We start from the raw sequence: 57,671 nt of genomic DNA, 5'->3' as shown, positions 1-57,671 counted from the left end.
CGTACGCACCAACCCCCACGCCACCGACGCCGCCGCATCCGTCACATCCGCCGAACCACCCCGACCCGTGGCCACCGCACCCCGCGTGAGCACCACCAACCTGCTCGACTCCAACCGCGGCTCCGCCAACCACCCCTGCACCGTCGCCAACAACGACTCCGCCACAGCATGCGCCGCCCCCGCCGAAACCTCCCCCACATCGTCCGACACCACCGACACCACACCCACCGACGGAACCGCACCACCCGCATCCAACCCCGCCACCAACACCCCCACATCACCACACACCGATGCCCCCGGCACCGACCCACCCACACCCCACGGATCCGCACCCACCACCACCACCGACGACAACCCCACCCCATCCACCACGGACGCAGGGGTCCAGGAAAGGGCGAAGAGCCGATTGGCGGCGGCCGTTCCGGCGGCGAGCGCACTCGCGTCGAGCCGGCGGATGCGCATCGCGCCGATGCGTACCACGGGCATTCCGGCCGGGTCGACGGCGGTGAGTCGCAGGGTGTCCGTACCGGTCGCGCGCAGCAACACGCGCAGCGTGCGGGCACCGGTGGAGTGCAGGACGACGTCGTTCCAGGAGAACGGCAGCCAGACGCCGTCGGTGGGGAAGTCGGGGTGGTGGTTGAGGGCGTGGAGTGCTGCGTCGAGGAGGGCGGGGTGGAGGGTGTGGTTGTCGGTGTTGCTGTCGGTGTTGCTGTCGGTGGTGGTGTCGGGGAGTTCGGCTTCGGCGTAGATCTCGTTGTCGGCCCCGCGCCAGAGGGTTTTGAGTCCTTGGAAGGTGGGTCCGTAGGTGTAACCGCGTTCGGCGAGTGTGGCGTAGAGGTCGTCGATCGGGATCGGTGTGGCGCCGGCCGGTGGCCAGTTGCGCAGGATGGTGAAGTCGAGGTCCTCGGGCTGTGGTTCGTTGTCGGTGGTGATGAGGGTGGCCTGTGCGTGCCGGGTCCAGACGGTGTCGGTGGTGACCGGGTCGTGGGGTCGGGAGTAGATGGTGGTGGTGCGGTGTCCGTGGTGGTCGGTGGGGTCGATGACGATTTGGAGTTCGATGGGTTGGTGGGTGGGGATGGTGAGGGGGGTTTGGATGACGAGTTCGTGGATGTGGGGGTGGTTGATGTGGTCGCCGGCGCGGATGAGGAGGTCGAGGTGGGCGGTGCCGGGGAGGAGGGGGGTGTCGTTGATGGTGTGGTGGGTGAGCCAGGGGTGGGTGGTGGTGGACAGGCGTCCGGTGAGGATGGTGGGTCCGTCGGCGGCGGTGTCGAGGGCTGCGTTGAGGATGGGGTGGTCGAGGGGTGTCAGGCCCAGGTGGGTGGGGTCGCCGGTGGTGGTGGGGGTGCGGTCGAGCCAGTAGTGGGTGTGGTCGAAGGCGTAGGTGGGGAGTTCGAGGGTCGGCGCGCCGGGGGCGTCGGGACTCGGCCAGGTGATGTCGAGGCCGGTGGTCCAGGCGTGGGCGAGGGCGGTGAGGACGGCGCGGGGTTCGGGTCGGTCGGGTCGGGTGAGGGGGATGAGGGTGGTGGGTCCGTGGTCGGTGGGGAGGGAGTCGGCGGTCATGGCGGTGAGGACGCCGCGGGGGCCGATTTCGAGGAATGCGCGGACGTTGTGGTGGGCGAGGTGGGTGATGCCGTCGTGGAAGTGGACGGGGCCGCGGACCTGGCGTACCCAGTGGTCGGGTGAGGCGAGTTCGTCCGGGGTCGCGGGCAGGCCGGTGACGTTGGACACCAGCGGGATGACCGGGGCGTGTGCGGTGAGGGTGGCGGCGACGGTGTGGAAGTCGTCGAGCATGGGGTCCATGCGGGCGGAGTGGAAGGCGTGGGAGACACGCAGGCGGCGTGTCTTGCGGCCTTGTTCGCGCCAGTGCGCCTCGATCGCCGCGATCGCGTCCTCGTCACCGGAGACGACGGTGGCGCTCGGCCCGTTGACGGCGGCGACGCTCACGCGCTCGCCGTGCGGGGTCAGGGTCGCCTGCACGTCGGCGGCCGGGGCCTGGACGGCGAGCATGGCGCCGCCCTCGGGCAGTGCCTGCATCAGTCGGCCGCGTGCGGCGACGAGTGTGCACGCGTCCTTGAGGTCCCACACCCCGGCCACGTGTGCGGCGGCGAGTTCGCCCACGGAGTGGCCGGTGACGAAGTCGGGGCGGAGGCCGAAGGATTCCACGAGGCGGTACAGGGCCACCTCGAACGCGAACAACGCGGTCTGCGTGAACACCGTGCGGTCCAGCTCCGCGGCCTGCTCGGTGCCCTGGTCGGCGAACATCACCTCGCGCACCGACGACCCCACCAACGGGTCCAAGTGCCCGCAGATCTCGTCCAACGCCGCCGCGAACACCGGCGACACCGCATACAACTCCCGACCCATCCCCGCCCGCTGCGCACCCTGACCCGAAAACAGGAACGCAGACTTGACCCGTCCGGAGACGACACCGCTCACCGTGTTGCCGGTCGTGTCGTCGTCCGTCGTGAAACCGGTGAGTCCGGCCAGTAGTTCGTCGCGGTCCGTGCCGATCACCACGAGGCGGTGCCGCAGAGCGTCGCGCGCGGCCAGTGCCCGGCCCACGGCTTCCGCGTCCACGGCGTCCGCCTGCTCGGAGACGAACTCGCGCAGCCGCGTCGCCTGGGCGCGAAGGCCGCCGGCGCTGCCACCCGAGATCACCCACGGCACCAGCGCGCCCAGCGCCGACAGCTCCTGCGGCCGGTCCCCGGCATCCGTCGAAACCGGCCCGGCCTCGGCCTCCTCGGTGGGGGGCTCCTCGGTCGGAGCCTCTTCGATGATCACGTGGGCGTTGGTGCCGCTCACCCCGAACGAGGACACCGCGGCGCGCCGCGCCTGCTCGTCCCGGGGCCAGGACACCGCCTCGGTCAACAACGACACCGCGCCCGCGTCCCAGTCCACGAACGGCGAGGGCTGCTCGGCGTGCAGCGTGCGCGGCAACTGCTCGTGCCGCAACGCCATCACCATCTTGATCACACCGGCCACGCCCGCGGCGCTCTGCGTGTGGCCCAGATTCGACTTCAACGAGCCCAGCCACACCGGGCGTTCCGGCGCACGGTCCTGTCCGTAGGTGCTGATCAGCGCCTGGGCCTCGATCGGGTCGCCGAGCTTGGTCCCGGTGCCGTGCGCCTCGACCGCGTCCACGTCGCCCACGCCCAGACCGGCGTTGGCCAACGCGGCCCGAATCACCCGCTGTTGCGACGGACCGTTGGGCGCGGTGAGACCGTTGCTCGCGCCGTCCTGGTTGATCGCCGAACCTCGCACCACCCCCAGGACGCGGTGGCCCAATCGGCGGGCGTCGGAAAGCCGCTCCACCGCGAGCATGCCGATGCCCTCCCCGGCACTGAATCCGTCCGCGGCGGCGCTGAATGGCTTGCATCGTCCGTCCGTCGCCAGCCCGCGCTGGCGGGAGAACTCGATGAAGGCGGCCGGGCCGGCCAACACCGTGACACCGCCGGCCAACGCCAACGAGCACTCGCCCTGCCGCAGCGCCTGGACGGCCAGGTGCAGTGCCACCAGGGACGACGAGCACGCGGTGTCCACCGACACCGCCGGGCCCTCGAAGCCGAACGAGTAGGACACCCGCCCCGACAGCACACTCGCGAGGTTGCCCAGGAGGGTGTAGCCCTCGATCGCCTCCGGCGCGTGGTTGAGGTCGGGGACGTAGGCGGAGGTCGAGGCGCCGACGAACACACCGGTCCGACTCCCGCGCAGTCCCGACGGGTTCAGCCCGGCCCGCTCCAGCACCTCCCAGGACACCTCCAGCAACAACCGCTGCTGCGGATCCATCGCCAACGCCTCACGCGGCGAGATCCCGAAGAACTCCGCGTCGAAACCCGCCACATCGTCGAGGAAGCCACCGCGCGCGGCATACGACTTGCCCGAGCGTTCCGGGTCGGGGTCGTACAGGTCCTCCGGCCAACCGCGGTCCGTGGGCAGTTCCGAGGTCGCGTCCACGCCCTCGGCGACCACGTTCCACAGGTCCTCGGGGGAGCGAACGCCACCCGGGAAGCGGCAGGCCATGCCCACCACCGCGATCGGCTCGCGGGACACCTCGACCAGACGGCGGTTCTCCCGCTCCAGTCGGTCGGTCTCCTTCAGGGAGGCCCGCAGTGCTTCGACGATTTCTTGGTTCGACGTTGTCATCCTGGAAACTCCGCTCTCGCCACAGGGTCAGGAACCGTTTGCGCCGCGTGCCATCCGCACCAGATCCTCGATCGCCATCGAGTCGATGCGGTCGCCGGCCGGCGGCTTCGAGGCGGCCGTCGGGCCCGCCTCGACCTGCTGTGTCTCTTGCTGCTCGGCCTGCTCCCGGCCCGGATCCGTGTCCTCCGGTGCGGGGATTCGGTCCAGCAGGAGTTCGGTCAACGCCTCCGACGTGGGGTGGTCGAAGATCGCGATGGGCGAGAAGCGCAGACCGGTCACCGCGGCGATGCGGTTCCGCAGCTCGATCGCGGTGACCGAGTCGATGCCCAGTTCCTTGAACGCCGTGTCGGGATCGATGGTCTGTGCCTTCGAGTAGCCCAGTACGGTGGCCAGTTCGGCGCAGACGATGTCGAGCAGTGCGCTCCTGCGCCGATCGGCGGGCAGTTCGGCGAGCCGCGCCGCGCCGGTCGCCTCGGCCGACGCCGGGGCGGTCGTGGGTGTGCTGTGCGAGGTGACGAGTTCGGACACCAGCGGGTGCGGACGGGTGAGGTTGAACCGTTCCGCGAAGCGCTGCCAGTCCACGTTGGCGATCGCCAGCGTGGTGTCGTCGTGGTCCAAGGCCTGTTGCAGGGCCATCACGCCCAGGTGCGGAGTCATCAGGTCCATGCCGCCGAGACTCAGCCAGTCGACGAAGCCCTGGTCCTCGGCCATGCCCTTGCCGGCCCAGGCTCCCCATGCGATCGAGGTGGCCGTCCGGCCGTTCGCCCGCCGGTACTCGGCGAACGCGTCCAGGTAGGCGTTGCCTGCCGCATAGGCGCCCTGGCCGACGTTGGGCAACAGGCTTCCGTACGAGGAGTACAGCACGAACGCCGACAGGTCGTGGTCTTCGGTGAGGTCGTGCAGGTTCTGCACGGCGCGGGTCTTGGGCAGCAGGACGCGTTCGAGCTGATGTGCGGTCATCTCGTTCACCGGGCCGTCGTCCACGACACCGGCGGTGTGCACGACGGCGGTGAGCGGATGTTCCGCGGGGATCGCGGCGATCACCGCTGCGAGGGAGTCCCGGTCCGCGATGTCGCAGGCGGTGACGGTGACCGACGCGGCGCCCAACTCGTGCAGCTCGGCGGTGAGTTCGGCAGCGCCCGGGGCGTCGGGGCCACGCCGGCTGAGGAGCAGCACGTGGGCGCCCTGCCGGGACAGCCACCGGGCGACGTGGCCGCCGAGCGCCCCGGTGCCGCCGGTGATCAGCGTGGTACCGGTCGGCCGCCACGGGGTGGTCGGCGTCGGGTCGGACAGGCCCGCGCGGACGAGCCGGCGGGCGAGTACCCGGCCGTCCCGTACGGCGAGTTGGTCCTCGTCCCCCGATCCGGCGAGCACCGCGCACAGCAGCGCACCGGTCGTCCCGTCCGGGTTCGGCGGCAAGTCCACGAGACCCGCGAATCGATGCGGGTTCTCCAAGCCGGCCACGCGGTTGAGGCCCCACAGGTGTGCCTGGACGGGATGGGTGAGGGCCTCATCGGGACCCGTGGAGACCGCGCCGGAGGTGACCGACCAGAGTCGGGCCTCACCACCCGCGGCCTCCATGGCCTGCACGAGACGGACGGTGGCAAGCAGTCCGGTCGGGATCACCGAGTGATCGGGATCCGGCGACTCGTCCAGCGCGAGCAGCGACAACACACCGCCGATCGGCTGGTCACCGAACGACGCGAACGCCTCGGTGAGTACGTCCGGATCGCCGGCCGCGTCGACCACGAGCAGCCGGGTCTTGCCGCCGTGCTCCTCGATCGACCGTACGTACGTGCCCACGAGGTCGTTGTCGGCGACCCGCCGTGGCACGGCCACGAACCAGGTGCCCGGCAGTGCGGGTTTCGCGGTCTCGATCGCGGCCGGCTTCCACGCGATGCGGTAGCGCCACGAGTTGACCGCCGCGTTCTCCCGGTGCCGGCGCCGCCACTGGGACAGCAGCGGCAGGACCGCCTCCATCGAGCCCTGATCCGCGCCGGGTTCCAGGCCCAGCAGGTTCGCCAACTCCCCGCCGTCGCCCTGTTCCACGATGCGCCAGAACCGGGTCTCCTCCCGATCCGGCTCGGTCGGTCGCGCAATCTTCGGCTCGTCGAGCGGGAGTTCGGTGGGTGGTGTGTCGGTGTGCGGCAGCAACTTGGGCCAGTCCACACCCACACCCGCCGCCCACACCTGCGCCGCACCCGTCACGAACCGACGCAACCCACCCTCGTCCCGACGCAACGTCCCCGTCACCAACACCCCACCCGAACCCACACCGGACCCGGACCCCACACCGACCCCGGCCCCGGCCCCGGTGCCGGCCGCGGCCTCCTCCGCGACCGCCTCCACCGTCTCCCCGATCCCCACCGTCAACACCGGATGACCACTGCACTCCACGAACACATCGAACCCGTCACCCAACAACGCCCGCGTCGCATCCTCGAACCGCACCCGCGACCGCAGATTCCCCCACCAATACCCCCCATCCATCACCGACCCCTCCACCACACCACCGGTCACCGTCGAATACACCGGCACCGAACCCACACCCGCAACCACCCCCTCCAACGCACCCGACACCCGATCCCCGATCACCTCCACCAACGGCGTATGCGACGCATAATCCACCGCAATCCGCCGCACCCGAACCCCCACACCCCCACACCACTCCACCAACTCCCCCGCAGCCCCCACATCCCCCGCAACCACCACCGACGACGGACCATTCACCGCCGCCACCCACAACCGCCCCTCCCACCGCGACAACCACCCCTCCACCACACCCACACCCACACCCACCGACACCATCGCCCCACCACCCGACAACCCCACCAACGCCCCCGAACGCCCCACCACCACCCGCACCGCATCCCGCACCGACAACACACCCGCCACACACGCCGCAGCAATCTCCCCCTGCGAATGACCCACCACAGCCCCCGGCACCACCCCCACCGACTCCCACAACCGCGCCAAACCCACCATCACCGAAAACATCACCGGCTGAACCACATCCACCCGCTCCAACGACGGAGCACCCACCACCCCCCGCAACACATCCACCACCGACCAACCCACCAACTCCTCCACCACCGCCGAACACTCACCCACCACCGCCGCGAACACCCGCGACGACCCCAACAACTCCACCCCCATCCCCAACCACTGCCAACCCTGACCCGGAAACACAAACACCACCCGACGCACACCACCCCCCACCACACCCGACACCACACCCGGGACCGAACCGGAGGCGGAGCCCGCGAAACCACCGACCCCGGACAGCAGTTCCCTACGGTCCGAACCGATCACCGTCAGGCGGTGCGCCGACTCGCCACGCGCGGCCAACGCCCGGCCCACGGCGGCGACATCGAGCGCGTCGCCTTGCGACTGGGCGAACTCGCGGAGCCGGCCCGCCTGCGCACGAAGCTCGGCCGCGGTGGCTGCGGACAACGTCCAGGGCACGATCTGCGGTGTGCCGAACTCGCGGTACCAGTAGGGGTGGTGCTCCCACGGGTAGCTCGGGAGCGCGACCACGTTGCGCCGGGGCGAGACGGACGGGGCGATCGCGTCGGGGGTCCCGGGCCGGGTGCCGGTGACGAACAGTTCGGCCGCGACCAGGGCGGGGGAGTCCGCGCCGTGCATGACCTCGATCGTCACATCGCAGTCGGCGGCGGCATCCTCGTCCGCCGTGCCCAGGTCCGGGTCGGCGCCACCCACTGCGGCCAGGTCGCCGGTGACCAGCGCCCGCAGTCCGTCAGGCGCGGTGATCCGCCCGTCGGCCCACGCGGCGGTGATCCGGCCGGCGCCGGTACCGCTCACCGCGCGAGCCGAAACGCCCAGCTCCCGCAGGGCGTTGGTGGCCGCCGCCTGGTGGCAGAAGAGTACGGCGGAGCGCAGCTCGGGTCGTGTGTCGTTCCTCGGGTCGCAGGGCGAACCGATGATCTCGGCCAGCAGCCGGGCGAAATCGTCCAGGGTGCGGTCGTAGGCCGGTGCCGACGCGGCCCACCGCTGCCGGATCTCCCGAGCGGGCAGGTCGTCCCGGTACCGGAACGCGACCGTCTGCTCCTCGCCGCCGTCCGCCCGGCCCGAGCGGGTCGTGGCGCCGGGTGTGCCGGAGCCGGCCGCGGTCAGCGCGTCGGCCAGCGCGGTCGCGTCGAACCCGACGACGGCGAGCCGATGTTCGAGGAGCGAGCGTCGGTGGGTCGCGGTGAAGACGATGTCCTCCACGTGCTCCGGCGCGTTCGCGAGCCGGTCCGCCATCCGGTGTGCCACGGCCGCAAGCGCGGTGGGGGTGGCCGCGGACAGGAGCAGGACGTGTTCCCTGCCCGCCCGAATCGCCGGGGCGACGGGGTGCGCGGGCGCGGTGGAGCCGCCGGCGTCGCGGCGACCCGGGCCGAACTGTTCCACCAGGACGTGTGCGTTGCTGCCACTGAAGCCGAATGCGCTGACGCCGGCCCGCGCGGGGCGGTCGTGCTCGGGCCACGGTCGCGATTCGGTGACCAACTCGACCGGCAACCGGTCCCATTCGATCCGGCTCGACGGCTGGTCCACCAGGTGCGGCGGCAGCGTGCCGTGATGGAGAGCGAGTACCACCTTGAGCAGGCCGACGGCGCCGGCCGCCGCCCCGAGGTGGCCGACGTTCGCCTTGGCCGAGCCGATCAACACGGGATACCGCGGGTCGCGCCCGGAGCCGAGCGACTCGGCCAGCGCCCGGACCTCGATGGGGTCGCCCAACGGGGTGCCCGTGCCGTGTGTCTCGACGTAGTCGACCTCGTGCGGCGCCCAGCCCGCGCGGGCGATCGCCCGGCGCACCACGTCCGTCTGGGCCGCGGGGTTGGGGACGGTCAGTCCACCGGTGGCACCGTCCTGGTTGACCGCGCTGCCGCGCAGCACGGCGTAGACGCGGTCGCCGTCGCGCACCGCCGCCGCCACGGGCTTGAGGACCAGGACCACCGCGCCCTCGCCGCACCCGAAGCCGTCGGCGCTCTCGTCGAACGTCTTGCATCGTCCGTCCGCCGCGAGGGCCCCGCTGCCCGCCATCGAGGCGAGCAACGGGCTGGGCGCGACGATCGCGCTGGCGCCGCCGACCACGGCGACCTCGCAGTCGCCCGCGACGAGCGCCTGGCAGGCCAGGTGAACGGCGGTCAGCGAGGCGGAGCATGCGGTGTCCACCGTCATGCTCGGGCCGCGCAGGCCGAGGAAGTAGGACAGCCGGCCGGCGAGGGCGGCGAAGGACGTCCCGGTGCCGTGGTAGAGGTTCAGCCGGGAGGCCTCCATGTCGCGGGCGACCAGGTACTGGTAGTCCGCCATGGACAGGCCCGCGAAGACCCCCACCGGTTGTGCGTCGAGGGTGTGGGCCGGGCAACCCGCGTCCTCCAGCGCCTCCCACGCGGTCTCCAGGAACAGCCGCTGCTGCGGGTCGAGCAGCTTGGCCTCGCGCGGCGAGATCCGGAAGAAGGGCGCGTCGAACTCGGCGATGTCGTCGAGGTAGGAGCCGCGCAGTGGGATGGCGTTGCCCAACTCCGACCAGATCGGGTCGTTCAGCCGTTCCCGGGGGAAGTCGCCGGCCGTGCCGGTCCGGGCGCACAGCAGATCCCAGAACGCGTCCGGCGAGGAGGCGCCGGGCACCCGGCAGCCGACGCCGACGACCGCGATGCCCTGGTCGGCGAAGTCGGGTCCGGGCGCGGCGTCGACGTGCGCGGCGCTGCCCGCGGCGGCGACTCGTGCCGCCGGCTCGGCCGGGGTGCCGGCCGTCGCATCCGAGGGCAGCACGGCCGAGAGGGCCGGCTCGACCGGCTCGACCGAATCGACCGATCCGTGCGCTCCGGTCGTTTCCGTCGAGTCGGCCGCCTCGACCGTGGCTTCGGCGGCGAGTGGTGCCACCTCGGCGAGGTATTCCGCCAGGCCGTTGACGGTCGGCCGTTCGAACACGATGGTGGCGGGCAGCGGGACGCCCACCTCCTCCTCCAGCCGGGTGCGCAGCGCGGCGGCCGTCAGCGAGTCGAGTCCCTGCTCGAACAGACCGCGCCGACGCGCGACGGGCGCGTCCGCCGGCAGTCCCAACAACTCCCGGACCACCGACGTGACCAGCCCCGTCAACACGGCGACCCGGGAGCGACCCGCCGCGGAGCCCGCGGGCGCGGGCGACGCGGCCGCATGCGCCGCGCCGCGCACCGGAGCGGCCGGGCTGGGGACGACGGCGGCGGGAGGGGAGACAGCGGCTACGGCGGGGGTGGCGGCGACGGCGGTCCCGAACGTGGCCACGGCGCCCTCGACGCGCGCCCCGCCCCCGGTCGGCTCCGCGTACATCTCGCCGGTGACCCGGTCCTCCGCGTCGAGCAGACTGATCCTGATCCGGGCCGGCAGCGCCGACCCGCCGGTGTCGTCGGCCGCGCGCGCGGACCGCGGCGCGGTGACGCCCTGCTCGCCGCGGCGCACTCCGGGCAGCCAGTAGCGGTCGCCGCTCCAGGACGGCACGGGCAGCGTCCGGAAGCGGCCCGGTCGTCCGGTGACCTGCTCCCAACGGACCGGGACACCGGCCACGTGCAACCGGGCCAGCGCCCGGTACGCGGCGACCCGCCCGGGCTCGTACCTGCTGAGCACCGGCACCGCCGGGGCCTGGCGGGCGTGTTGCCGCTGGGCCTCGACCAGCGAGGGGACGAGCACGGGGTGCGGGCCGATCTCGACGAGCGGGTGGTCGTCCTCGGCGAGCAGTCGGTCCAGGGCGGGCCACAGGCGCACCGGGCTGGTGAAGTTGCGTACCCAGTAGGCCGCGTCGTAGACGGTCGAGTCCGCGTCGGGGTCGACCGTGGACACCATGCGCACCCTCGGCGTAGCGGCCACGAGCCCGGTGAGGCCGGCCTCCAGGCGCGGGCCGAGATCCGCGATCAGCGGGCTGTGCGCCGGTGCGTCGACCCGCAACCGCCGGCAGCGCATGCCCTGCGCCTCCAACGCCCGGGCCGCCTGCTCGACCTCCTCGGTCGCGCCCGCGACGACCAGCGAGCCGGGTCCGTTCATCGCGACGACGGTGACCGGCGACGCGATCTCGGCCAGGACGGCGACGACCTCGTCCCGGTCGCCGGTGACCGCGTACATCAGGCCACGACCGGAGGCCAGTCCCAGGGTCTCGGAGCGCCGCACGATCAGCGTCGTGGCGTCCTCCAGGCTCAGCACACCGGCCGCGTGCGCGGCGGCGACCTCGCCGAGGCTGTGCCCGACGATCACGCCCGGGACCACGCCGCGCGCGGCCAGCCAGCGGGTCATCGCGACCTGCACGGCGAAGATGGCCGGTTGCACGATCTCGGTCCGGTGCAGGCCGATCTCCGGGTCGGCGTGGTGGATCTCGTCGATCAGCGACCAGTCGGCTCGGGCACGGATCAACTCGGCGCACTCGTCCAGCGTTTCGCGGACGATCGGATCGTTGTCGTACAGGTCCAGGGCCATCCCCGGCCACTGGCCGCCCTGGCCGGAGTAGACGAAGATCGGCTCCGGCGCGCTCTCCGGATCGAGCACGACGCCCGAATAGGCGCCGTCCTGCGGCTCGTCGGGCTCGGCCAGGGCCTCCAGCAGGCCGGCCCGGTCGTCGGCGACCACGGCGTAGCGGTGCGTCTCGTGGGTGCGTCGGGTCGCCGCGGACGCGGTGAGATCGGCGAGTTCCTCCTCGTCCGTCGCGGCGACCAGTTCGCGCATGTCGGCGAGTTGCCGGCCGAGGCCCGCGGAGCTGCCGGCCGAGGCCAGGAGCACGTGCGGGTCGGCGCTCGGCGTGGGCCCGCCCTGCGGCGCGGTCGTCGGCGGGGCCTCGACGATCACGTGCACGTTGGTGCCGCTGAGCCCGAACGCGCTGACGCCGGCGCGCAACGGCCGGTCCCGGTCGGCGATCGCGATGTGCTCCCTCGGCACGGTGATGCTGCCGCCGCGCCAGTTGACGCCCGGGTTGAGGGTGTCCACGTGCGGCTGCCGGGGGATCGTCCCGGAGTTGACGATCCAGGTGGTCTTGAGCAGGCCGCCGATGCCGGCCGCGGCGTCCATGTGCCCGAGCAGGGCCTTGTGTGAGCCGATCAGAATGGGATCGGTCTCGTCGCGTCCGTCGGCGTAGACCTCGCCGATGGCATCGACCTCGATCACGTCGCCGATCGCGGTGCCGGTGCCGTGCGCCTCGACGTAGTCCACCTCGGTCGCGGTCAACCCGGCGCGGTCCAGGGCCAATTCCATCAGCGCGATCTGGGCGAGCGAGTTGGGCACGGTCAGACCCATGCTGGTGCCGTCGTTGTTGGCGGCGGAGCCGCGGATGAGGGCGTGGATCCGGTCGCCGTCGGCCTCGGCGTCGGCCAGGCGCTTGAGGACCACGACGCCCGCGCCCTCGCCGCGCACGATGCCGTCGGCGGAGGCGTCGAAGGGGCGGCAGCGTCCGGAGGGCGACATCGCGCCGACGCGGCTGAGGAACACGCTGATGTCCGGCGTGATGAGCAGGCTGACGCCGCCGGCGACGGCCGTGTCGCAGTCGCCGGCCCGCAGGCTCTGGCAGGCCTGGTGCACGGCCAGGAGCGAGGACGAGCAGGCCGAGTTGACGGTGGACACCGGGCCGGTCAGGTCGAAGGTGTACGCCAGTCGGCCGGCCGCGAAGCTGAACTCCAGTCCGCCGATGTGGTGTCGGCCGATTTCGTCGATGCCCAGGGTGCGCGCGTGCAGGAGTTCGTAGTCCTTGGCGAGCAGTCCGAACATCACCGCCGTACGGGTACCGCTCCACGCCTCGCGCGGTCGCCCGGAGTCGCTCATCGCCTCCCACGCCACTTCGAGGATCAGGCGTTGTTGGGGGTCGAGCAGCCCGGCCTCGCGGGGGCTGACGCCGAAGAAGGGGGCGTCGAAGCGGTCGATGTCGTCGAGGAAGGCGCCCCTGCCGTTCGAGATGGTGCCCGGCCCACCGGCCGGGTCGCTGCGCTCGGGACCCCAGCGGTCGGCGGGCACGTCGGTGAACACGTCGCCGGCCGAGGTCAGCAGGCGCCCGAACGTGTCCAGGTTGCGGACGCCGCCCGGGAATCGGCACCCCACACCCACGATGGCGATGGTGGACGCCGCGGCGGTGGACCCGCTGCCGGAATCGGTGCTCATCTATTCCCTCCGATGGGATAGCTGCGGGAATGTGATATGCCATTGACAGCGGATACACGACGCAAAGCAGTGGCCGTTCGATGCTAGGTACGCGCGGACGGCGCGTCAGCCCCTACCGATCCCCTAAGGTGCGCGTCGAGGTGCTTGTAGGGGTGGGTTATGGGTGTCGCCGGGCGGGCGATTATTGGGAGGCTGGAATGAAATATCGATCACACTCGGAGAGTTCTCGTATTCGGCGCGGAAAGAAGGAGAGCTGTTATGCAGGGCGAAGTAGCGGTGGTCACCGGAGCGGCGAGTGGAATAGGCGCGGCCGTGACGCGGGCGCTGGCCGGCAGAGGGGCCGTGGTGGCCGCGGTGGACCGGGACGCGGAGGGGCTGCGGGAGACGGTCGACAAGCTCGCGGCGGACGGCCTCGTCGCGCATGCCTTCGTCGCCGACGTCGCCGAGGCGGATCGGGTGGAGCAGGTGGTCGAGGAGATCGAGCGGCGGCTGGGCCCGCTGCGCTACCTGGTCAATGCCGCCGGTGTGCTCCGGTTGGGTGCGGCCAGGCAGCTCGCCGAGCAGGACTGGCACGACACGTTCGCGGTGAATGCGACCGGTGTGTTCCTGATGTCCCGGGCGGTGGTCAACCGCATGGTGCCGCGTTCGGCCGGGGCGATCGTGACCGTGGCCTCGAACGCGGCGGGCACCGCCCGGGCGGAGATGGCCGCCTACTCGGCGTCCAAGGCCGCGGCGACGATGTTCACCAAGTGCCTGGGCCTGGAGGTGGCCGGCCACGGGATCCGCTGCAACGTGGTGGCGCCGGGATCGACCGACACCCCGATGCTCAGGTCCATGTGGCACGACGAGAGCGGTCCGCAGCAGACGATCGACGGTCGGATCGAGTCCTACAAGGTGGGAATTCCGCTCCGGAAAATGGCCCTGCCGTCCGATATCGCGGACGCGGTGGTCTTCCTGCTCTCCGACGAGGCGGGCCACATCACGCTCCAGCACCTCACCGTCGACGGCGGCGCGACTCTCGGCGTGTGAACCGTCGTGATGGAAAGGAATCCGATGGCATGGGGTCGTCCGCCGGAAAGTATTCGTGGAACGAATCCCGATGAAATCGAATCCGTCATGAAATCCGCACGATAAAGAAATCCATACCGCACCGCAAAGAATCCGCCGCCCCGCTTCCCGAGAAGGAAGCGGGGCGGCGGATTCGTCACCGCTCTCCGACACCGGCGAGCCCGCGATGCCCCCGGGCCCGCCGCGCCCGCGGGCCTACCCGATGGTCGTCTCGACGGTCGCCCGTTGGCCGAACCCGACGGCCGTCTCACCCTCGGCCGAGGACGGCGTTTCGAGCGGCGCGTACGGTTCGCCCCGATCGGCCGACGCCAGGTAGCGGTCCCAGGCCACCCGGCCCAGGCCCGTCCGGGGCGCGGAACCGGCCAGCACCCGGCCGAGTGCGTCGAGCGCCGTGCCGGCGGGCGCCGCATGCACGCCCGATTCGCGCAGCGCGTCGACGCCGGGCTCCGGGGCACCCTGCCAGGGACCCCAGGCGATGCTCACCGCGGGCAGACCCTCGTGCCGCCGCCGGCGGGCCAACGCCTCGAAGAACGTGTCCGCCGCCGTCCCGACCAACGCGCCGTCGCGGCCGGTCAGCGCGGTGATCGCCGAGGACAGGACGAAGAAGTCGAGCCCGCGCGTCTGCCGGTGCAGCTGCCACGGTGCCGCCACCGCGCGGTCCAGCGCCGCGTCGAAGTCGGCCCACTCCCACGCCCGCAACGGTGCGTTCGCCGCCGGATCGGCCAGATGTACGACTCCGCGCAGCGGCGGAAGGTCGCGCTCGATCCGGGCCAGGAGCGCGCCCACCCCCGCCGGATCGGCGAGATCCTCGGCGGCGCAGTCGATCCGCACCCCCTCCCGGACGCCGTCCGGGAGCGGCGAACCGGCCAGCACCACGGACCGGGCTCCCTGCCCGGCCAGCCAGTCCACGACCGAGGCGGCGGCCGAATCCGGCCCGCCCAGGACCAGATACGTGGCGTCCTCGCGGATCTTGACGCTGCCCTCGTCCTCCTCCGGGAGCGAATGCTCGCGGAGCCGGGCCCGGTACCAGCGGTCTCCGCGCACCGCGAGGTGGCCGGAGCCGGACAGGAGCGCCGCATGCCCGAGCACGCTGCCGGCCGACGGGGTCGCCCCCGGTTCGAGGTCCACCTGTACACAGGCGAGCCCCGGGTACTCCCAGATGACGGTCCTGGACAGCGCGGTGAGCAGTGCCTGCGCCGGATCCGGCAGCGCGAGGTCGCCCGCCGATGTCGCCGCGGTGGAGCACAGCACGACCCGGGGCGCATGTGCGGCGTGCTCGCGCAGGAAGGCGCGCAGGAACGTGAAGGCGTGCTCGGCCGACCGCGCGACTCCCGCTGCCGGCGGTTCCCGATCGACGTCGTCGCCGCCCGGCGCGCCGCCGTGCAGCAGCAGACCGGCGATCCGCACGTCGCGTCGCCCGAGTTCGGCCCACAGTCGGTCGAAGGCGTCCGTCCGGTCGAGGTCGACGTACACCGTGCCCTCGTCCGCGTCGGCCGCGGCGATACCGGGTACGACGGCCAACGCCGGCACGCCGTCCAGCGTCAGCTCGCCCTGCCACCGCCGGGCCGGACCCGGGTCCTCTCCGAAGACCAGCCACGTTCCCGGGACGCCGGGCATGGTGGCGAACCGGGAGCCGTGCTCCAGGGGTTGCCAGTCGATCTCGTGCCGACGCAGCGGGGCCGCCGCCCGCCGCGCCTCCTCCGCGTCGGGCACGGGCCGCAGGACGATGCCCTCCAGGGCCGCCAGCGGTTGCCCCGACTCCGACCACACCCGTACGTCCACGACGCCGTCGTCGCGCCGCCGGGCGTGCACCCACACCGCGTCGGGCAGCGGCTCGGACAGCTCGATCCGCGCCAGCGACACCGGCACCGTGCGCCGATCGGTGAAGGCTCCGGCGACGGCCAGCGCCGCCTCGACGATCGGTGCGGACGCCGTGCGGACGCTGCCGGGGGACTGCGGGTCCGACGCGGTGCGCCGGATCAGCGCCACGGCGTCGTCCCGGCCGCGCCACAGACCGGCGACCGTCGCCGCCGGGTCGTCCTCGACGCCCTGGCGCCACCGCCGGGCGGACCAGGCGGAGGCGGGCACTTCGTCGAGGCCGGCCCGCAGCGATTCCGGGCGGATCGAGGCAGCCTCGGACGGGGCCGTCGGCAGCACCGCCCAGCCGCTCATCAGCCGCGTCCACGCGCCGCCGATCCGGGCGAAGCCGCGCACCCGGACCCCGTCCGCGTGCACCTCGCGCACCGTCTGGAGACCGAGCACCCCGCCCTCGGGGACGGCCGGCAGCTCGTGCACCTCCAGATCGCGCAGCGTGCCGGGCGGGTTCGGGTCGTCCGCGCCGTGCCGGGCGGCGGCCAGCGCCCAATCCACCAGGGCCGAGGCGGTGAGCACGCTGGTGCCGTGCACCCGGGCCGACAGTGCCGGGTGGGCCTGCGCGGCGGTGAAGTCCGCACCGAACCACTGCTGTTCGGTGCGGTCGGCGAGCTCGACCGGGGTGCCCAGCAGGGGATGCACCGGGGCCGGTGCCGACTGTGCCCGGGCGGGCGCGTCCGGCGGGATCAACCAATACCTGCGGTACTGGAAGGGCGAGGTCGGCAGGTCCACCGGGCGTGCCCGGTGACCCTGGAACGCCGGCTCCCAGTCCACCGGCACACCGTCGGCGTACAGGGCACCGACCGCGGCCAACAGGGCGTCCGCCTCGGCCGGGCCGCCGTCCTGGGCGGCGACCACGAGCACCGGCTGCGCGACCTCGCCGTGCGCGGCCACGCCGCGACGGACCGGGTCGGCCGGCGCCCCGTCGGCGCCCAGCACCAGGAACCGGGTGACGCCGTGGCCACGCAACAGGCGGACCGCGTCGAGCAGTCGGGTCGGAGTGCGGGCGTGCTCCGCCCAGTACTCGGGCATGCGCAACCGCTCGACCGGCACGATGTCGCCGCCGAGCCCGGACACGAACGGGACGGTCGCCTCCTCGAAGGTCAACGCGTCCACCACGCGCCGCAGTTCGGCCGGTACGGACCCCTGACGGGCGCTCGCGGCGAGCGGCAGGCGGGCCGGGCCCGCGGGCGCCGTCGCGCGGCCCCGGGAGCGCCAGTACCGCGTGACGCCCTCGACCCGATCCCGGTCGCCGGAGACCACGGTCGCGGCGGGCTCGTCCACGGCGGCGATCACCGGCCGGTCCGGCGAGTCGTCGAAGCCGGGGCCCGAGCGCACCTCCGACTCGGTGGCCCGGATCCACACCGACACGCCCCCGGCGGGTACGTCGGCGGGCCCGTGCGCGGCGAGGGCCAGCGCGCAGGCGTCGGCCAGGGACAGGATCCCGGCCGCGTGCACGGCGGCGACCTCGCCGACCGAGAGCCCGCCCACGTACTCGGGCGCGATCCCGAACGCGTGCACCAGCCGGTGCAGTGCCACCGCGAAGGCGAAGTCGGCGATCCGGGCGTCGCGGGGCGAGGGGTGGCGGTGCGTCGGATCGAGGATCCGGTCCCGCCAGGACCGGGGTTCGCCCCGGCCGGCCGCGGACCCGACCTGGTCCAGTTCCGCGCAGACCTCCGCCAGCGCGTCGGCGAAGACCGGGAAGGCGTCGGCCAACGCCGCGCCCGCACCCGGGCGTTCGAGACCGGAACCGGGGAACAGCAGTGCCGTCCGGCCGCGCGAATCGGCGACTCCGCGTCGCACGTGCCCGGCGGTGCCGTCGTGCGCCACGGCGGCCAGTCCGGCCGACAGCGCGTCCCGGTCGTGGCCGACGATCACCGCGCGGTGCCCGAAGGCGGAACGGGTGGTGTGCAGCGCGACGCCGACGTCGCGCACGTCCGCGTCGGCCACCGCCGCGGCCACCCGCGCGGCGTGCTCGCGCAGCGCGTCCGCCGTCTTCGCGGAGACGACCCACGGCACCGGGCCGGTCGAGGCGCGCACGCCCTCGTCCCGGTCCGCGACCTCGTCGACCGGGGGCTCCTCCAGGACCAGGTGCGCATTGGTACCGCTGAGCGTCAGGCAGGACACCCCGGCGCGCCGGACCCGCTCGCCCGCGGGCCACGGCTCCGCCTCGGTGACCAGCCGTACAGTGCCCGCCGACCAGTCCGCGTGCGTGGTGGGCCGGTCCACGTGCAGCGTCCTGGGCAGCCGGCCGTGCCGCATGGCCATCACGATCTTGGTGATGCCGGCCAGGGCGCCGACCGTCTGGGTGTGACCGATGTTGGACTTGACCGAGCCCAGGCGCACCGGCCGGTCCGGGGCGTGCTCGCGGCCGTACGTCGCGATCACCGCCCGGGCCTCGACCCCGTCGCCCAGGGCCGCGCCCACGCCGTGACCCTCCACGACGTCCACGCTCTCCGGGGTGAGCCGGCCGTCGGCCAGTGCCTGGCGGATCACCGACTCCTGGGCCTGTCCGCGCGGGGCCCACATGCCGTTGGTGGCGCCGTCCTGGTTGATCGCGGACCCGCGCACGACCGCGAGGATGGGATGTCCGTTGCGGCGCGCGTCCGACAGTCGCTCCAACAGGAGCATGCCGGCGCCCTCGGACAGGCTCACGCCGTCGGCCGATGCCGAGAACGACTTGGAACGCCCGTCGGGGGCAAGGACGTTGCGCCGTCGGAAGTCGAGGAGCGTGCCCGGCAAGGACATCACGCTCGCACCGCCCGCCAGGGCCAGCGTGCACTCGCCGTTGCGCAACGCCTTGACGGCCAGGTGCACCGCGACCAGGGACGAGGTGCACTGCGTGTCCACCGTGAGCGCGCCGCCCATCAGGCCCATCAGGTACGAGACCCGTCCCGAGGCGGCGCCGCCCGAGCTGCCGAAACCGATGAACCCCTTGACCTCCTCCGGCGGCGGGCCGCTCAGCAGCAGCGGATAGCCGCCGAACTGGAGCCCCGCGTACACCGCGGTCCGGCTCTCCTTGGCGGACAGCGGGTCGATGCCGGCGCGCTCGAACGCCTCCCACGAGGTTTCCAACAACAGCCGCTGCTGCGGGTCGATCGCCAGCGCCTCGGCCGGTGTCATCCCGAAGAACTCCGGGTCGAAACGGTCGGCGTCGTACAGGAACCCGCCATTGAGCCCGGGCATTTGCCCGGCGAGGTTCCAGCCGCGGTTGTCCGGCAGACCCGAGACGACGTCGCGGCCCGCGTCCACCAGCTCCCACAGGTCCTCGGGCGAGCGCACGCCGCCGGGGAAGCGGCAGCCGATACCGATGATGGCGACGGGTTCGTGGTTCTTCGCCTCCTCGGCGGAGAGCCGGCCGCGGGCCTGCCGCAGCTCGGCCGTCGCCTTTCTGAGGTACTTCTGCAGCTTCTCTTCGTTTGCCATCGCCATCTCGCTGTCGGCTCCTCATGAGGAAGGCGTCTGCCGGCCGGTGGGCGCGGTGCCGCGCGTGGTCCGAGCCCGGATCGCTTCGGGTCGGATACCGGTCCGAGCCGGGATCGCGACACGTCGGATACCGGTCCCGGCCCGGATCGCTACAGGTCGGGACAGGGGTCCGAGCCCGGCTCCCTACAGCTCGGACAGGGGAATGACCGTGCAGCTCTGCACGTCGTACAACTTCCACTGCCCCTCGACCTCGACGAACGCGTCGAGCCGGAAGTGGGTGTCGTCGATGGGGGTGTAGGCGTCCTTGGAGCGCGAGCGCACCCCGACCTCGCCCAGCACGTGCGAGCCGATGAACTCCAGCTTGCCGTCCTGCCAGCCGGGGGAGGTGGACACGCCGAGCGTGCCCATCGAGTCGACGTAGTACGACTCGAACTGCTGGTCGGGCTCGCTCCAGCCGATGATCCACCGGCCTTCGAGCTTGGGTGATCCGTCCGCATAGGTGGCGGTGAGGTCCATCTGGATGCAGTGCCCGCGCATGGTCGGCTTGGCCACCGACTCCATCCGCACGCCGGTGTCGAACGTGGTGATCATCTTGCCCAGCAGGAAGTCGAGTTCGCGCAGACGCGCCGGCGGGTCGTTGTTCTCCTTGACCGGCCGGGCGGTCGGGCGGTGGTTGTCCAGGTAGTCGTGCAGCTTCAGATCGGCCTCGGTCGCCGCTGCCGCCGCGTCACCGGTCGTCGTGCTCTCGGCCGTCGTGCTTTCGGTCATCGTGTCCTCCGTCGTGGTGCCATCCGGCATCGTGATTTCCGTCATCGTGATTTCCGCGGGTGGAATTTCCCGGTTGTTCTCGGCGTGGACGCCCCGCCGCCGAGGCGCGTGCTCAGGCGGCGGAGTCGGCGGCGATTTTGCCGACCATCGCGGCGATGTTCCGGATGTTCTTCAGGTCCCGGGCGTTGAGTCGCCGCGCCGGAATGGTCACTCCCAGGTCCGTGCGCAGGTAATTGAGCAGGACCACGGTGTTCAGGGAGTTGAGCACGCCCCATTCCAGCAACGGCGTGTTCTCGTCGAGCTCCCCCTTGGGGTCGCCCGCGAGAAACCGTTCGCGGATGAAAGTGGTTATCTTTTCCGCGAATTCGGCCTGGGCCGACTCTTGCGGGGTCATCGAGGTCATTCCTTCCGGTGCGGGACCGGGCCCTCGGGAGCGCGCTCTCCCGGAACGGGGGCCTGGAAAAGGGTGAGAAGCGCGGCGCGGTCGATCTTTCCGTTGCGGGTGCGCGGGAGTTGCCCGGTCACCCGCAGTTCGTCGGCGAGCATGTAGCGCGGCAGTCGCCGCGCACAGTGCCCGCGCAGCTCCAGCAGGCCGGGCTCACGGTCGGGGCCGGCCACCACACAGGCCACCAGGCGTGCCTCCATGCCCGCGCCCACCACCAGAGCCGCGGCCTCGGCCACATCGGGATGCGCGGTCAGCGCCGCCTCCACCTCGCCCAACTCGATCCGGTGGCCGCGCACCTTCACCATGTGATCGCGCCGACCCACGTAGTCGAACCCGCCGTCGGGCAGCACCTTGACGATGTCCCCGGTCGGATACGGCCCGTGCTGTGCGTCCGCGCCCCAGTAGCCGAGCATCACCGTGGGGCCGGACACGTACAGCTCGCCCTCCTCCCCGGGCCCGGCCGGCTCGCCGTCGGCGCGCTGCGCCCACGCCGTGTCGCCCGAGCAGGCGCGACCGATCGGCACCGGGCGATCCCGGGTCAGGTCCGCCTCGGTCACCTCGTGATAGGTGCACACGTTCGTCTCGGTGGGCCCGTAGAGGTTGAGCAGCCGGGCGAACGTCCAGCCGGCAAGCGCCTGCACGTGCGGAATCGGGAAGGGCTCGCCGGCGAAGAGCACCGCACGCAGATCGGGCGGTGGGATGCGATCGAGCAGATTGCCCTCGCGCATCATCAGGATCAACGCCGAGGGCACCGAATACCACACGCTGATCCGCTGCCGGTACAGGAACTCCACGAGCTGCGCCGGGGCGTAGGCCAGCTCGGCCGGAACCAGGTGTACGGACGCGCCGGTTGCGAACGCCGCGTACAGATCGAGCACCGACAGGTCGAAGTTGAACGGCGCGTGGTTGGCGAAGCGGTCCTCGGGGCCGGCGACCAGGACCTCGACCGCCCACTCGACGAAGGCCAGCGCGTTGCGGTGGCTGACGCACACGCCCTTGGGCGCACCGGTGGACCCGGAGGTGTAGAGGATGTACGCGAGTTCGTCGGGTCCCACCGGTTCGTTGACCGGATCGGGGTCGGCCTGTTCGTCCGCGCCCTCGTCCAGGTCGCGGCAGGCGATCGTGGTCAATCGCGCGGCGATCGCTTCGAGCCGGCTCTCGGTGGTCAGCACGGCCGCCGCGGCGCAGTCCTCGGCGAGCCTGGCCACCCGCTCCAGCGGCGCGGAGCCGTCCGCGGGCACGTAGGCGGCGCCGAGCCGCAGCACGGCCTGCATCGCCACGACCACCGACGCGGACTTGTCCGCCCAGATCACCACCCGGTCGCCGCGGCCGACCCCGAGGGCGCGCAGCCGATGGGCCAGCGCGTTGGCACCGCGATCCAGGTCGCGGTAGCGCAGTTCGTCGTCACCGGTCACCACGGCCGGCAGGTCGGCGTACTTCGCGGCGGCGTCGATGGCCGGTTGATGCAGCGTGGTCACAGTCCCAACTCCCTTGCCACCAGCTCCCGCTGGATCTCCGTGGTGCCGGAGAACAGGGTGCTGGGGATCGCGTCGCGCAGCTGCTCCTCGGCCCCGCCGGACAGATAGCCGGTGCCGCCGAAGAGCTGGATGGCGTCGATCGAGTTCGCCACCGCCGCCTCGGACACCGCGATCTTCGACAGCGCGGCGGCGCTGACGTGTTCGTCCTCCCGGTCCAGCAACCAGCAGGCCCGGTACAGCAGCAGCCGGGCGCCCTCCAGACGCTGCTTCATCGTGGCCAGCCGGTGCGAGATCGCCTGGAAGTCGGCGATCCGCTTGCCGAACTGGCGTCGCTCTCGGGCGTGTTCGACACAGTTCGCGAGCTGGCGCTCCATCAGTCCGAGGTAGATCCCGAACAGACACGCCCGTTCCCAGGCCATCGAGTGCTGGAAGACGGCAGCTCCCTGGCCCTCCTCGCCCAGCAGGTACTCCGCCGGGACGTGGCATCGCTCGAAACGCACCCGACCCGCCGGACAGCCCGCCAGGCCCATCTTGGGCAGCGGTTCACCCAGGACGACCCCCGGCAGGTCGGTGGGTACGGCGAAGGCCGAGACGCCGAGGAAGCCGGCCCTGGCGTCGGTGACCGCGTAGGTGACGATCAGGTCGGCGATCGGGGCGTTGCTGGCCCACGACTTCTCGCCGTCGAGCAGGTAGCCGTCACCGGTGGGCTCGGCGGTCACCGCGATGTTGCCGATGTCGGAGCCCGCGTCGTCCTCGGTCATCGCGTTCGCCGCGACCGACTCGCCGCCGGCCAGGCCCGCGAGCAGCCGATCACGGACCGCGTCCGAGCCGAAGTCCCGGACGGGAACGGCACAGGCCAGCAGATGCGCGGCGACCGCGAACGCGAGCCCGGTGTCTCGACAGCCCCTGCCGAAGGCCTCCAGACACAGCGCGGTGTCCAGCGCGGACAGACCGCCGCCGCCCACCTCGGTGGGCAGACACAGCCCGGTCAGCCCGATCTTCCCGGCGATGGCGAAGTTCGTGCGGGTCACGTCCGGGTCGGCCACGGCCCGGTTGCGGCCCCAATGGGCCTCGACCTCCCGGAAGATGTCGGCGGCGCGATTCCGTTGTGCAGCGGCGATTCCAAATTCCATGGCTATTCGTGCCTCATTTGTGAGGAGTTGTTTCAGCGCTCCCGCAGCGAACAGCACCGTCCGAGTGCCCGGGTGGCAATGCGGAACGAACGGCGTGGGACCGAAGGCCGGGCAGAAGCCGCCCCGGCGGGTGCGGTATCGGTGCCGTCGATTCAATGGTGCCGAATGAATACCGTTCTGCCGGCACACGCTAGTAAGCCCGCCGCCCGGGTGTCACCCCCTAAGAACCTCGCGGCGGCCGTGTTCCGGGTGGTGCGGCGCGATGCCGAGCCGGGCGCCCACCGGCTTAGGGGATTCCCCTAGCGGGCGGGGCCGGCCCGAGGACTGCGGTTTAGGGGTGTGCAGGCACGTCGATCCCGGCTCACCATGGGGCGACGACGCCCGGAAAAGTCAATTGTGATTGCGGAAATCTGCTGATGCGGATGAACCCTGGCGGCGGGTGCATCGCGAATTCGCGCGGACCGCAGAACCGGTGGACGCCGCACTCCCTTCCACCAGCACCACCGGGAACCGAATCAGCCCAGAATCGGTGTGACGCGCGAGGAGAGCCTGATATGCAGCGGGGGATCGATACCTACCCGTTTCTCATGGGAAAATCGGCACTGCAGCAACCCGATTGGGGCGACCGGGCCCGACTCCAGCTGGTTCGTGCCGAACTCGCGGCGTCGCCCGGGCTCACCTCGCCCGCCGACATCGCCGTGCTGCACGACCTCCTGGCCCGGGTCGCGGCCGGCGAGTCACACGTCATCCAGGCCGGGGACTGCGCCGAGGACCCGGCGGAATCCAACCTGGACTACGTCGCCCGCAAGGTCGGCCTGCTCGACGTGCTCGCGGGCACCATGCGGATGAACACGCACCGACCCGTGGTGCGCGTGGGCCGGATCGCCGGCCAGTACAGCAAGCCGCGGTCGCAGCCGACCGAACTGGTCGGCGGCCAGGAACTGCCGGTCTATCGCGGCCACATGGTCAACAGCCCGGAGCCCGATCCGGTGCAGCGCCGACCCGACCCGGTGCGCATGCTCACCGGCTACCAGGCCGCCGACCAGGTGATGACCCATCTCGGTTGGCACAACCCGGTCCGCGGTTGGGAACTGGGGCCGCTCGTGTGGACCAGCCACGAGGCGCTGCTGCTCGACTACGAGGTCCCGCTGCTGCGCACCGACGACGACGGCCGGCTCTACCTCGCCTCCACCCACTGGCCGTGGATCGGCAACCGGACCCATCAGCTCGACGGCGCCCATGTCGCGCTGCTCGCCGCCGTGAGCAACCCGGTGGCCTGCAAGGTCGGCACCGCCATGACGCCGAACGAACTGGTGGCGCTGTGCGCCGTGTTGGACCCCGAACGGCGGCCCGGCCGGCTCACCCTGATCGCCCGGATGGGCGCCGGCGCCGTGTCCGAGCGACTGCCCGCCCTGGTCCAGGCGGTGCGCGCGGCCGGGCACCCGGTGATCTGGCTCTGCGACCCCATGCACGGCAACACCCTCACCACACCCGCCGGCCTCAAGACCCGGTACGTGAAGTCGGTCCTGTGGGAGGTGGAGCAGTTCCAGTGCGCGGTCTCGGCGTTCAACGGCGTGCCCGGGGGACTGCACCTGGAGATCACCCCCGACGCCGTCACCGAGTGTGTGTTGAACGAATCCCACCTCGACCGGGTCGGCGAGAAGTACATCACGCTGTGCGATCCGCGTCTCAACCCCGCCCAGGCCGCCTCGGTGGTCGCCACCTGGCGATCCTGAGCCCTCGCGACCGCGCGTACACCCCAGCAGAGGAAAACCCACGTCATGCCAGGTATACCGCCCATCACGCCCTACTCCATGCCGACACGGGAGGAACTGCCCGCGAACACCGCCGACTGGAGCATCGATCCCGAGCGGGCCGTGCTCCTGGTCCACGACATGCAGCGCTTCTTCCTGAAGGCGTTTCCCGCCGAGAGCGCGGTCGAGGACCTGGTCACCAACACGGCCCTGATCCGGGGGCGTTTCGCCGAGGCGGGCGTACCGGTGGCCTACACGGCCCAGCCGGGCGGGATGACCGAGGAACAGCGCGGGCTGCTCAAGGACTTCTGGGGTCCGGGGATGACCCCGGAGCCGGCCGACCGCGAGATCGAGGATCGGCTGGCGCCGGGGCCGGACGACTGGGTGCTCACCAAGTGGCGCTACAGCGCGTTCTTTCGATCCGACCTGCTGGACCGCATGCGTGCCGCGCGCCGGGACCAGTTGGTCGTCTGTGGTGTCTATGCGCACGTCGGCGTCCTGATGACGGCGGTCGAGGCCTACACCCACGACATCCGCACCTTCCTCGTCGCCGACGCGGTCGCCGACTTCTCCGCCGGGCACCACCGGCGTGCGCTGGAGTACGCCGCGGGACGTTGCGCGATGGTGGTCACCACGGCGGACGTGCTCGACGTCTTCGACGACCGGGGAGCCGAGGGTGCGCACGGTCGACGGCTCGTCGGCAGGTCCGGTGCCGCGTCATGACGGCGCACCGGAGCGGGTCCACGGCCGCCGGGCGGAAACTGCTCGACCGGGTGTTCACGGCGGAGCCGCCGCCGTTCGCGCTGCTGCACCGGCCCGAGGCGACCGGCCCGGACCTGCTGGACATCGTGATCGGCGAGGTATCCCACTGCGACACGCTCGCCGACCTCCCGGTCGGCCGCACCCCGGTCGAACCCGGACGCGCCGCGCACGAGGTGTTGGCGATGATCCCCTACCGGCAGATCGCCGAGCGGGGATTCGAGTGCGTCGACGACGGGTCGCCGCTGATCGCGATGACCGTACGCGAACACGCCACGATGCCCGTCGACGAGGTCACGGCCCGGGTCCCCGAAGTCGCGATCCACCTGTCCGGTGGGCACTTCGACATCGGCGACGACGAGTACGCCGCACTGGTCCGCACCATCATCGACACCGAGATCGGTGCCGGCGTCGGCGCCAACTTCGTGATCCGACGCTCCTTCGTCGTAGACATCACCGACTACACGCCGCACACCGCGCTCACCGTCTTCCGCCGGCTCCTGCAACGCGAGTCCGGCGCCTACTGGACGTTCGTCGCGCACACCGGCGAGCGCACCTTCGTCGGCGCCACCCCCGAGCGGCACGTCACCCTCGACGCGGGCACCGCGGTGATGAACCCCATCAGCGGAACGTACCGCTACCCGGCCTCCGGTCCGACCCTGGCGGGCGTGAAGGAGTTCATCGCCGACCGCAAGGAGACCGAAGAGCTGTACATGGTCCTCGACGAGGAACTCAAGATGATGGCCCGCCTGTGCGACGCCGGCGGCCGGATATCGGGACCGTACCTGCGCGAGATGACCCGACTCGCGCACACCGAGTACTTCATCGAGGGCCGCACCGACCGGGACGTACGCGAGATCCTGCGCGAGACGATGTTCGCGCCCACCGTCACCGGCAGCCCGTTGGAGAGCGCCTGCCGGGTGATCCGCCGGCACGAGCCGCACGGTCGCGGCTACTACAGCGGAGTCATGGCGCTGATCGGACACGACGAACAGGGCCGCGCCGCCCTGGACTCGTCCATTCTCATCCGCACCGCGGACATCGACCGCACCGGCCGGGCCCGGATCGGCACCGGCGCCACACTCGTGCGCCACTCGGACCCCTACGGCGAGGTCGCCGAAACCCGGGTCAAGGCATCCGGGCTGCTCACCGCGCTGGGCACCAGCTCCGACACGTCCTTCGCCGAACACCCCGAGATCCTCGACGCATTGTCCCGCCGCAACGGGACCATCGCCCCCTTCTGGCTCGGCAGCGACCTCGAACGCACGGGTTCGGACGGCGAGTTGGCCGGGCGCACCGTGCTGGTGATCGACGCCGAGGACACCTTCACCGAGATGCTCAACCACCAACTGCGCTCACTGGGGCTGGTGGTCACCGTGCACCGATTCGACGAGCCGTACGACTTCGCGAGCCACGACCTGGTCATCATGGGACCGGGACCGGGCGACCCGAACGACGACGACTGCGCCAAGATCGCCCACCTGCGCGCGGCGATCCGCACCCTGCTGAGCGAACGGCGACCGTTCCTCGCGGTCTGCCTCAGCCACCAGACCCTGTGCCGGGAACTGGGCTTCACCGTGGCCCGCTGCGCCGTGGTCAACCAGGGGTTGCAACGCGAGATCAACCTCTTCGGCTCGCGCGAGCGGGTCGGCTTCTACAACACCTTCGCCGCCGTCAGTTCGCACGACAAGGTCGACGTCCCCGGCGTCGGTGTCGTGGAGGTCAGCCGCGACGAGGAGACCGGCGAGTTGTACGCGCTGCGCGGGCCGCACTTCTCCTCGATGCAGTTCCACGCCGAATCCGTGCTCTCCCAGGGCGGCGTGCGCATTCTCGAAGCCCTGCTGAAGGGCCTGCCGAGGTCGTAACCACGGCCTGGCGCTTCCTCGCTTGTCCCTCCCGCGGCCACGACTCGTGGCGCGCACCCGCATCAACCGGACCCAGAGGTCCGGGATTTCCGGAAAGGCTGGACTGATTTCGATGGCCGACGAGCAGCAGAAGACCGTTGAGTACCTTCGGCGCGTGACGGCGGATCTGCACAAGACGCGTCGCCGGCTGAACGAGGTCGAGGCCGGCCTGCTGGAGCCGATCGCGGTGGTGGGCATCGCCTGCCGTTTCCCCGGTGGCGTGCGCTCGCCCGAAGACCTGTGGGACCTGGTCGCCGAGGGCGTGGACGCGACCTCGGAGTTCCCGTCGGACCGCGGGTGGCCGGAGGACCTGTACGACCCCGACCCGGAACGCTCCGGCAAGTCCTACGTGCGACGTGGCGCGTTCCTGGACGATGTGGCGGGTTTCGACGCGGAGTTCTTCGGGATCTCGCCGCGTGAGGCGTTGGCGATGGATCCGCAGCAGCGGTTGTTGCTGGAGGTGTCCTGGGAGGTGCTGGAGCGGGCCGGGCTGAACCCGTCGGGGCTGCGCGGGAGTCGGACCGGTGTGTTCGTCGGCGCCTCGACCTCCGCCTACGTCCCGGACCTGGATCACGTGCCGGCAGCCGTCGAGGGCTACACGATGACCGGCAACCTCGCGAGTGTGTTGTCGGGTCGGGTGTCGTACTCGTTCGGCTTCGAGGGTCCGGCGGTGTCGGTGGACACCGCGTGCTCGTCGTCCCTGGTGGCATTGCATCTCGCGGTCCAGTCGTTGCGGCAGAACGAGTGCACCCTCGCGCTCGCCGGCGGCGTCGCGACCCTGGCCAGCCCCACCCCCTTCATCGAGTTCTCCCGCCAGCGCGGCCTTGCCCCGGACGGTCGCTGCAAGCCGTTCGCCGACGGCGCGGACGGCACCGCGTGGGGCGAAGGTGTCGGCGTGCTGGCCCTGGAGCGACTTTCGGATGCGCGCCGGTTGGGCCATCGGGTCCTGGGTGTGGTGCGGGGTTCGGCGATCAATCAGGACGGTGCGAGCAGTGGGTTGACGGCGCCGAACGGCCCCTCGCAGCAGCGGGTGATCCGGGCCGCGTTGGCCAACGCCGGTCTGGGTGTGGGTGATGTGGACGCGGTGGAGGCGCACGGTACGGGTACGAAGCTGGGCGACCCGATCGAGGCCCAGGCGTTGCTGGCCACCTACGGACAGGACCGTGCGCCGGAACGCCCGGTGTGGCTGGGCTCGTTGAAGTCGAACCTGGGCCACACGCAGAGTGCGGCGGGCGTCGCCGGTGTGATCAAGATGCTGATGGCGTTGCGGCGGGAGGAGTTGCCGCGCACGCTGCACGTGGAGCAGCCGTCGCGCTTCGTGGACTGGGATGCGGGTGCGGTGTCGTTGTTGACCGAGGCGGTGTCCTGGCCTCGGGGCGAGCAGGCGCGGCGCGCGGCGGTGTCCTCGTTCGGGGTGAGCGGCACCAACGCCCACGTGATCATCGAGGAGGCGCCCGCCCCGGAGGCGACGTCGACGGACGCCGATCCGGAACCGCAGGAGAACTCCGTCCCCGCGCTGTCGGGTTCGCCGACTCCCTGGTTGGTCTCCGGTGGCAGTGAGGCCGGTCTTCGCGCGCAGGCGGCGCGGCTGCGGGAGTTCGTCTCGGAGCAGGCGGACGCCGTGGACGCGGAAGCCGTGGGTCGGGCGTTGGCGGCTCGGGACGGGTTGCGGCATCGGTTGGCTGTGGTCGGTGGCGATCGGGATGAACTGTTGGCCGGGTTGGCTGCGTTCGCCGAGTCGGGTGTGTCTGCGGGTGGTGTGGTGGCGGGTGTCGCGGGTGAGGGTGTGAAGTCTGCGTTCCTGTTTTCGGGTCAGGGTGCGCAGCGGGCGGGGATGGGTCGGGAGTTGTATGCGGTGTCGCCGGTGTTCGCGGCGGCGTTGGACGAGATCTGCGGGCACTTGGACCCGTTGGTGGGGTCGTCGGTGCGCGAGGTGATGTTCGCCGACCAGGGCACCGAGCAGGCCGCGGAGCTGGACCGCACGGTGTTCACGCAGACGGCGTTGTTCGCGTTCGAGGTGGCCCTGTACCGCCTCGTGGAATCCTTCGGCCTCCGCCCCGACTTCGTCACCGGCCACTCCGTGGGCGAACTCGCCGCCGCACACGTGGCCGGGGTGTGGGACCTCAAGGACGCGTGCACACTCGTCGCCGCACGCGGCCGACTGATGCAGGCACTGCCCGAGGGCGGCGCCATGCTCGCCGTCCAGGCCCCGGCCGCCGACGTGCAGGCGACCCTGACCCCGCACGGCGAGCGCGTGAGCGTCGCCGCCGTCAACGGGCCGAGCGCCACCGTCGTCTCCGGTGACGAGGACGCGATCGCGGCGATCGAGGCGCACTGGCGCGAACAAGGCCGCAAGACACGCCGCCTGCGTGTCTCCCACGCCTTCCACTCCGCCCGCATGGACCCCATGCTCGACGACTTCCACACCGTCGCCGCCACCCTCACCGCACACGCCCCGGTCATCCCGCTGGTGTCCAACGTCACCGGCCTGCCCGCGACCCCGGACGAACTCGCCTCACCCGACCACTGGGTACGCCAGGTCCGCGGCCCCGTCCACTTCCACGACGGCATCACCCACCTCGCCCACCACAACGTCCGCGCATTCCTCGAAATCGGCCCCCGCGGCGTCCTCACCGCCATGACCGCCGACTCCCTCCCCACCGACCACGGACCCACCACCCTCATCCCCCTCACCCGACCCGACCGACCCGAACCCCGCGCCGTCCTCACCGCCCTCGCCCACGCCTGGACCACCGGCCTCGACATCACCTGGCCGAGTCCCGACGCCCCCGGCGCGCCGACCCTCGAACTCCCCACCTACGCCTTCGACCACACCCACTACTGGCTCGACCGCACCCCCACCACCACCGGCGACCCCACCCACCTGGGCCTGACACCCCTCGACCACCCCATCCTCAACGCAGCCCTCGACACCGCCGCCGACGGACCCACCATCCTCACCGGACGCCTGTCCACCACCACCCACCCCTGGCTCACCCACCACACCATCAACGACACCCCCCTCCTCCCCGGCACCGCCCACCTCGACCTCCTCATCCGCGCCGGCGACCACATCAACCACCCCCACATCCACGAACTCGTCATCCAAACCCCCCTCACCATCCCCACCCACCAACCCATCGAACTCCAAATCGTCATCGACCCCACCGACCACCACGGACACCGCACCACCACCATCTACTCCCGACCCCAGGCCCCCACCCGGACCGGCACGGTCTGGACCCGACACGCACAGGCCACCCTCACCACCGACCAGCCGGAACCCGGCGCCGACGATGCGGACTTCGCCCTGCTGCGCAGTTGGCCGCCGGCCGGTGCCACACCGATCCCGATCGACGACCTCTACGCCACACTCGCCGAACGCGGTTACACCTACGGACCCACCTTCCAAGGACTCAAAACCCTCTGGCGCGGGGCCGACAACGAGATCTACGCCGAAGCCGAACTCCCCGACACCACCACCGACAGCAACTCCGACAACACCGACAACCACACCCTCCACCCCGCCCTCCTCGACGCAGCACTGCACGCCCTCAACCACGATGCCGAGTTCGTCGGCGAGGGCATCCGGCTGCCGTTCTCCTGGAACGGGGCCTCCCTGTTCGCCACCGATGCCCGTACGTTGCGGGTGCTGTTGCGGGTCACCGGTGCGGACACCGTGCGGATCAGCGGCGTGGACCCGGCCGGGGAACCGGTGCTGCGGGTCGAGACGATGCGGGTCCGCGCGCTGGACACCGTCGCACTCGCGTCGTCCGCCGCCGGAGCGGACGAGTTGTTCGCGCTGGAGTGGATCCCGGCCGGCTCCGCGACTTCCGCCGCCCTGCCCGAGGTGGCGCTGCTCGGCTCGGATCCCTTTGCGATCCGAGCCGCCCTGACCGACCTTCCGGCACATGCGGACGTCCCGGCCCTGGTCACCGCGCTCGACGACGGGGCGGCGGTACCGGCGTACGGCGTGGTCTCCGCGGCCTCGACGGACGTGCGCGACATGGCCGACGCGGCCCGGGAGGTGGCCGCCGCCCTCCTGGCCACCGTGCGGGCCTGGCTGGCCGAACCCCGTCTGGAGACCTCCACGTTGGTCGTGGTCACCCGCGGCGCCGTCGCGGCGGCACGGGACGGGTATGCGGACGTCTCCGACCCGGCCGCCTCGGTGGCCTGGGGCCTGATTCGCACCGCGCAGAGCGAACACCCCGACCGCTTCGTGCTCCTCGACCTCGACCCGGCCGCCGAGGTACCGGACCTGACCATGCTCCTGGTCGAGGCCGTTGCCACAAGCGAACCGCAAATCGCGGTCCGGAACGGTGAGTTGCTGACCCCGCGTCTGGTGTCCGCAGAACCGGCCGCCGAGACCGACGGGCTGCCGGTCCTGGACCGGTCCGGCAGCGTGCTCGTGACCGGCGCCGGCTCCGCGCAGGGTCGCCTGCTGGCGCGTCACCTCGTCGCGGAGCACGGTGTTCGGCATCTCGTGCTGGCCGGCCGCCAGGGCCCGGACCGGCCCGACGCGAGCGCGCTGCGCGACGAACTCACCGAACTGGGCGCCGACGTGACGATCGTCGGCTGCGATGTCACCGATCGGGCGGCCGTTGCCGAGCTCCTGGCCGGGATCCCGGACGCCCACCCGCTCACGGCGGTGATTCACGCGGCCGGCGTGCAGGCCGGCGGAGTCCTGGCGTCGCTGACCGACGAACAGCTCGACGAGGCGCTCGCGGCCCGTACGTCCGGTGCCGCCCATCTGCACGAACTCACGCAGGACCTGGACCTGTCCGCGTTCATCCTCTTCTCGTCGGCGGCCGGCGTCGTCGGTGGCACCGGCTACGCCGGGTTGGCCGCCGCGAGCACCTTCCTGGACGCGCTGGCCCACCGCCGCCGGAGCCGTGGCCTGCCTGCCGTGTCCGTGGCGTGGGGTGTGTGGGAATCGGTGGACGCGGCCGGCGGCGAGCCCGCCAGGGCCTCGCGCGAGGGCGCGGTGCCGCTCTCCGCCCGGGAGGGGCTCGCGCTGTTCGACACCGTCCTGACGGTGGCTGATCCGGTGGTTGTCGCCACCCGGATCGACCCGGCCGTACTGCGCGAGCGGGCCATGGCCGGCGTGCTCTCCTCGGTGTGGCGCGGTCTGATCCGCACGCCGAAGCGCCGCGTGGCGGCGTCCATCGGAGCCGGCCTCTCGTTGGCTCGGCGGCTGATCGTGCTGCCCGGGGACGAGCGCGCCCGGGTCGTCCTGGAATTGGTCCGGGCACAGGTCGCCTCGGTGCTCGGCCACGACGTACCCGCCCGGGTGGACGAGACCCGCGGATTCATGGACATCGGGCTCGACTCGCTGACCGCGGTCGAACTGCGCAACCGCCTGTCCGCGGCCACCGGGCTGCAACTGCCCACGACCCTGGTCTTCGACTACCCCACCCCGGCCGATCTGGCCCGGTTCGTGGAGGCCGAACTCCTGGGCGCCGAGGCCGAGTCGGGCGACGCGGTGCGGCAACGCGCGAGCGTCACCACGGACGAGCCGATCGCGGTGGTGGGCATGGCCTGCCGTTTCCCGGGTGGCGTGCGGTCGCCCGAGGACCTGTGGGATCTGGTGGCCGAGGGCGTGGACGCGACCTCGGAGTTCCCGTCGGACCGCGGTTGGCCGGAGGACCTGTACGACCCCGACCCGGAGCGCCCGGGCAAGTCGTACACGCGACGTGGTGGCTTCCTGGACGATGTGGCGGGTTTCGACGCGGAGTTCTTCGGGATCTCGCCGCGTGAGGCGCTGGCGATGGACCCGCAGCAGCGACTGCTGCTGGAGGTCTCCTGGGAGGCCATGGAGCGTGCCGGCCTCGATCCGGCCGCGCTGCACGGCAGCCAGGCCGGCGTGTTCGTCGGTGCCGGCGGGTCCTCGTATGTGTGCGACATGGACCAGGTGCCGGAACACCTCGAGGGATACGCGTTCACCGGTAATACGTCGAGTGTGTTGTCGGGTCGGGTGTCGTATTCGTTCGGTTTCGAGGGTCCGGCGGTGACGGTGGACACGGCGTGTTCGTCGTCGTTGGTGGCGTTGCATCTGGCGGTTGCGTCGTTGCGGCGGGGTGAGTGTGGGTTGGCGTTGGCCGGTGGTGTGACGGTGTTGGCGGGTCCGGGTGGGTTCACGGAGTTCTCGCGGCAGCGGGCGTTGTCGCCGGAGGGTCGGTGCAAGGCGTTCTCGGCGGATGCGGATGGTACGGCGTGGGCCGAGGGTGTGGGCATGTTGGCTCTGGAGCGGCTTTCGGATGCGCGTCGGTTGGGGCATCGGGTCCTGGGTGTGGTGCGGGGTTCGGCGATCAATCAGGACGGTGCGAGCAGTGGGTTGACGGCGCCGAACGGTCCCTCGCAGCAGCGGGTGATCCGGGCGGCGTTGGCGGATGCGGGTCTGGGTGTGGGTGATGTGGACGCGGTGGAGGCGCACGGTACGGGTACGAAGTTGGGTGATCCGATCGAGGCGCAGGCGTTGTTGGCGACGTATGGGCGTGGTCGTGATGCGGATCGGCCGGTGTGGTTGGGGTCGTTGAAGTCGAACATCGGGCATTCGGTGGCGGCTGCGGGTGTCGGTGGTGTGATCAAGATGGTGATGGCGTTGCGGCGGGAGGAGTTGCCGCGCACGTTGCATGCGGAGCAGCCGTCGCCGTTCGTGGACTGGGATGCGGGCGCGGTGTCGTTGTTGACCGAGGCGGTGTCCTGGCCCCGGGGCGAGGGCGTGCGGCGGGCGGGTGTGTCCTCGTTCGGCGCCAGCGGCACCAACGCCCACGTGATCATCGAGGAAGCCCCCGCGGACGAACCCGCCCTCGTCGCACCGGTGTCGAAGACGCCCGCGGCAGTGGAGTCCGCGGAACCGGTGGTGCCCTGGGTGGTCTCCGGCGGCAGCGCGGGCGGGCTTCGCGCACAGACGGAACGACTGCGCGAGTTCGCCGAGTCGCAGGGCGACGCGCTCGATGTCGCCGCAATGGGACGGGCGTTGGCCGCGCGTGGCGGGCTGCCGCATCGTTTGGCGGTGGTCGGTTCCGGGCGTGCGGAGTTGCTGTCCGGCTTGGCGGCGGGTGCGGACTCCCCGGGTGTGGTGTCGGGTGTGGTGGGGGGTGGTGTGCGTCGGGTGGTGTTTGTGTTTCCGGGTCAGGGTTGGCAGTGGTTGGGGATGGGGGTGGAGTTGTTGGGGTCGTCGCGGGTGTTCGCGGCGGTGGTGGGTGAGTGTTCGGCGGTGGTGGAGGAGTTGGTGGGTTGGTCGGTGGTGGATGTGTTGCGGGGGGTGGTGGGTGCTCCGTCGTTGGAGCGGGTGGATGTGGTTCAGCCGGTGATGTTTTCGGTGATGGTGGGTTTGGCGCGGTTGTGGGAGTCGGTGGGGGTGGTGCCGGGGGCTGTGGTGGGTCATTCGCAGGGGGAGATTGCTGCGGCGTGTGTGGCGGGTGTGTTGTCGGTGCGGGATGCGGTGCGGGTGGTGGTGGGGCGTTCGGGGGCGTTGGTGGGGTTGTCGGGTGGTGGGGCGATGGTGTCGGTGGGTGTGGGTGTGGGTGTGGTGGAGGGGTGGTTGTCGCGGTGGGAGGGGCGGTTGTGGGTGGCGGCGGTGAATGGTCCGTCGTCGGTGGTGGTTGCGGGGGATGTGGGGGCTGCGGGGGAGTTGGTGGAGTGGTGTGGGGGTGTGGGGGTTCGGGTGCGGCGGATTGCGGTGGATTATGCGTCGCATACGCCGTTGGTGGAGGTGATCGGGGATCGGGTGTCGGGTGCGTTGGAGGGGGTGGTTGCGGGTGTGGGTTCGGTGCCGGTGTATTCGACGGTGACCGGTGGTGTGGTGGAGGGGTCGGTGATGGATGGGGGGTATTGGTGGGGGAATCTGCGGTCGCGGGTGCGGTTCGAGGATGCGACGCGGGCGTTGTTGGGTGACGGGTTCGATGTGTTCGTGGAGTGCAGTGGTCATCCGGTGTTGACGGTGGGGATCGGGGAGACGGTGGAGGCGGTCGCGGAGGAGGCCGCGGCCGGCACCGGGGCCGGGGTCGGTGTGGGGTCCGGGTCCGGTGTGGGGTCCGGGTCCGGTGTGGGTTCGGGTGGGGTGTTGGTGACGGGGACGTTGCGTCGGGACGAGGGTGGGTTGCGTCGGTTCGTGACGGGTGCGGCGCAGGTGTGGGCGGCGGGTGTGGGTGTGGACTGGCCCAAGTTGCTGCCGCACACCGACACACCACCCACCGAACTCCCGACCTACGCCTTCGACCACACTCGCTACTGGCTGGACCGCGGCAAGCGTGGCGGCGGAGACCTGACCGAGGTCGGTCTGGCCGGTGTGGAACACGGCCTGGTGGCCGCCTCGGTGGAGATGGCCGCGTCCGGTTCGGTGATGCTGTCCGGGCGGCTGTCGCAGGCGACCCATCCCTGGTTGGCCGATCACGCCGTGTCCGGCACCGCGCTGCTGCCCGGTACCGCGTTCGTGGACCTGGTCATCCGTGCGGGCGACCAGGTCGGCTGCGGCAAACTTCAGGAACTCGTGGTGCAGGCCCCGCTGGTCGTCCCGCCGACGGGCGCGGTGGAGCTCCAGGTCGTCGTCGATGCCCAGGACGATGACGGCCGGTGCTCCGTGAGCGTGTACTCCCGCGCGCAGAGCGGCGTCGGGACCGGCGCGATGTGGACCCGGCACGCGCAGGCCACCGTGGTCGCGCGGGACGCCACGACGCGCGGCGGGGACGCCGACTTCGCGGCGCTGCGCACCTGGCCGCCGGTGGGTGCGACGCAGGTTGCCGTCTCGGATGCGTACGAGGTGCTGGCCGGGCGCGGCTACGGATACGGGCCCGCCTTCCAGGGCCTGAAGTCGGTCTGGCGCGGCGTCGACGGCGAGATCTACGCCGAGGCGTCGCTGCCGGAGCCGGCCGCCGAGGACGCGGGCCGGTTCGGGCTCCACCCGGCCCTGCTCGACGCGGCCCTGCACGCCCAGCAGTTCCGCGGCGGGTTCGCCGTGGAGGGCGTGTGGTTGCCGTTCTCCTGGAACGACGTCTCCCTGTTCGCCACAGGTGCCGGCACGCTGCGGGTGCTGCTGCGCAGTACCGGTGCGGACACCGTGCGGATCACCGCCGTGGATCCGGCCGGCGAGCCGGTGATGCTGGTCGAGTCGATGCGGATGCGTCGGGCCGATCCCACCCAACTGGCCGCCCCGGTGGCCGGGTTGGACGGACTTTTCACGATCGACTGGTTCCCTGCGTCCGTGGTGGATGGGGTGGGGTTGTCGTCGGTGGTGGTGGTGGGTGCGGATCCGTGGGGTGTGGGTGGGTCGGTGCCGGGGGCATCGGTGTGTGGTGATGTGGGGGTGTTGGTGGCGGGGTTGGATGCGGGTGGTGCGGTTCCGTCGGTGGGTGTGGTGTCGGTGGTGTCGGACGATGTGGGGGAGGTTTCGGCGGGGGCGGCGCATGCTGTGGCGGAGTCGTTGTTGGCGACGGTGCAGGGGTGGTTGGCGGAGCCGCGGTTGGAGTCGAGCAGGTTGGTGGTGCTCACGCGGGGTGCGGTGGCCACGGGTCGGGGTGGTTCGGCGGATGTGACGGATGCGGCGGCGTCGGTGGCGTGGGGGTTGGTGCGTACGGCGCAGAGCGAGCATCCGGATCGTTTCGTGGTGGTGGATGTGGATCCGGTGTCGGGGGTGTCGGATCCGGCGGCTTTGTTGTCGCGGGTGGTGGCGATGGGGGAGCCGCAACTGGCGGATCGTGAGGGTGTGTTGTGGGCTCCGCGGGTGGTGCGGGGTGCGGATCGGGGGCAGATCCCGGCGGTGGGCGGGTTCGGTGCGGGTGACACCTGGCGGGTGGACGCGCTGGGCGGCGGCACCCTGGACGACGTCGGCCGTACCGACAACCCCCGCGCCACCCGAGCTCTGGAACCCGGCGAAGTCCGCATCCGAGTCCACGCCTCGGGGCTCAACTTCATGGACGTGGCCGGGGCCTTGGGCCTGGCGGTCTTCGAGGACGGACTGGGGGCCGAAGGCGCGGGCGTGGTCGTGGAGATCGGGCCCGGCGTCGAGCGATTCGCGCCCGGGGACCGGGTGTTCGGCGGTTTCCCGTCGACCTTCGCACCTTTGAGCATCGCCGACGAACGCATGCTGATCGGCATGCCCGACGACTGGTCGTTCGAGCAGGGCGCGTCCATACCGGCGGCGTTCCTGACGGCGTTCTACGGGTTGCGGGAGCTGGCCGGCCTACAAGCCGGCGAACGCGTCCTCATCCACGCCGCCACCGGCGGCGTCGGCATGGCCGCCATCCAACTCGCCCGCCACTGGGGCGCCGAAATCTACGCCACCGCAAGCCCCACCAAATGGCCCACCCTCCGAGCCCTGGGCATCGACGACGACCACATCGCCAACTCCCGCACCCTCGACTTCGCCCACAAATTCCGCACCACCACCAACGGACACGGCATCGACGTCGTCCTCGGCTCCCTCGCCGGCCAACCCGTCGACACCTCCCTCGACCTCCTCGCCCCCGGCGGCCGCTACATCGAAATGGGCAAAACCGACATCCGTGACCCCCAAGACATCGCCACCACCCACCCCCACACCACCTACCGAGCCTTCGACCTCAAAGACGCCGGACCCACCCTCACCACCACCATGCTCACCACCCTCCTCGACCTCTTCCACCACCACACCCTCACCCCCCTCCCCACCACCACCTGGAACCTCGCCGACCTCCGCCACGCCCTCCGCCACATGAGCCAAGGCAAACACACCGGCAAAAACATCATCCGCATCCCCACCCCCATCAACCCCCACGGCACCATCCTCATCACCGGCGGCACCGGAACCCTCGGCACCCTCCTCGCCACCCACCTCGCCACCCACCACCCCACCACCCACCTCCACCTCCTCAGCCGCCAAGGCCCCCAAGCCCCCAACGCCACCACACTCCACCAAAACCTCACCCGACTCGGCACCACCGTCACCATCACCGCATGCGACGCGGCCGACAAGAAGGCCCTGGCCCGGGTGATCGAGGAGATCCCCGCCGAGCACCCGCTGACCGCGGTGATCCACACCACCGGCGCGCTCGACGACTCGACGTTGACGGCCCTGACCCCCAAGCAGTTGCACACCGTGTTGGCCTCGAAGGTGGACTCCGCCGTCAACCTGCACGAGTTGACCAAGGACCTCGATCTGGGCGCGTTCGTGCTCTTCTCCTCGGTGGCGGGCCTGTTCGGCAGCCCCGGCCAGGCGAACTACAGCGCGGCCAACGCGTTCCTGGACGCACTCGCCGCCCACCGCCACGCCCGAGGACTCCCCGCCACCAGCCTCGCCTGGGGACTGTGGGCCCAGGCCAGCGGAATGACCGGCCACCTCGGCGAGCAGGACCTCGCCCGGATGTCCCGCAGCGTCATCGTGCCGTTGCGATCGGAGCAGGGTCTGGAGATCTTCGACGCGCACAACCAGTTCGACCGGCCGCTCCACGTGGCGTCCGTGCTCAATCTCGAACACATTCCGGACCACCCCATCTGGTCCCGGCTCAGCAGCGTCCGGCCGACCGCGACGACCCGGGAGCAGGGCCCCGCACTGGCCGAGCAACTCGCCGGCCTCACCCCCACCGAAGCCCACCAACACGTCCTCACCCTCGTCCGCCGACAAATGGCCGTCATCCTCACCCTCGACAACCCCGACACCATCGAACCCGGCCGCGGATTCCTCGACCAGGGACTCGACTCCCTCACCGCCGTCGAACTCCGCAACCGCCTGTTCACCGCCACCGGCATCCGCCTCCCCGCCACCACCGTCTTCGACCACCCCACCCCCACCGCACTCACCCGCTACCTCACCGACCAACTCACCCCCGACACCACCCACACCACCGCACAGGCGGAGGACAACGAAGCGGGGGAGGCGGAGATTCGCCGAGCCCTTGCCCGGATTCCGCTGGCACAGCTTCGGGAGGCCGGGCTGATGAAGTCGCTGCTGGAGCTCATGGGGTCGGCCGACGGATCGCAGGGCGGGCCGGACGTGCACGCCGAAGACGCGGAGGACTCCATCGATGCGATGGATGTCGAGGACCTTGTCCAGTTCGCCCTCGGCGACGAATCCTGAACCGACTCTGAAAGCTGGTTTCATCATGGCTGCGTCGAATGACGACGTTGTTCGGGCACTGCGCGCTTCGCTGAAGGAACGCGACCGGTTGCAGCGGGAGAACCTCCGGTTGACCGAGGCCGCCCGCGAACCGATCGCGGTGGTGGGCATGGCGTGTCGCTATCCGGGTGGCGTGCGCTCACCCGAGGACCTGTGGGACGTGGTCGCCGAGGGAGTGGACGCGACATCCGAGCTACCCGTGGATCGTGGCTGGCCCGCGGATCTGTACGACCCGGATCCGGAACGCTCGGGCAAGTCCTACGTGCGGCGTGGCGGCTTCATGGACGATGTGGCGGGTTTCGACGCGGAGTTCTTCGGGATCTCGCCGCGTGAGGCGTTGGCGATGGATCCGCAGCAGCGACTGCTGTTGGAGGTCTGCTGGGAGGTCATGGAACGCGCGGGACTGAACCCGAGCACTCTGCGCGGGAGTTCGGCGGGCGTCTTCGTCGGGGCCGGTACCTCGGCCTACGTCCCCAACCTGGACCGGGTACCGGAAAGCGTGGAAGGCCATGCCTTCACCGGTAATACGTCGAGTGTGTTGTCGGGTCGGGTGTCGTATTCGTTCGGTTTCGAGGGTCCGGCGGTGACGGTGGACACGGCGTGTTCGTCGTCGTTGGTGGCGTTGCATCTGGCGGTTGCGTCGTTGCGGCGGGGTGAGTGTGGGTTGGCGTTGGCCGGTGGTGTGACGGTGTTGGCGGGTCCGGGTGGGTTCACGGAGTTCTCGCGGCAGCGGGCGTTGTCGCCGGAGGGTCGGTGCAAGGCGTTCTCGGCGGATGCGGATGGTACGGCGTGGGCCGAGGGTGTGGGCATGTTGGCTCTGGAGCGGCTTTCGGATGCGCGTCGGTTGGGGCATCGGGTCCTGGGTGTGGTGCGGGGTTCGGCGATCAATCAGGACGGTGCGAGCAGTGGGTTGACGGCGCCGAACGGTCCCTCGCAGCAGCGGGTGATCCGGGCGGCGTTGGCGGATGCGGGTCTGGGTGTGGGTGATGTGGACGCGGTGGAGGCGCACGGTACGGGTACGAAGTTGGGTGATCCGATCGAGGCGCAGGCGTTGTTGGCGACGTATGGGCGTGGTCGTGATGCGGATCGGCCGGTGTGGTTGGGGTCGTTGAAGTCGAACATCGGGCATTCGGTGGCGGCTGCGGGTGTCGGTGGTGTGATCAAGATGGTGATGGCGTTGCGGCGGGAGGAGTTGCCGCGCACGTTGCATGCGGAGCAGCCGTCGCCGTTCGTGGACTGGGACGCGGGCGCGGTGTCGTTGTTGACCGAGGCGGTGTCCTGGCCCCGGGGCGAGGGCGTGCGGCGGGCGGGTGTGTCCTCGTTCGGCGCCAGCGGCACCAACGCCCACGTGATCATCGAGGAAGCCCCCGTCGAGCAGGCCGAGTCCGAGCCGGATGCCGGCGACCGACCGCAGGAGCCGTTGACATCGGCCGGCGGCCTGGTGCCGTGGGTGATCTCCGGCGGCAGCGCCGGCGGACTTCGGGCCCAGGCGAAACGACTGCACGAGTTCGCCGAGTCGCCCGGCGCCGACATCGACATCGAGTCCCTGGGTCGGGCGTTGGCGGCTCGGGACGGGTTGCGGCATCGGTTGGCTGTGGTCGGTGGCGATCGGGATGAACTGTTGGCCGGGTTGGCTGCGTTCGCCGAGTCGGGTGTGCCTGCGGGTGGTGTGGTGGCGGGTGTCGCGGGTGAGGGTGTGAAGTCTGCGTTCCTGTTTTCGGGTCAGGGTGCGCAGCGGGCGGGGATGGGTCGGGAGTTGTATGCGGTGTCGCCGGTGTTCGCGGCGGCGTTGGACGAGATCTGCGGGCATCTGGACCCGTTGGTGGGGTCGTCGGTGCGCGAGGTGATGTTCGCCGACCAGGGCACCGAGCAGGCCGCGGAGCTGGACCGCACGGTGTTCACGCAGACGGCGTTGTTCGCGTTCGAGGTGGCCCTGTACCGCCTCGTGGAATCCTTCGGCCTCCGCCCCGACTTCGTCACCGGCCACTCCGTGGGCGAACTCGCCGCCGCACACGTGGCCGGGGTGTGGGACCTCAAGGACGCGTGCACACTCGTCGCCGCGCGCGGCCGACTGATGCAGGCGCTGCCCGAGGGCGGCGCCATGCTCGCCGTCCAGGCCCCGGTGACGGACGTCGAGACGACCCTGACCCCGCACGGCGAGCGGGTGAGCGTCGCCGCCGTCAACGGGCCGAGCGCCACCGTCGTCTCCGGTGACGAGGACGCGATCGCGGCGATCGAGGCGCACTGGCGCGAACAAGGCCGCAAGACACGCCGCCTGCGTGTCTCCCACGCCTTCCACTCCGCCCGCATGGACCCCATGCTCGACGACTTCCACACCGTCGCCGCCACCCTCACCGCACACGCCCCGGTCATCCCGCTGGTGTCCAACGTCACCGGCCTGCCCGCGACCCCGGACGAACTCGCCTCACCCGACCACTGGGTACGCCAGGTCCGCGGCCCCGTCCACTTCCACGACGGCATCACCCACCTCGCCCACCACAACGTCCGCGCATTCCTCGAAATCGGCCCCCGCGGCGTCCTCACCGCCATGACCGCCGACTCCCTCCCCACCGACCACGGACCCACCGCCCTCATCCCCCTCACCCGACCCGACCGACCCGAACCCCGCGCCCTCCTCACCGCCCTCGCCCACGCCTGGACCACCGGCCTCGACATCACCTGGCCGAGTCCCGACGCCCCCGCCCCCGGCACCCCGACCCTCGAACTCCCCACCTACGCCTTCGACCACACCCACTACTGGCTCGACCGCGACACTCCCGCCGAGATCGATCCGGAGGAGCGGCGCTTCTGGGACGCCGTCGAGCGCCTCGACGCTCCCGGTGTAGCGGACCTGGTGGGGATGGCGGGCGAGCAGGCCCGGTCGTCGCTGGAAACGGTGGTGCCGAACCTGGCCGCGTGGCGGCAACAGCACCAGGGGGACGCGGCGTTCGACTCCTGGCGCTACCGCATCGACTGGAAGCCGCTCGCGGAGGTCGACGCGCCGCTGTTGTCCGGGACCTGGCTGGTGGTCGCGGCCATGGGCAGCGCCGACGAGGCTCCGGCAGTCGACTGTGTCCGGGTGCTGGAGGAGTACGGCGTCGATGTCCGGCTGCTGGAGGTGGACGCCGGCGAGGTGGGCCGGGACGCGCTGGCCGATGCGCTGCGCGTGGTGACCGAGGATGCCGACGTCGAGGGTGTGTTGTCGCTGCTCGGACTGTGCCAGACAGCCCATGCGCGGTATCCCGCCGTCCCGGCCGGCGCGGCGGCCACCGTGGCGCTGGTCCAGGCGCTCGCCGACGCCAAGATCGACGCCAGGTTGTGGTCGGCCACCCGCGGTGCGGTCGCCGCCGTACCGGGTGAGCTGTTGACCAACCCGGTGCAGGCGCACATCTGGGGCCTCGGGCGGGTTGCCGGCCTGGAGAACCCCGAGGGCTGGGGAGGTCTGATCGACCTGCCCGCCACCGTCGACGCGGCCACCGCCCCGTACCTGTGCGCCGCGCTTGCGGGCATCGGCGACGAGGATCAACTCGCGGTGCGCGAGACCGGGGTGCTGGTCCGCCGACTCGTGCGGGCGCCCCGACCCGCGACTTTGCCGAGCACTCGTTGGCAACCCACCGGAACGTCCCTGATCACCGGCGGCACCGGTGCGCTGGGCGGTCATGTGGCCCGCTGGCTGGCCCGGAACGGTGCCCCGCACATCCTGCTGCTCAGTCGCAGCGGCCCCGACGCGCCCGGCGCGGACGAACTGCGGCAGGAACTGGTCGAGTCGGGCGCGGGAGCCGTCACCATCGCCGGCTGTGATGCGGCGGACCGGACGGCCCTCGCCGCGGTCCTCGCCGAGATTCCGGCGGATCGGCCGCTCACCGCCGTCTTTCATGCGGCCGGTCTGGTCGGCGAGGCCGAGCAGTTGGCGGACCTGGACCTGGCGGACGTATCCGAACTGCTGGCCGCGAAGGCGGGCGGCGCCACGCATCTGCACGAACTGCTTCGGGAGGCGCCGCCGGAGGTGTTCGTGCTGTTCTCCTCGGGTGCCGGAGTCTGGGGCAGTGCCGGGCAGTCGGGGTACGCGGCGGCCAACGCGTACCTGGATGCGCTCGCCGAGCATCGTCGGGCGGGGGGTTTCCCGGCCACGGCGGTGGCGTGGGGAGCCTGGGCCGGGGCGGGCATGGCGAAGGATGCCGAGTATGTGGCGTGGTTGAACAAGACCGGGATGCGGACCATCGCACCGGGTCGGGCGATCGCGGCGCTGCATGCGGCGGTTGACCTGGACGAGACCTTCGTCGCCGTGTCCGACATGGACTGGCAGCGCTTCGCGGAGGTGTTCAACGCCGCCCGCCCGAGGCCGCTGCTGCGGGATCTGGGCCCGGCGGCCGACGACGTGAAGGCGGCGGGCGAACCGGCCGCCGGGCCCGGGCCGTTGGCCGAGCGGCTTCGATCGGTGCCTGCCGCGCAGCGGCGTTCCGCGCTCCTGGAGGCGCTCGGCGGTGAAGTGGCCGCGGTGCTGGGCCATTCGGGCACGATGGAACTCGACCCCGAGCTGTCCTTCCTGAAGTCGGGCCTGGACTCGCTCACCGGGATCGAGCTCAAGTCGCGCCTGGCGACGGCGATGGGCCTGGAGCTGTCCGGCACGTTGATCTACGACCACCCGACCCCGGCGGAACTCGCCGATCATCTCCTCGAACGTCTCGCCGCCGGGACGGACGGCGACCCGGCGGTCGTCGTGCTCGACGAGATCCGGGGGCTGGAACGCGCGTTGGCGGCGGTTCCCGACGACGAGAGTGTTCGGGACGAGATCACCGGGCGGCTGGAAACGTTGTTGTGGACCTGGCAGCAGGCGACACAGGGGCGGCCGGAGGGCGAGTCGGAGGAGACCGAGGCGGATCTGGACGCGGCCACCGACGACGAGATCTTCGACCTGCTGGATCGGGAGCTGGGCGCGAGCTGAGCCCGATCGTGCTCCCGAGTGGCGCAACCGGCGGACGCCGGTTGCGCCGAGCGATCCGACCGGCGGCCGCGCTCGGCGCGGCCGCCTCGCCGTTCCGGACACTTTCGCGGACCGCCCGCCCCGGCCACGGCCTCGCCCGGCGGTCCCCGCCGCCGGCGGGGCGGATGTCCGTTCGTCGGATGTGGGCGGCCGGTCCGCCGCGGGCGGCCGGGTGCGGTTCGCGCCCGCGACGCGCGGCGGCGTGACGGTGGGCTCGATCGACGGGTATCGTCGCGACCCCACCCCTCGAACGCGGGCCGTCGGCCCGGGGGTTGGTCGGATGCTCCGCGATCGGGCTCGGGATGCGCCCGATCCGACGGGGTGCCCGGGGTGCCACGCAGGATGCACGGTACGTGAACGCCGGAATCTCGGTGCGTAGCGGGGAGATGTGATCCACCGTCAGGTCGGACCGGAGTACCATCGAGGCTCGAATTGTGCTTCTGACCTGCGATGATGCCCGGCGCCCGGAATATCGGGAGACACGCCATCATGCGATGTCGATTTCTTTTGGTAGTCTACTATCAATTGGCCCTGGATTGGCCCCCGTGTGCAGTCGGGCGACCGTAGGCGGTGTTCACGCGTTCGGGGGTCGAGACCCCCGGGTGAGAACTTGGATCAGCGAGACTCGGAGAACCCCGATATGAGCCCTGCGAAGGTGAACCCTCGATCCACGCCGAAGCAGGGCGAGCCGCTTGCCGGCCTGCGTGAGCGCAAGAAGGCCAAGACGCGTGCCGCGATCCAGCAGCAGGCTCTGCGACTGTTTCGGGACCAGGGCTACGACGCCACCACGATGGAGCAGATCGCGGAGGCGGCCGAGGTGTCCACGAGCACGGTCTTTCGGTACTTCTCCACCAAGGAGGAGCTGGTCGTCTCGGACGAGCAGGAGGCATTCTTCATCCAGGCATGGCGCGCCCAACCCGACGATCTGCCGTTGGTGCGGGCCCTGCGCCTCGCGATTCGGGACACCCTCCAGGGTCTGTCGCCGAGTGAACTCGGTGCACAGCGGGACCGGGACGTGCTGATGTTCACCGTGCCCGAACTGTGGGCCGCCAGCCTGGGGAACGTGGCCCAGGCGACGCAGACCATCACCGAACTCGTGGCCGAACGTTCGGGCCGCGCTCCCGACGACACCGCGGTCCGTGCGCTCAGCGGAACCGTCTTCGGCATCATCATGGACGCGATGTTGCGCTGGGCACAGGACCCCAGCCGGGACATCGCGGCGGAACTCGACCGGGTGCTGGCCTTTCTGGACAACGACCGGTTCAACCATCTGATGGCGGAGGGCCCGAGCGAAGGCTGCTCATGACCCGGCCGCCGGCCGCTCCTTCTCGGTGTGATCGTTCCATCGGAGGCTGCCAGGTGGGGCGACCAATAGGGGGAGAAGCTCGATGAGAAGGCGTGGTAGCACTCGTGGGTGTGTCCAGGGGCGGGTGCTGGATACCGGAGGGCTACCGGTTCCCGGCGCACGCCTGACGGTCGTCGACTATGTCGGCCGCCGATTGGACGATGTCAAGGCCGGCCCGGACGGATCGTATCGACTGTCCGTGCCGGAGAACGGCGAGTACGTGCTCCTCGCGGGGGCACGCGGACACGTGACGCAGGCGGCGGAGGTCGTCGTCGAGGCGTCGCACGCCGCGGAGACCACTCTGCGGTTGGTCGAGGCCACCATGGCCTTCGGGACGATCACCGAGGACCGCCTGCGGATGCCGGTGTCCGGTGCGCTGGTGGTGTTCATGGACCAGGCGGGTTTGATGGTCGGGTCCACCCTGACCTCCGCCGAGGGCCGGTACGAGTTCCGAGGACTGCGGCCCGGGGCCTACGGGCTCGTGGTGATCCACCGTCGGCACGAGTCGCAGACCTGCCGGATCGTCGTCAACGGCACCGAACCCGTGCTGGTGGACGTCGAGTTGCCGCACCGGTTGTTGCGATTCCAGGGCGTGGTACGCGACATCGCCGGCTCGCCGGTGGCCCGCCGACGGGTGCGCCTGTCGGACGGGTCGGGTTGTGAATTGTCGGAAGTGACCGACCGGGACGGCCGGTTCGTCTTCGCCACCGTGCCGTTCGGCCTGTACACCCTGATCGTCGAGGATCCGACGGCCGAGGCCACCCGGATCCTGCTCGATCAGGATCGACGCGACGTGCAGGTGACGCTGGGACGCCCTGTTTCGCCATGAGTGATCCCGGTCCGGGCAGCGTGCAGGTGCCGGGACAGGGGGTCCGCCAGGGGGTCGCCCAGGAGGTCTTCCGGGGGGCCGATGTGATCGACGCGGCCCGCGGACACCTCCCGGCTGCCTCCCCTCGGCCCTGACCGAGGCTTCCGCCACACCACCGCAACCATCTCCCCGGCTGTGCTCGGGGCACTGAACAGGCCCGCTCCGCCGCCCCGTTGGGCGATGGAGCGGGCCTGCGCGCGTGCGCGCCCGAGTCCGCATTCCGAGTCGTCGGGGTCGGCCCGATCCGAAACAGAACCCTCACCGAACACGGTAGCTGGAGCATCAAATGAGAGGTAGCATTCAAAAGAAGGTTCACACTTAATTGAGGTGAGGTTCTCATGTCGGAGTCAGGGCGCCATAAGTGGTGGGCGCTGTCGGCGCTGAGCTTGTCGATGTTGGCCGTCGGCCTCGACGGCACGATTTTGAGCGTGGCGCTGCCACAGCTCTCGCACTCGCTGGACGCGACCGAGACCGACCTGCAGTGGTTCTCGTCGTCCTACCTGCTCTTCCTCGCGGCGTCGATGTTGCCGCTCGGTCTGCTCGGTGACCGCTACGGGCGCAAGAAGATCCTGATGGGCTCGCTGGTGCTGTTCGCCGCCGCGTCGGCCGCGTGCGCGTACGCCGACACGCCATGGCAGTTCATCGCCGCCCGATGCATCCTCGGCGTGGCCGGCGCGGGCATCATCGTGATGGCCCTGTCCGCGCTGACCGTGCTGTTCACCGCGGAGGAACGGCCCAAGGCGGTCGGCATCTGGTCGGCCGCGAACTTTTTGGCGCTGCCGCTGGGGCCGTTGCTCGGCGGCTGGTTGCTGACCAACTACTGGTGGGGCTGGGTCTTCCTGATCAACGTGCCGATCGCTCTGATCGGCGCGCTGGTCGTGCTGGCGCTGGTTCCCGACTCGCGCGCCGAGCAGCCTCCGCAGCTGGACCTGGTCGGTGCCGCCCTGTCCACTCTCGGCCTGAGCGGATTGACCTTCGGATTGATCAAGGTGGGCGAGCACGGCTGGGGCGACGTGGCCGCGTGGGCGCTGATGTGCGGCGGCCTGGCACTGCTGGTCGGCTTCTACCGCTACGAGAGTTGGCTCGCCAAGCGTCCGGACGGGCGGCCCATGCTCGATCCGGCCCTGTTCCAGTCCCGCAGTTACACGTGGGGCGTGGTGTTGATCGGCTTCGTGGCGCTGGCCAACATCGGTGTCATCTTCATCATGCCGCAGTACTTCCAGGCCGTTCAGGGCACCGACGCGATGGGTTCCGGGTTGCGTCTGCTGCCGCTGATCGGCGGACTGGTCGTGGGTGCGGTGCCCGCCGACAAGATGGCGCAGCTGGTGGGGCCCAAGTTCGCCATCGCGACCGGTTTCGTGGTGATGACCGGGGGGCTGCTCCTGGGCGCCACCACCGATGCGGGCTCCGGCGACGGGTTCTCCGGGACGTGGATGGCGCTGTCCGGCTTCGGGATGGGGCTGTCCATGGCCACCACGACCTCGATCGTGCTTTCCCAGGTGCCCAAGGAGCGCAGCGGTGTGGGCGCGGCCGTGCTCCAGGCCGTCAACAAGGTCGGCGCACCCCTGGGTGCCGCGGTGCTCGGCAGTGTGCTGTTGACCTCCTACCAGTCGCACCTCTCGCTGCCGGCGATGTCCGACGCGTCCGAGGACGCGACGCGCTCGGGAGTCTTCGACGGCATCGCGGTGGCCAAGGAGAGCAATTCCCCGGCCCTTCTGGACAATGTGCGCGACTCCTTCGTGCACGGCCTCGACGTGGCGTTGGTGGTCTCGGCCGGCTTCGCGGTGGCGGGCCTGCTGTGCACGCTGTTGTTCCTGCCCCGGATTCCGCGGCGGGCGCTGAAGGCGGAGCCCGAGGAGTCGCTCGACATCGTGGCGGCGACCTGACCCACGCCGGACCCGCTTCGGCGGGTCCGGGGCGATCGTGACGTCCGCCGGATCGGGGACATCCTCGATTTTTCGGCGCGGTGTACGAGCGCCGATCCGGTACCGACGGTGAGCTGGATCCCGCCGCGGTGCCGGAAAGGTGATCGGATTGCACGTCTCTCGATCTCGGCGACCCCGGATCCGCCACTCCAACCGGTCGGACTACACGAAGTGTCGTCATTCGCGGAATGTGGTGCAGAACCGCTTCTGCGTGCATCGACGGGCACATTGAATTGTACGTTGACAGGTAGGGGTTGCTATCCTCTGGGGGAACACTCGTCCGCTACGGGGGTGGCTTGGCATGTTCCTGGTCGAACGCGATGGAGAACTCGAAGCACTTAGCAGAATGCTTACCGAATGTTCAAACGGTAAGGGTGGCGTAGCCCTTATCGGCGGAGTAGTGGCCAGCGGGAAGACGGAGCTCCTCAACACCTTCACGCAGCGTGCTTCCGCTGCGGGAGCGATCGTCCTGTCGGCGACTGCGGCGCATGCGGAGTGCGAGATTCCGTTTGGCGTCGCGGATCAATTATCACACAACGTTTCGCTGCCGTCGGACGACGTTTCGGAAGTGCGCGACACAATCCGGGACGGAGTCCTGCTCAAGGGCGTGACCACAGCCGACCCTGACCGCATCCACCCTGATCACGCGCAGATCCTGGCCAAGCTGCACGCCGCCATGATGCGTCTGTCCGAAAAGGGTCCGTTGGTGGTCGCGGTGGACGACCTCCAGCACGCGGACAGAATGTCGCTGCATTTCCTGCGTTATCTCGCCCGACGTATTGTGAACCAGCGCGTGCTGCTCGTTCTCAATGTGCTCTCCGGGGCCAATCCGGTGTTTCCGCTCTTTCAGATGGAGACGCTGGGACAGCCGAATTCGAGGCGTATTCGCCTCGAACCGCTCTCGGCTTCCGGGATTGCGCAATTGGTGGCGCATCGAGTGGGGCGCGAGAATGCAATGGAAGTTCTTCCGCTGTTCGAGGAACTGAGCGGCGGAAATCCATTCCTGGTCAATGCGCTGCTGGAGGACCGGCGCGGGCAGCTCGCGAAATCGGACGCGGAAGCCCCGGTGAATTCGACCCAGTCGTATCGCCAGGCGGTGGCCATGTGCCTGCGCCGCAGCGATTCACTCACCACCGAAGTGGCACATGGTCTGGCCGCGCTCGACATGTCCCGGGCCAATCACCTGGTGGGTCGATTGCTTTCGCTGGAATCCGATGTGGTCCAGCGTTGCCGACACGTCCTGATCCGCACCGGCCTGTTGAACCGGCGCGGATTCCGCCACCCGGAGGCGCGGGCCGCGGTCCTGGACAGCCTCGACCCGGATCGGCGCTCGGACCTGCATCTGCGGGTGGCACGCCTGCTGTTCAGCGAGGGCGAACGGGCGACGGAGGTGGCCACCCACCTCCTCGCGGCGGATCACGCCGGCGATGCCTGGGCCGTGCCGCTGCTGCTGGAGGCGGCGGAGGCGGCGCTGCACGACGACCGGGTGGAGTTGGCGGCCCAGTACACGCGGCTGGCCCAGCGCGATGCGGTCGACGTGGACCAGCGGGTGGCGGTCACTCTGATGCTCGCGCAGATCGACGGACAGGTGAACCCCGTCGCGGCGGAACGACACTTCGCGTCTCTGGCGGAGTCGCTCTATCAGGGCCACCTTCAGTTGTGCCAGGCGATCCAATTGATCAAGTACCTGTTGCTGCACGGGCTGTTGGAACAGGCGGAGGAGGCCCTGCGGCACATCGGCGGCACCGTCAAGGGTGCCGCCGCCGCCGAGTCCATCGACTGGGAGGCGTTCCGGCTCTGGCTGGGCTGCACCTATCCGATGCTGGCCCGGAGCGTGTCCGACGTGTTGGATTCGGCGCAACTGCCGCCCGGTCCGGCGCAGTCCAGCACGGATCCTCGGCTGGAGGCCGCCGCCCTGCTCAGCGGTGTCCTGCACGGCAGGCTGTCGCCGGGCGAGATCGACGCCGCGCAGGAGCACCTCCAGGCCCTGCGGTTGAGCGAGGCCACGTTCGAACCGCTGGCGATGGCGCTCAGCGCGCTCGTCTACGCCGACCGGCACAGTGTGGCGGCGACCTGGGGCGAGCTGTTGCTGAAGGAGGCGAACGACCGTGAGGTGCCCAGCTGGGTGGGCGCCTTCGCCACCATCACGGCCAAGGCCGCGGTGCGTTGCGGGGACCTGGAGACCGCGGAGCGGCTGGCCCGGACGGCGCTGGGCTGGCGGATGGGCGTCGAGTTCGCGACCGCGAGCCTGACCCTCGCGCTGACCGAGCGCCGCGAGCTGGAGGCGGCCGGAAGACTGCTCAGCGAACCCGTCTCGGTGGCCGCGACGCAAACCCCGGCAGGCGCGTACTACCAGCATGCCCGCGGGCACTACCTGCTGGCGCTCGATCGCCCGCACGCCGCGCTCCTGGAGTTCGAGTCGTGCGGCCGGAGCATGCGTTCGTGGGAGATGGACCTGCCCGCGTTGGTGCCCTGGCGTACGGACATCGCCCAGGCGTTGATCGTGCTCGGCCGCGAGGAGGCGGCGCGGGAACTCGCCCGGGAGCAGTCGGCCATGCTCGGTCCGGCGCAGGGGCGCACCGCCGCGCTGACCCTGCGGGTCCTGGCCGAGGCGTCGGCGGCGGAGCACCGCATGCCGCTGCTGAAGACCGCGCTGGAGTGCATGAAGAACGAGCCGGATCGCCTGGAACAGTCCCGATTGTTGGGCCTGTTGGGGCGCACGCAACACGCGCTCGGCGACGTGGGCGCGGCCGCGCGGACCATGCGCAAGGCGCGGTCGATGGCCAAGGACTGTAAGGCGGACGGCCTGTTGGGCATGCTGGTCCTGCCGGGCGAGGTGCATTCGGACGGGTCCCGGGAAGTCCGCGAGACGGTGGGAATCGAGGATCTGAGCAAAGCGGAACAGCGGGTCGTCATGTTGGTCGGCCGCGGACACACGAACACCGAGATTGCCGATCGGTTGTTCATCACGGTCAGTACGGTCGAGCAGCACCTCACGCGCGTGTATCGCAAGTTGGGGATAAAGCGCCGTAGCGGTCTGCGATCGCTGTGCGACGGATTGGTGACGGGGAACTGTTGATCGCATCCGCACTCCGTGGGCGGGGAGACGGGACCGGCGGCACGGAAGTGCCGAATTTTCGTCTGCCCGGATGGTGTGCGCATCGGCAATCGGAACACGACGACGAGGCCGGCCCGGCACGAGGACATCCGTACGGCATTCTTCGTCACCCTGTGTTTCGCCGATAAAACGGAGAGTTCGCTTCCGGGGGCAAGAACCCTCGCGTCGCTTGTCGGGGAACGTTCCACCAGGCGAGGGAATCGAATTCACCACCATGGGGATGCGCCCGAATGAGGTGTCGAATGACCGGTCGCCTCCTCGGTCGGGCGCGATGGTTCGGGCGCGGCCGCGCCCGAATCCGATCGATCGTCGACACTCGAGGAGTTCGTGATGCGCGCACGTGACCTGGTGACCGAGTTCCCGGCGGTCACCCTCGACAGCGACGCTCTGGACGCGGCACGGCTCGTCGCCGCGCAACACCAGCCCGGAGTACTGGTGTTGGACGCCGACGGTGAACCGTATGCGGTGTTGCCCGCGTCGTGCCTGGTCGGTCTCCTGCTGCCGGGGCAGGTGATCGACGGCCCGGGGCCGGACGCCGCGATCGACGAACCGTACGCGGGCCGATCGCGCCGGGCCCTGGCCGGGCGCACCGTGCGCGACTGCCTGCGGCGCGAGAAGACGGTGCCCTCGGTCGCCGACCCGGAGGACACGGCCCTGGAGATCGCGGCGCTGATGGCCCGCGATCGCAGCCGCCTGGTGGCGGTGGTCGAATATCCGAAGGTACGGCCGGCCGGCGGCGCCGGACCGCGACTGCTGGGAGTGATCACCGACTCCCGTCTCCTGGAGCAGCTGCTCGGGAAGAATCGGACGGCCGACGCGAGCGGGTGGAGAACCTCGGCGCCCACGGCCTGATCGTCGACCGGACGCCCGGCGGGGCGAAGCGCCGCGCCGGATATCGCGGAGCACCGGCCGTGCGGGAGGCCGGTGGGCCGGGCCGCGCCGAACACGCATGCGGATCGAGCGGGTTGCCCGGCATCGGCGCGAAGAGGCGTACGCGCTCGGCGCCGAGACGCGTATGCGGTGCGCGGATGCGTACCGGTCGGCACGGTGAGTGGGGCCGACGAGCGGCCGCCCGGGGTCGGCGCAGCGTCGGTACTTCGCCGCCGTCGACCCGGGCCGCCTCGACGCCGGACAGGCCGCTGCGCCACCGGTCGGTGATCTCGGCCGGCGAGCCGGCGTCGAGCGGGCAGGCGCCCAGGCCGATCGCGTGGTGCGTGCGCGATCCGCGGACGTACGGACGGGGCCACGCGCGTGCGTCGGCGACGCCGGCCGCGTACGGGGATAGTGCGTAGGCATCGCCACTCGCCGGCCTGCCGGTCGGGGCCCGACCTCGGATCGAATCCCCGGCCACTGGGGGAGCCGACCGCACACCGGGCCGGCGAATATCGGCCGGCGGCCGGGTCGTGCGTGGTGCCGACCCGGACCGCCGGACACGCCGGTGGGGGGCGAACGTGGCGGGTGCCGTACTGCTGTGCGCAGGCCCGGCTACGGGGTGCCGATCGAGCGGATCAGGGTTTCGCTCGCGTTGATCGCGGCGGCGGCGGTGCTGCCCTTGCGCTGGGCCATGACCGCGGCGACCACCAATTGCGGCCGGCCGTCGATGCGGCGCTCGGCGGCGAAGACGAGGTTGCCGCCGGCCGGGGTGGTGAAGCCGGTCTTGCCCGCGAGCACGCCCTCGCGGCCGAGCAGGGTGTTGCTGTTGGACTTGGTGATCTGCGCCGAGTCGGTGTAGCTGCGCACGCCCGCGACCGCGGCGAAGGCCGGTTCGCGCATCGCGACCCTGAACAGCCTGACCTGGTCGGCGGCGGTGCTCACGGTGGCGCGGTCGAAGCCGCTGGGATCGGTGTAGTGGGTGTCGCGCATGCCCAACTCCTTGGCGGTGCGATTCATCCGGGCGACGAAGGTCGCCTCGTCCCGGTCCACCCAACGGGCGATCTCGTGGGCGACGTTGCTCGCCGAGACGGCCATCAGCGCCTCCAGGGCCCGACGTTCGGTGAAGGACTCGCCCGCCGTGACCGGGGTCAGGCTCTCGAACCGGCGCAGCCGCTCCGGGTAGCGGTTCGCCTCCTCGGCCGAGATGGTGAACGACGGCCCCGGTGCTCCCGTCGCGAGCGGCTTGGCCTTGAGGAACAGGTAGGCGGTCATCACCTTGGCCAGGCTCGCGGTCGGCGTGCGCTTGGCGGAGCCCGAGGCGAGCGGCTCCCCGGCGCCGTCGACCGCCACGGCCGCCTGGCCGTCCTCGGGCCATGCGGGGGTGAGCGTGAGCGGCCCGCCGGCGACGGTGGAGGTCGGCGGGCCGGCGGCCCCGGTGGACACCGACACCGCGTTGGTCCGGCCCGACTCGCCCGCGCAGCCGGCGAGGAGGGCCAGCAGCGCGGCGACGACGAGCGCGACCGCACCCGGCGATCGACGGCGGGGGACGGGGAGTGCAGTGCGTATGGTCATGGCCTCGACCCTGGCGAGCGCGGATGACCGCACTCGGCCGGGAAGAAGACCGTTCTGTCACAACCGGCCCGATCGCTTCCGCGAAGCGCGTTCGCGGCCGGATGCTGATCGATACTGAACCAATGGTTCGTGTGCTCCTGATCGAAGACGACCCCGCCGTGGCCGAGGGCCTGGCCATCGGCCTGCGCCGACAAGGCCACACGACCGAGGTGCGGCACAGCGGCGAGGACGGCCTCGCGGGAGTGGCCGGATTCGATCCCGACCTGGTCGTGCTGGACCTGATGTTGCCCGGCATCGACGGCTTCGAGGTGTGCCGGCGCATCCGCCGGGCCGGCACCCTGCCGGTGATCATGCTCACCGCGCGCAACGAGGACATGGACGTCGTCCTGGGCCTGGAGGCGGGTGCCGACGACTACGTGGTCAAGCCGGTGCAGGCCCGGGTCCTGGAGGCCCGGATCCGTGCGGTGCTGCGCCGCACCGAGTCGGCGGCCCCGGTCGGGCGCCGCGAGGTACACGGCGAACTGACCCTGGATCGCACCGCGCTCACCGTGCTCAAGGCGGGCCGGCCGGTCGGCTTGGCACCCTCCGAGCTGCGGTTGTTGCTCGCCCTGTCCGCCTCTCCCGGCCAGGTGTTCAGCCGGGGGCAGCTGCTGGAGGCAGTGTGGGAGCATCCCTATCTCGGAGACAGCCGCCTGGTCGACGCGTGCGTCAAGCGCCTGCGGATCAAGATCGAGGAGCCGGACCGGCCGGCTCGCTACATCCAGACCGTGCGCGGCTTCGGCTACCGGTTCGGGCCGCTGTGACCGGGCCGCTCGCCCGGCTGCGCGTACTGCGCGGCCTGCGGGTGCGGCTGGCCTCGGCCTGCCTGCTCGTCGCCGCGTTCGCCGCGCTCGCGACCGCCGCGCTGACCTACCGGGAAGCCCGTACCGCGATGCTGCAACGCGCCCAGGACTCGGTGGTGCGCTCGGTGCGCGACCGGGTCGACGCGGTCGCGCCGTCGGTGCCGTTCCCGCCGGACCAGGCCGCGCTGGAGCGGATCGTGGCGCTGGTGGACACCCGGGGCAACAACGACCACTGGGCCGTCGCGGCCGGCTACCGGGACCTGTGGGCGGCCACCGACCGCACGCTGACACCGAACGCGATCCCGGCCGCGCTGCGCACCACCTCCACCGCGGCGACCGCGTTCCAGCGGGTGGAGCGCGAGGGTGTGATCCTGCTCGCCGTCGGCGTGCCGGTGACCTTCGCCAAACCGCTCGACGGCCGCCTGTCCGGCGTGCAGGTCTACGTGCTCACCCCGATGCGCGCGCAGATGCAGGAGGAGGCGGCCCTGGTCCGGGCCGCGCGCAACGGCGCGATCCCGGCGGTCCTGCTCGCACTGATCCTGGCACTGGTGGTGGCCGGCGGGGTGCTGCGCCCGGTCCGGGCCCTGCAACGCGCCACCCGGCGGCTGGCCCAGGGCCGCCTGGACACCCGGCTCCAGGTCAAGGGTGGGGACGAACTCGCGGAACTCGCACGGGACTTCAACCACACCGCGGCGGCCCTGGAGCAGAACGAGGCACGGCTGCGCACGATGGAGGCCCGGGCGCGCGGCTTCGCGGCCGACGTCTCGCACGAACTGCGCACCCCGCTCGCGGCGATGGCCGCGGTGATAGACGTGCTCGACGAGGACGCCGCCGCCGAGCGGCTGGATCCGGACACGGCCGCCGCGCTGCGTCTGGTCTCCGCCGAGACCGGCAAGCTCACCCGACTCGTCGACGACCTGATGGAGATCTCCCGCTTCGACGCCGGCGCCGCCGCGCTGCACGTGGACGAACTCGACGTGGCCGAGGCGGTGCGCCGCTGCCTGGCCGCGCGGGCCTGGTCCGACGCGGTGTCCACCGAGCTGCCGGCGGGGATTCGGGCCGAGGTCGATCCCAGGCGCTTCGACGTGGTGGTGGCCAACCTGGTGGGCAACGCGCTGCGGCACGGCGCGCCGCCGGTCGAGGTGGGCCTGGGCACGGAGCGGCGGGCGGACGGCGTGTGGATCGTGCTGCGCGTGGCCGACCGCGGCCCCGGCCTGGCCGCCGACACGCTGGACCGGGTGTTCGAGCGCTTCTTCAAGGCCGACACCGCCCGGGCCCGCTCCGCCGGCAGCGGCCTGGGCATGGCGATCACGCTGGAGAACGTGCGGTTGCACGACGGGCACATCCGGGCGGCGAACCGACCCGACGGTGGCGCGGAGTTCACCGTCGAACTACCCCGGTACGCCCGGGTCCGAGCCACGGAGGACGCATGACGACGGCCCGGCCAGGCCCTGTGCGGTGGATCCTGGCGGGGCCGCGCCGCCTGGCATCCGCCCTTCGGACTCGCTGCGCTCACCTCGCCGCACCGGAGGAACAGCCGAACGGAACCACGACGCGGTCGCCTCTCCGACACGTCGAGCCGGGGCACCGGACGAGGCGACCCCATCCGCCGAGATCCACCGGACTCGGCCCGGCGGCGGTCGCGTTGCTCGCGGTCGGCGCCGGTTGCGGCATCCCCACCACCGGTGCGGTGGAGGCCGGGTTGCCCGCGCAGGGCATCGTCTCGCCCGCCCCGCCGGGACAGCCCGGCAGCCTGTACGTCTACCTGATCGCCGACCATCGCATCCAACCCGTCCTGCGCACCTCGCTCACCGGTGTCACTCCGCAGGCCGCGATCGACCTGCTGCTCGCGGGACCCAGCTGGGAGGAGGTCCGGGCCGGGGTGACCAGCGCCGTCCCGCGCAACGCCGGACCCGCGCGGGTGAGCGCCCAGGGCGTGACCCTCCGGGTCGACCTGGCCGGTGCCACTCCGCTCACCGGACTCGTCGTGGACCAACTGGTGTGCACCGCCTCGATGGCCGACATCCGCAACGCCCCGGACGGGATCGCCGCGCCGGTGTCGGTGAGTACGCCCATCCAGCGCGTGGAGAACCGGTTCTGCCCCAATCCGATCGTGAACTGAGTCGGTTCTGCGGCGCCCGGGGCGCGCGGGTCGAGTCGGAGCGGTGCATGTCGTGGCGGCGGGCGTC

The 57,671-nt window shown here is 71.2% G+C and carries 21 protein-coding genes and 1 pseudogene (1 of these 22 running past the window's edge); 14 read left to right on the top strand and 8 right to left on the bottom strand.

Annotation, left to right across the window (positions count from 1 at the left end):
- Positions 1-4,143, bottom strand: partial view of an SDR family NAD(P)-dependent oxidoreductase gene (locus ACZOOI_RS35620; protein ID WP_465283700.1) — the 5' portion only. Its footprint begins 2,484 nt before the window's first position; 4,143 of the gene's 6,627 nt are visible here — the first part of the coding sequence; the start codon lies at positions 4,141-4,143; its stop codon lies beyond the left edge, outside the window.
- 27 nt (positions 4,144-4,170) lie between these two features.
- Positions 4,171-13,254 (bottom strand): SDR family NAD(P)-dependent oxidoreductase, encoded by a 9,084-nt coding sequence (locus ACZOOI_RS35615; protein ID WP_465283699.1) that lies wholly within the window; start codon positions 13,252-13,254, stop codon positions 4,171-4,173.
- 258 nt (positions 13,255-13,512) lie between these two features.
- Here ACZOOI_RS35615 and ACZOOI_RS35610 point away from each other — a divergent pair, with 258 nt between their 5' ends.
- Positions 13,513-14,283 carry a 2,3-dihydro-2,3-dihydroxybenzoate dehydrogenase gene (locus ACZOOI_RS35610; protein WP_465283698.1) on the top strand — a complete coding sequence of 257 codons (771 nt, stop codon included), beginning with the start codon at positions 13,513-13,515 and terminating at the stop codon, positions 14,281-14,283.
- A 234-nt stretch (positions 14,284-14,517) separates the two neighbouring features.
- On the opposite strand, the gene ACZOOI_RS35605 is transcribed toward ACZOOI_RS35610, so the two are convergent.
- The 5 genes from ACZOOI_RS35605 to ACZOOI_RS35585 form a co-directional block, all read right to left on the bottom strand.
- A complete protein-coding gene (locus ACZOOI_RS35605; protein WP_465283697.1) occupies positions 14,518-19,626 on the bottom strand; it encodes a beta-ketoacyl synthase N-terminal-like domain-containing protein in 5,109 nt (1,702 codons plus the stop codon).
- 177 nt (positions 19,627-19,803) lie between these two features.
- Positions 19,804-20,388 (bottom strand): hypothetical protein, encoded by a 585-nt coding sequence (locus ACZOOI_RS35600; RefSeq protein WP_465283696.1) that lies wholly within the window; start codon positions 20,386-20,388, stop codon positions 19,804-19,806.
- Between the two features lie 112 nt (positions 20,389-20,500).
- On the bottom strand, positions 20,501-20,782 hold the full coding sequence (locus ACZOOI_RS35595; protein ID WP_465283695.1) for an acyl carrier protein: 282 nt from the start codon (positions 20,780-20,782) through the stop codon (positions 20,501-20,503).
- Between the two features lie 5 nt (positions 20,783-20,787).
- On the bottom strand, positions 20,788-22,311 hold the full coding sequence (locus tag ACZOOI_RS35590; protein WP_465283694.1) for an amino acid adenylation domain-containing protein: 1,524 nt from the start codon (positions 22,309-22,311) through the stop codon (positions 20,788-20,790).
- Positions 22,308-23,444, bottom strand: coding sequence for an acyl-CoA dehydrogenase family protein (locus ACZOOI_RS35585; RefSeq protein ID WP_465283693.1), 1,137 nt, complete (start codon positions 23,442-23,444; stop codon positions 22,308-22,310). The genes ACZOOI_RS35590 and ACZOOI_RS35585 overlap by 4 nt, the downstream gene beginning before the upstream one ends.
- A 587-nt stretch (positions 23,445-24,031) precedes the next feature.
- Between ACZOOI_RS35585 and ACZOOI_RS35580 the strand changes: the two genes are divergently transcribed.
- The 10 genes and pseudogenes from ACZOOI_RS35580 (at position 24,032) to ACZOOI_RS35535 (ending at position 53,047) form a co-directional block, all read left to right on the top strand.
- Complete coding sequence (locus ACZOOI_RS35580; protein WP_465283692.1) at positions 24,032-25,180, top strand: 3-deoxy-7-phosphoheptulonate synthase; 1,149 nt, start codon at positions 24,032-24,034, stop codon at positions 25,178-25,180.
- Between the two features lie 45 nt (positions 25,181-25,225).
- Positions 25,226-25,921, top strand: coding sequence for an isochorismatase family protein (locus ACZOOI_RS35575; protein WP_465283691.1), 696 nt, complete (start codon positions 25,226-25,228; stop codon positions 25,919-25,921).
- Positions 25,918-27,822: an anthranilate synthase family protein gene (locus ACZOOI_RS35570; RefSeq protein ID WP_465283690.1), complete on the top strand. Its 1,905-nt coding sequence runs from the start codon at positions 25,918-25,920 to the stop codon at positions 27,820-27,822. Before ACZOOI_RS35575 ends, ACZOOI_RS35570 begins: the two co-directional genes overlap by 4 nt.
- Positions 27,823-27,934: 112 nt before the next feature.
- On the top strand, positions 27,935-39,916 hold the full coding sequence (locus ACZOOI_RS35565; RefSeq protein WP_465283689.1) for an SDR family NAD(P)-dependent oxidoreductase: 11,982 nt from the start codon (positions 27,935-27,937) through the stop codon (positions 39,914-39,916).
- A 127-nt stretch (positions 39,917-40,043) separates the two neighbouring features.
- Positions 40,044-44,900: pseudogene (locus tag ACZOOI_RS35560) on the top strand (type I polyketide synthase); the annotation flags it as partial.
- A 679-nt stretch (positions 44,901-45,579) separates the two neighbouring features.
- Positions 45,580-46,245 (top strand): acyl-CoA-like ligand-binding transcription factor, encoded by a 666-nt coding sequence (locus tag ACZOOI_RS35555; RefSeq protein ID WP_465283688.1) that lies wholly within the window; start codon positions 45,580-45,582, stop codon positions 46,243-46,245.
- 82 nt (positions 46,246-46,327) lie between these two features.
- Positions 46,328-47,113 carry an MSCRAMM family protein gene (locus ACZOOI_RS35550; protein ID WP_465283687.1) on the top strand — a complete coding sequence of 262 codons (786 nt, stop codon included), beginning with the start codon at positions 46,328-46,330 and terminating at the stop codon, positions 47,111-47,113.
- A gap of 377 nt (positions 47,114-47,490) precedes the next feature.
- A complete protein-coding gene (locus ACZOOI_RS35545; protein WP_465283686.1) occupies positions 47,491-49,038 on the top strand; it encodes an MFS transporter in 1,548 nt (515 codons plus the stop codon).
- Between the two features lie 340 nt (positions 49,039-49,378).
- Complete coding sequence (locus ACZOOI_RS35540; RefSeq protein ID WP_465283685.1) at positions 49,379-52,156, top strand: helix-turn-helix transcriptional regulator; 2,778 nt, start codon at positions 49,379-49,381, stop codon at positions 52,154-52,156.
- A 369-nt stretch (positions 52,157-52,525) separates the two neighbouring features.
- Positions 52,526-53,047, top strand: coding sequence for a CBS domain-containing protein (locus ACZOOI_RS35535; protein WP_465283684.1), 522 nt, complete (start codon positions 52,526-52,528; stop codon positions 53,045-53,047).
- A gap of 633 nt (positions 53,048-53,680) precedes the next feature.
- On the opposite strand, the gene ACZOOI_RS35530 is transcribed toward ACZOOI_RS35535, so the two are convergent.
- Positions 53,681-54,640 (bottom strand): D-alanyl-D-alanine carboxypeptidase family protein, encoded by a 960-nt coding sequence (locus tag ACZOOI_RS35530; RefSeq protein WP_465283683.1) that lies wholly within the window; start codon positions 54,638-54,640, stop codon positions 53,681-53,683.
- 122 nt (positions 54,641-54,762) lie between these two features.
- Here ACZOOI_RS35530 and ACZOOI_RS35525 point away from each other — a divergent pair, with 122 nt between their 5' ends.
- The 3 genes from ACZOOI_RS35525 (at position 54,763) to ACZOOI_RS35515 (ending at position 57,604) form a co-directional block, all read left to right on the top strand.
- Entirely contained in the window at positions 54,763-55,443 is a 681-nt protein-coding gene (locus tag ACZOOI_RS35525; protein WP_465283682.1) for a response regulator, read from the top strand.
- A complete protein-coding gene (locus ACZOOI_RS35520; RefSeq protein ID WP_465283681.1) occupies positions 55,440-56,915 on the top strand; it encodes an ATP-binding protein in 1,476 nt (491 codons plus the stop codon). Before ACZOOI_RS35525 ends, ACZOOI_RS35520 begins: the two co-directional genes overlap by 4 nt.
- A gap of 212 nt (positions 56,916-57,127) precedes the next feature.
- Positions 57,128-57,604, top strand: coding sequence for a hypothetical protein (locus ACZOOI_RS35515; RefSeq protein WP_465283680.1), 477 nt, complete (start codon positions 57,128-57,130; stop codon positions 57,602-57,604).
- Positions 57,605-57,671: the final 67 nt, after the last annotated feature.

This window comes from Embleya sp. L77 (assembly GCF_055557415.1).
Note: the sequence above shows the minus strand (reverse complement) of the source record. Positions and strands in the feature narration are given on the sequence as shown.

Coding starts and splice junctions, on each gene's coding strand:
- ACZOOI_RS35585 (WP_465283693.1), bottom strand. CDS start 23,444: ATGGAATTTGGAATCGCCGCTGCACAACGGAATCGCGCCGCCGACATC.
- ACZOOI_RS35580 (WP_465283692.1), top strand. CDS start 24,032: ATGGGAAAATCGGCACTGCAGCAACCCGATTGGGGCGACCGGGCCCGA.
- ACZOOI_RS35565 (WP_465283689.1), top strand. CDS start 27,935: ATGGCCGACGAGCAGCAGAAGACCGTTGAGTACCTTCGGCGCGTGACG.
- ACZOOI_RS35570 (WP_465283690.1), top strand. CDS start 25,918: ATGACGGCGCACCGGAGCGGGTCCACGGCCGCCGGGCGGAAACTGCTC.
- ACZOOI_RS35535 (WP_465283684.1), top strand. CDS start 52,526: ATGCGCGCACGTGACCTGGTGACCGAGTTCCCGGCGGTCACCCTCGAC.
- ACZOOI_RS35600 (WP_465283696.1), bottom strand. CDS start 20,388: ATGACCGAAAGCACGACGGCCGAGAGCACGACGACCGGTGACGCGGCG.
- ACZOOI_RS35525 (WP_465283682.1), top strand. CDS start 54,763: ATGGTTCGTGTGCTCCTGATCGAAGACGACCCCGCCGTGGCCGAGGGC.
- ACZOOI_RS35545 (WP_465283686.1), top strand. CDS start 47,491: ATGTCGGAGTCAGGGCGCCATAAGTGGTGGGCGCTGTCGGCGCTGAGC.
- ACZOOI_RS35530 (WP_465283683.1), bottom strand. CDS start 54,640: ATGACCATACGCACTGCACTCCCCGTCCCCCGCCGTCGATCGCCGGGT.
- ACZOOI_RS35605 (WP_465283697.1), bottom strand. CDS start 19,626: ATGGCGATGGCAAACGAAGAGAAGCTGCAGAAGTACCTCAGAAAGGCG.
- ACZOOI_RS35575 (WP_465283691.1), top strand. CDS start 25,226: ATGCCAGGTATACCGCCCATCACGCCCTACTCCATGCCGACACGGGAG.
- ACZOOI_RS35550 (WP_465283687.1), top strand. CDS start 46,328: ATGAGAAGGCGTGGTAGCACTCGTGGGTGTGTCCAGGGGCGGGTGCTG.
- ACZOOI_RS35595 (WP_465283695.1), bottom strand. CDS start 20,782: ATGACCCCGCAAGAGTCGGCCCAGGCCGAATTCGCGGAAAAGATAACC.
- ACZOOI_RS35615 (WP_465283699.1), bottom strand. CDS start 13,254: ATGAGCACCGATTCCGGCAGCGGGTCCACCGCCGCGGCGTCCACCATC.
- ACZOOI_RS35540 (WP_465283685.1), top strand. CDS start 49,379: ATGTTCCTGGTCGAACGCGATGGAGAACTCGAAGCACTTAGCAGAATG.
- ACZOOI_RS35610 (WP_465283698.1), top strand. CDS start 13,513: ATGCAGGGCGAAGTAGCGGTGGTCACCGGAGCGGCGAGTGGAATAGGC.
- ACZOOI_RS35555 (WP_465283688.1), top strand. CDS start 45,580: ATGAGCCCTGCGAAGGTGAACCCTCGATCCACGCCGAAGCAGGGCGAG.